Genomic DNA, 40479 nt, shown 5'->3' with positions numbered 1-40479 from the left:
TGCCAGGCATCAAATAAAACGAAAGGCTCAGTCGAAAGACTGGGCCTTTTGTTTTATCTGTTGTTTGTCGGTGAGCGCTCTCCGGAGTAGGGACAAATCCGCCGGGAGCGGATTTGAACGTTGCGCAGCAACGGCCCGGAGGGTGGCGGGCAGGACGCCCGCCATCATTGCCAGGCATCAAATAAAACGAAAGGCTCAGTCGAAAGACTGGGCCTTTTGTTTTTGTGTTTTGCGGTCAGGCGCGCCGCCATCTTCCCTGGTGGCGCTGCGCTTACCGGGGCTACAGACCCGTAGCCCGGGAAAGGCGCATCGCGCCGCCCCCGGGAAAATGACCATATCAATATAAATGAAAGGCCCAGTCGTGAGACTGGGCCTTTTGTCTTTCTGGCGGCTAAGCCAAAGGGAACGCATCCCGGCTTACGCGTTTGTGGAGAGGTATCACTAACGCGTAAGCGCCACGATTCCTAACGTGAGACCGGCAACCGCTGCGGCCCCACCGGCGATTGCGCCAGCGGTTTCCCAGTTATCCTGAGTTGTGCCTTTTACACAGGTATTGGTATGCACCAGTCGGCCCTGCGAGTCATAGACCGGCACGCACGGGGAATCATGGGCACAGCCAGCAAGCAACGTTGCTAACAATGTCACTAATATTAATTTTTTCATGGTATTACCTCTAAATAACCGTTTGCAGTCAACGATGTCAACACATAACGGAATAGCTTATTTTACCACCGCAATGACCCAGGCCCGGAAGGGGAAATAATCTCAAATTATGAGCAGAGTAAATATCGTGAAGAGAAATGAGAAATAATGAAGAAAATATGTAGAAAGGGATATTTCAATGCGTCAGGCGGGGATGGGAATTAATATTTCTACTAACTTATTGTTCTGATAGATATAAAAAAAGGCGCCGCGTGGCGCCTTGATAATGATAGTCGATTATTCTGCGTGGCGGGTAAAGCGACGCCTTACAACCACAAAGAACACCGGTACGAAGAAGATGGCCAGCAGCGTTGCGGTAAGCATACCGCCCATCACGCCGGTACCGACAGCGTTTTGCGCGCCGCTACCAGCGCCATGGCTAATTACTAACGGCATGACCCCGAGAATAAAGGCTAATGAAGTCATTAATATAGGGCGCAGACGCATACGGGATGCTTCCAGGGTCGCCTCGATAATACCTTTGCCTTCTTTATCCATAAGGTCTTTGGCGAACTCAACAATAAGAATGGCGTTCTTCGCAGATAAACCAATAGTTGTTAACAGGCCAACCTGGAAATAAACGTCATTATTCAATCCTCTAACTGAGGCTGCTAATAATGCGCCGATAACTCCTAATGGCACAACCAGCATAACGGAGAATGGAATAGACCAGCTTTCATAGAGTGCTGCCAGACAGAGGAAGACGACTATCAGCGAAATAGCATATAGCGCTGGCGCCTGGTTACCTGATAAACGTTCCTGATAAGACAAGCCCGTCCAGTCATAACCGATACCTGCAGGCAGTTTACTGGCCAGTTGCTCCATCAAGGCCATGGCTTCCCCGGTACTCTTACCCGGAGCCGCTTCGCCGAGGATTTCCATCGAAGGCAGGCCGTTGTAACGTTCGAGACGCGGAGAACCATATACCCAACGTGAAGTAACAAATGCCGAGAACGGCACCATTTCACCGTTAGAGCTGCGGACATACATGTTATTGATATCACCGGGTAGCATACGGAAACTGGCATCGGCCTGAACATAGACTTTCTTCACGCGGCCGCGGTCAATAAAGTCATTCACATAATAGCCGCCCAGCGCAGCTGATATCGTTTCGTTAATGTCGGATAACGAGACGCCCAGCGCCTGCGCTTTCTCTTGATCGACGTCGAGTTTAAACTGCGGTGTATCTTCAAGGCCATTAGGGCGAACGCGTACCAGCTGTTCCGGATGCTGTTTTACCATCCCCAGAAGCTGGTTTCGTGCCTGAGTTAGCTGTGTGTGTCCTAAGCCACCCTGGTCAATCAGCTCAAAGTCGAAACCGGTCGCGGTACCTAACTCGATGATGGCCGGCATGTTGAACGGGAAGACCATTGCATCTTTAATCTGGCTAAATGCGGCGGTGGCACGCTTAATAATGGCTTCAACGCCGTTTTCCGAACCGCTGCGCTCTTCCCATGGTTTCAAACTGACAAACGCCATACCGGAGTTTTGTCCTTGTCCGCTGAAGCTAAAGCCGTTAACAGTGAACACGCTCTCAACATTAGCTTTCTCTTTCTGTAGATAGTAGTCGCTGACGGAGTCGAGCACCTTTTGCGTACGCTCTTGCGTAGCGCCAGCAGGTAACTGAACCATGGTCAGGAACACGCCCTGGTCTTCATCAGGCAGGAAGGATGTAGGCAAGCGGACAAACAGCATTGCCATGCCGATAACGATCAGCAGATAGATAACCAGGTAGCGCCCGGTGCCGCGCAGGATCCCGCTTACGCTGTTGGTGTAGTGGTTAACGCTTTGGTCGAACCTGGCATTAAACCAGCCGAAGAACCCCTTTTTGCCATGATGGTCTGCGGATGCTGGCTTTAACATGGTTGCGCATAGCGCCGGGGTCAGTACCAGCGCGACCAGTACAGACAGCGCCATCGCGGAAACGATAGTGATGGAGAACTGACGATAAATCGCCCCGGTCGAGCCGCCAAAGAAGGCCATCGGGACGAATACCGCCGAGAGCACCATGGCGATACCAACCAGCGCCCCCTGAATCTGCTCCATTGATTTCTCTGTGGCTTCAACGGGGGAAAGCTTGTCCTCGACCATGACGCGCTCAACGTTCTCTACCACCACGATGGCATCGTCGACCAGTAGCCCTATCGCCAGCACCATGCCAAACATGGTTAGCGTGTTGATGGAGTAGCCGAACATCGCCAGCACCGCAAAAGTACCCAGCAAGACGACCGGCACAGCGATCGTCGGGATAAGCGTTGCGCGAATGTTCTGCAGGAACAGATACATCACGAGGAAGACGAGGATAATGGCTTCAAACAGCGTTTTGACCACTTCGTGAATGGAGATTTTAACGAACGGCGTGGTGTCGTAGGGATAAACAACTTTCATCCCTTGCGGGAAGAAGGGCTGCAGCTCGGCAAGTTTCGCTTTAATCGCCGTAGCGGTATCTAACGCATTGGCGCCGGTCGCCAGCTTGATCCCCAAACCAGAGGCGGGTTTGCCATTAATGCGCGCGACAACGTTATAGTTCTCGCCGCCCAGTTCAATGCGCGCGACATCCTTCAGGCGAACCACGGAACCATCGGCGTTAACCCGCAGCGTGACTTTACCGAATTCCTCAGGATCTTTCAGGCGAGTCTGAGCAATGATCGAGGCATTAAGCTGTTGACCTTTAACCGATGGTGTACCGCCAAGCTGTCCGGCGGCGATCTGATCGTTTTGCACTTTCAGCTGGTTGATAACATCAACCGGCGTGAGGTTATATTTATTCAGCAGGTTGCCGTCGAGCCAGATACGCATGGCATATTGCGCACCGAACAACTGTACATCGCCCACGCCGTTAAGGCGGCTGATAGGGTCTTTGATGTTGGAGGCAACGTAGTCGGAAATATCATCCTGGGTAGTGCTTTGATTATCAGAAATAAATCCGGCAACCAGCAGGAAGCTGCTACTGGATTTCTCAACGCTAATACCTTGCTGCTGTACTTCCTGTGGCAGCAGCGGCGTCGCCAGTTGCAGTTTGTTCTGCACCTGCACCTGGGCGATATCCGGATCGGTGCCGGATTGAAAAGTGAGCGTGATGGTCACGCTACCGGATGAATCACTGGTAGAGGACATGTACATCAGATTATCGATACCATTCATGTTCTGTTCGATAACCTGGGTGACGGTGTCCTGCACGGTTTGCGCATCTGCACCCGGGTAGGTTGCCGAGATGGCTACCGCGGGCGGCGCAATCGTGGGATATTGCGCGATAGGAAGCTGCATGATGGCGAGGCCGCCGGCAATCATCATGATGATCGCCAGCACCCATGCAAACACCGGTCGATGAATGAAGAACTTAGACATAGCGATTCATACCTTATTGTGCGGCGGAGGCAGCGGTATCTTCCGTCGCCTTCACGGTGACGCCTGGGCGAACCTTCTGTAACCCACTAACGATGACTTTGTCGCCGTTTTGCAGGCCGCTGGTGATTAACCATTTATCGCCTATCGCCTGGGCGGCGGTGACTTCTCGGTTTTCCACCTGGTTCTGCGCATTAACGATTAACACAGTGGCATCGCCGCGCGGCGTGCGGGTAACCCCCTGCTGCGGTACCAGAATCGCCTGCGGATTGACGCCTTCATCGATACGGGCGCGGACAAACATGCCCGGCAGAAGAGTGTGTTGCGGATTAGGGAATACCGCGCGCAGCGTAATGGATCCGGTGCTTTCATCGACGGTCACGTCAGAAAATTGCAGCGATCCCTTCAGGGAATAGGGTTGGCCATTTTCCATAATCAGCTGCACGCTTTTACTGTCATCACCGCGCTGCAGGCTTTCCTGTTTCAGGCGCATAAAATCGTTGCTGGATTCGGTTACGTCGACATAGATCGGATCGAGTTGCTGCACCGTCGCCATGGCGTCCGCCTGGCCGTTGGTCACCAGTGCGCCTTCGGTTACGCTGGATTTACCAATCCGCCCGTCGATGGGCGAGGTCACCTTGGTGTAAGCCAGATTGATACGGGCGTTTTCGACCGCGGCCTTAGCCGCCACGACATCGGCATCGGCCTGACGCGCGGTAGCGACGGCCTGATCGTATTCCTGCTGACTGATGTACTGAGTTCCAAGCAGAGGAACATAACGTTTCACCGTCAGATGGGCGATAGCCGCTGCGGCTTCGGCTTTTGCCTCGTCGCCTTTGGCGCTGTTCCAGGCCGCCTGGTAAGTAGCGGGGTCGATTTGATAGAGCGATTCACCGGCCTTGATATCGCTGCCCTCGACAAAGTTGCGTTTCAGGATAATACCGCTGACCTGAGGGCGAACTTCAGCGACACGGAAGGCCGATGTTCTCCCTGGGAGCTCAGTGGTGACGGAAAGCGGTTCACTGTGTACTACATGTACGCTAACCTGCGGCGCCTGAGGTTGTGCCTGCTGGTCGCCTGAATTATCGCAACCGGTAAGCAACAAGGCGGAGATAATTAGGCTGGATAAAAGAGATACTCTGGCATGACTCGTCATTGCTGTTCCTTATAGATTACGGGCCGGATAGGGCGGCGAATCTGCGAAGAAATAATGAATTTTAAAGCGGTTCGTTATCCTACAAATAAACACCGGTGGATGTAAGGAATAGTTATTTTTGGGCAATGAACAAGGCACGCAAAAACAAAAAACAGGCGATTGATTTAGCTCCTCTTCCTTTAATATTTATTTTGTGAATGTATTCTTATTTTATATTTATCGCATGTATTAAATTCTCGTGTAATTAAATGTCAGTATCTGCATTTTTGCTAAATAATATTTTTTATGGAATGCTAAATTGGCTGGTGTATCAGTCAATTCTGTATTCACCGTTAGGTAGCGAGTGGGAAAAGGTTATGGCCAGAAAAACCAAAGAGGACGCCTTAAGAACGCGTCAACTCCTGATTGAGTCCGCCATTCAGCAGTTCGCGCAGCGCGGCGTTACCAATACCACGCTGACCGATATCGCTGACGCCGCGGGCGTCACGCGTGGAGCGGTGTACTGGCATTTTTCCAGCAAGGCGGAGTTATTTAATGAGATGTGGCAGCAGCAGCCGCCGCTCAGAGAGCTACTGCCCCATCAACAGTGGGAGCTGGATAACCAAAATCCGTTAACAGGGTTACGTAAAAAATTTATTACCGGATTACAATATATCGCTGAGAATTCCCGACAGCAGGCACTGCTACAAATTCTTTATCATAAATGCGAGTTTACCAGTGACATGCTGCCGGAAAGCGAAATCCGCAAACGAATTGGCTTCAATTACGCCATAATCCGTGACGTCCTGCAGTGTTGCGTAAGAAATAGATTATTGCCGGCGGAAACAAATATCGAAATTACGTTGATAATATTACACGGCGCTTTTACAGGAATTATCAAAAACTGGTTAATGGATCCTGAACAATTCAATCTCTATCAGCAGGCGCCCGTGCTGGTAGACAATATTATGTCGGCGTTATCGCTGCAACAACCTGACCATAGCGTGTGGTCAATGGCTGCCGTGGGGCAGTAGTTCAGTATAAAAATCAGGTATAAAAAAAGGCGCTTCCCCATGCCGAAGAGCGCCTTTTTAATTCAGCAATTTACTGATTAATATCAGTTCATGCCGTATTTTTTCAGTTTCTTACGCAGAGTACCGCGGTTGATACCCATCATCAGGGCAGCGCGGGTCTGGTTACCACGGGTGTATTGCATCACCATGTCCAACAGTGGCTGTTCAACTTCAGCCAATACCAGCTCATACAGATCATTAACATCCTGACCATTCAGTTGAGCAAAATAGTTCTTCAGTGCCTGTTTAACCGAGTCACGCAGGGGCTTTTGAGTTACCTGATCCTGAGAGTTAACGGTAGAAACGGTCAGTACGTCAGAATTTACGCGTTGTTCGAACATAGTTCTGTCAGCTCTTTATTTCTATTACGCAAAATTTTCGAAGTATGCCTCCAACGCCTCCAGCTGTTCGCTGGCATCCTCAATGGCGTTGAATGTGCGCCGAAACTGGTCATTTGGAGCATGCTCCTGGAGATACCAGGAGACGTGTTTACGCGCGATTCGGTACCCTTTTGCCTGACCGTAAAAGTCATGCAGTTCCCGAACGTGCGCGCAAAGCAAGCGCTTAACCTCTGCCAACGGCAGGGGGGGCAGCAACTCCCCAGTGTCCAGATAATGCTGGATTTCCCGAAAGATCCAGGGTCTTCCCTGAGCCGCACGGCCTATCATGAGAGCGTCAGCCCCCGTGTAGTCGAGCACGGCTCTGGCTTTAAGCGGGTCAGTAATGTCGCCATTCGCGATAATCGGAATGGAAACTTTCTGCTTAACTGCCCGAATACTGTCGTATTCAGCTTCTCCGTTAAACAAGCAGGCGCGAGTGCGTCCGTGAATAGTCAGAGCCTGAATGCCACATTCTTCAGCCAGTTGGGCAATCTCTACACAGTTACGGTGTTCCGGTTCCCAACCGGTGCGAATCTTGAGAGTCACCGGAACGTCCACTGCCTTGACGACCGCGGTCAGGATTGACTTCACCTGATCGGGATACTGCAAGAGGGCTGAACCAGCAAGCTTACGATTCACCTTTTTAGCCGGGCACCCCATATTGATATCAATAATCTGGGCGCCGCTTTCCACGTTAATACGGGCGGCTGCGGCCATCTCTTCCGGTACGCTACCGGCGATTTGCACGGTACGAATACCGGGCTCATCAATGTGCACCATCCGTAACCGGGACTTGTCGCTCTCCCATACCTGCGGGTTGGAGGACATCATCTCGGAGACGGTTAAACCTGCTCCCATCTCGTAACACAGCGTCCTGAATGGTCTGTCAGTGATGCCAGCCATAGGTGCTGCGATCAGGCGATTTCTGAGCTGGTGGTGTCCGATGCGCATGAGTTAAGAAATGACCATACTGTGACTGCAAGGCGGCGTATATTACGCATTTTTTGCGCGAGATGAAAGGCCAAACTTTGACCAATCCTCTGTTACAGATCAATGAATCCAGGAGTAACGTAATAGCCATGAATAAATTATCATATTAATCATTGTGTTATTAGCAATGGGATAATTTGTGTCCAATTATAAAATCACAAAACTTCTCGATTTTTCTGAGACGAAGGCGATACGAGACGGGATAAAACGCTGTTTTTGTAGCCAAAAAAGGGCATCGTAATGCGATCCGGCTCTCATTTCCTGGCAATATTCGGCGGTTACTGGAAACAAAAATGCGGCCCGTAGGCCGCAGCTTACTTAGTTCTTCTGTCCGGTAATTCGGCACCACTCCTCTTTCTCCACCACCGGGTCGAGGGTGAAGAGCGGGGCGTAGGCTTCGCAGACGCTTTCCGCCTGGCTTGCCAGGATTCCGGAAAGGCCAAGCAGGCCGCCTGTAACCGGCAGGACGCTGATTAAAGGGGCCAGCTCACGCAACGGGCCTGCCAGGATGTTTGCGACCACCACATCGGCTTTCATGGCTTCTGGCTGATCCTGCGGCAAATACAGTTCAAGGCGTTCGGAGACGCCGTTACGCTGGGCGTTATCACGGCTGGCCTGAATGGCCTGCGGATCGATATCAATACCGATAGCTTTGGCGGCGCCCAGCTTCAGCGCGGCGATCGCCAGGATGCCGGAACCGCAGCCAAAATCGATAACCGTTTTGCCCTGCAGGTCAAGGCCGTCGAGCCATTGCAGACACATCGCGGTCGTTGGGTGAGTGCCGGTACCAAAGGCCAGTCCTGGATCAAGCATCACATTGACTGCATTCTCATCAGGAACATCGCGCCAGCTCGGGCAAATCCACAGGCGTTCGCCGAAACGCATCGGGTGGAAGTTATCCATCCACTCGCGTTCCCAGTCTTTATCTTCCAGTTGTTCAATTTTATGCGCGAAGCCGGCGCCGAGCAGCGGATGCTGCTCAAGGATAGCAACCGCTTCGTTCATGTCGCTTTCTGCGTCGAACAGACCGATAACGTCGGTATCGCCCCACAAACGGGTTTCACCCGGCAGCGGTTCGAACACCGGCGTGTCGTGGGTGTCCTGGAAGGTAATCGAGACCGCGCCGGCCTCCATCAGCGCGTCGCTCAGTTCTTCCGCGTGAGCGCCGGTCGTATTCAGTTTTAGTTGGATCCAAGGCATGGCAAAACTCTTTATTTATCAGTAGTCATAATAGGGGCTGGTGGTACGGGTTGACCGAAGCGGTTCCCGACGACAAAAGCCAACAAACTTAGCAGCAGCGAGGGCACGATAGGGTGGAAGCCCAGGTACTGAATGTTAAACGTCGCGAGCACGGCATACAGTATGCCGCCCACTAACATCGCGCTGAGCGCGCCGGCAGCGTTTGCCCGCTCCCAGTAAAGGCCCAATACCAGCGGCCATAAGAACACGGCTTCCAGGCCGCCAAAGGCCAGCAGATTAAGCCAGATAATCATTTCCGGCGGCCGCCAGGCGGCCAGCATCATAAGTATGCCGAGCACTAAGGTGGCGATCGTTGAGATCCGCTTCAGCTTCTGCTCGTTACGCTTTTTCGTCGGCTGAGCGCTGAGCCACAGATCTTTAATGATCGTAGCCGATGCCTGCAGTAAATGGGCGTTAACGTTAGACATAATCGCGGCCATCGGCGCCGCTAAAAACAGCCCTGCGGCCCACGGCGGCAGCACCTGAACCATCAACGTCGGGATCACCTGATCGGGCACGGTGAGGCCCGGCAGGACGGCGCGGCCAAGAGCGCCGGCGAGATGCATACCGAACATCAGAATCGCCACGACGATGGTGCCAATAACGATCCCGCGGTGTACGGCCTTGCTGTCTTTATAGGAGATACAGCGTACGGCGGTATGCGGCAAGCCGATGACGCCGAAACAGACCAGCACCCAGAACGAGGTCATAAAGGTTGGCGTGAGGATATCATCGGCGCCGTGGGGCGACACCAGCTGCGGGTCGATTTGCTGCAGTGTTTCTACCGCCTGATGCAGGCCGCCGGCTGCATGCACTACACCAACCAGCAGGACGATCGTTCCGATCAACATCACCATCCCTTGCATGGTATCGTTGAGTACGCTGGCGCGGAAACCGCCAAAAGCGGTGTAGAGCGCAATTGTGATACCAAATATCAATAGTCCTGTTTCGTACTTGATCCCGGCGGCGGTTTCCAGCAGGCGCGCGCCGCCGATAAACTGCACCGCGATGGCCCCAACAAAGGCCACCAGCAAGCTGACGCTGGCAATCCATACTACCGCGCGGCTTTGGTAGCGCGCCTGCAGCATATCGTTAAGGGTAATGGCATTGTAGCGGCGCGCCAGGATCGCGAACTTCTTGCCGAGGATCCCGAGAGAGAGCCAGATCGTCGGTACCTGGATCATCGCCAGCAGAACCCAGCCCAGCCCATATTTGTAGGCGGCGCCAGGGCCGCCGATAAACGAGCTGGCGCTAATATAGGTGGCGGTGAGGGTCATGGCTAATACAAAGCCGCCCATCGATCGGCTGCCGAGGAAATACTCGCTCAGAAAGTTCCCGGTACTGCGTTTACGCATCGCGTAAAGAGACAGCCCGAAAACGACAAACAGATAAGCGATCAGCACCACGATAATCTCAAGCTGCATCGTTATCCTCCAGAGAGATATCGCGGAAGATAAAGCGCACCATCGCCCAGCACAGCAGGACGAACAGCAGCGGCACCAGCAGGCAGGCCAGTTCGAACCAGTGCGGCAGGCCGGTAAAGCCGATACCGACGCCAGGTAGATACGCCGCAGCCAGCCAGGCGGCAAGATAGAGAAGGGTCAGCCACAGCGCCCAGCGCGCTTCTTTATGGGCCTGAACAAATCTTTTGTCCATTTTTTGTCCCTTGAGGATGAAGAAAGCGGGGATTGTACCGCATGGAAAAGTCGAGGGGAGAGAAAAAGAAAAAAGGCCGGATTATCCGGCCTTTTGCAGCGAGTACAGGATTATTTTTCCTGCAGTCCGAGTTTTTTCTCCAGATAGTGGATATTGGTGCCACCATGCTGGAAGTTCTCGTCGCTCATAATGCGCATCTGCAGCTCAACGTTGGTTTTGATGCCATCGATGATCAATTCCTGCAGCGCGTTCTTCATGCGGGCAATCGCCACATCACGGCTTTCGCCGTAGCAGATCAGTTTACCGATCATTGAGTCATAGTACGGCGGTACGGTGTAACCGGCGTAGATATGAGACTCCCAGCGCACGCCAAAACCGCCCGGCGCGTGGAAGCGGGTAATTTTACCCGGGCTCGGCAGGAAGGTATTCGGGTCTTCAGCGTTGATACGGCATTCCACCGCATGACCGCGAACCTGCACTTCTTCTTGCTTGATAGACAGCGGCTGACCCGCCGCGATGCGCAGCTGTTCTTTGATCAGGTCAACGCCGGTGATCATTTCGGTAACCGGATGTTCTACCTGAATACGGGTGTTCATCTCAATGAAGTAGAACTCGCCGTTTTCAAACAGGAACTCAAAGGTACCCGCTCCGCGATAGCCGATATCCACACAGGCTTTCGCGCAACGTTCGCCGATGTAGCGACGCAGTTCCGGGGTAATGCCTGGCGCCGGCGCTTCTTCGACGACTTTCTGGTGACGACGCTGCATGGAGCAGTCGCGTTCCGCCAGATAGATAGCGTTGCCCTGGCCGTCCGCCAGCACCTGAATCTCGATGTGACGAGGATTTTCCAGGTACTTCTCCATATAGACCATGTCGTTGTTGAAAGCCGCTTTCGCTTCCGCTTTGGTCATGGAGATGGATTGCGCCAGTTCAGCGTCGCTGCGCACGACGCGCATGCCGCGACCGCCGCCGCCGCCGGAGGCTTTGATGATAACCGGGTAGCCGATGCGTTTGGCATGCGCGCGGTTAGCGTCCATGTCGTCGCCCAGCGGGCCATCAGAACCTGGAACGGTCGGAACGCCAGCTTTCTTCATTGCGGTGATGGCGGACACTTTGTCGCCCATCAGGCGGATAGTGTCGGCTTTCGGGCCGATGAAGATGAAACCGGAGCGCTCAACCTGCTCGGCAAAGTTAGCGTTCTCGGAAAGGAAACCGTAACCCGGGTGAATCGCTACCGCGCCGGTGATTTCCGCCGCGCTGATGATAGCCGGGATGTTCAGATAGCTTTTTACGGACGGAGCCGGGCCGATGCAGACCGTCTCATCCGCTAATAATACGTGTTTTAAATCGCGATCCGCGGTGGAGTGCACAGCAACGGTCTTGATGCCCAGTTCTTTACAGGCACGCAGGATGCGCAGTGCGATCTCGCCACGGTTAGCGATGACAATTTTATCCAGCATGTTCGCCTCGTTACTCGATGACAACCAGCGGCTCGTCGAATTCTACAGGTTGGCCGCTTTCGATCAGAATGGCTTTAACCACGCCGGCTTTGTCGGCTTCGATCTGGTTCATCATTTTCATCGCTTCTACGATGCACAGGGTGTCGCCCACGTTAACTTTCTGACCGACTTCCACAAAGGCTTTCGCGTCCGGGCTCGGGGTGCGGTAGAAAGTACCGACCATCGGGGAACGTACGATGTGACCACTGATTTCCGCTTTCGCTTCAGCGGCAGGTGCTGCTGCCGGCGCTGCGGCGGCTGGCGCCTGAGGCTGGGCGATTGGCGCAGCATAGGCTTGCTGCATTACCGGATAGCTAGCAGCCGGCGCTGCACGGCTGATGCGTACAGACTCTTCGCCTTCAGAAATTTCCAGTTCGGAGATGCCTGATTCTTCAACCAGCTCGATCAGTTTTTTAATCTTACGAATATCCATGAGTGGGTTCCGTACTCTTTGTTTAGTGTGTTTGTGACAGGCGTTTTACCGCCGTCTGTAAAGCGTATGAATAGCCGTCCGCACCTAATCCGCAGATCACGCCCGAGGCGACATCAGACAGATACGAGTGGTGACGGAACGGCTCGCGCGCATGCACGTTGCTCAGGTGGATCTCGATAAACGGGATACTCACGGCAAGCAGCGCGTCGCGGATGGCCACGCTGGTATGCGTAAACGCGGCCGGATTGATCAGGATATAGTCCACAGAGTCTTTAGCCTGATGAATTCGGTCGATGAGCGCGAACTCCGCATTGGATTGCAGGTGGTCGAGCGTCACGTTTAGCGCTTCCGCTTCTGCGGTTAAACGGTTAACAATTTCTGCCAGCGTTAGCGAACCATACTTCTCGGGTTCACGGCTGCCGAGCATATTAAGGTTTGGTCCGTTCAAAAGCAAAATGCGAAACTTGTCAGCCATTGTGCAGCTATCTCCTGCTAACCTCGGGTAAAAGACAAAATATACCTTCGATACGCGCTTGTCACCTTTTCAGGGTTCGAAAACCCCTTCAGGAAAACCAAAGTCGCACATTATAACGATTTCGTAGCAATTGGCAGCTAAATACTGGTCTTATCAGGGAAGATTATCAACCGCTATCGTAAAAAGAGTCGCGGTTGATAAACGTTATGCGGGGAACTGCACATATCCGGAGATTAGCGCCACCACTGGCGAAACTTCTTGTAGCGGCTGGCTAAAAGTACCGTTGCCAGCCCGGCATAAATCAGCGGCTGCGGCGATATAATCTTCACCGACCACAGATAATGTGTAGGGGCGAGGATCGCCACCAGATAGACGAAGTTGTGCAATGTTTGCCAACGACGGCCTAATTTTCGTTGCATGTACTGGGTTGACGTCGCCGCCAGCGCCAGTAAAACCAGCCAACTGATTAAACCAAGCGTGAGATACGGACGGTTGATTATCTCGGAACCGAGTAGCGCCAGATTGTTAATGCCGAGCTCCAGCAGCGTATAGCTGGTGAGGTGCAACGTGGCCCAGGCAAAGCACCATAACCCTAATAACCGGCGGGTGCGTATCAATAATGGCTGTTTAGCGTAGCGCGCCAGCGGCGTAATAAGCAAGGTGGCGAGCAAAAACTTCAGCGCCATCCGTCCGGTAAAATGCTGGATATCCTTTGCCGGATCGGCGCTGAAATAGCCCTGATGTCCGGCCCAGAACAGCCAGACCAGCGGTAAAAAACCGGCTAAATGCAGCGCAACTTTCAGCCAACCTATCTGTTGAACGCTCAGACGCACTAGAAATTCTCCCGTAAGTTAAGCCCGCGATACAGCGAGGCGACTTCCTCGGCATAGCCATTAAACAGCAACGTTGGCTGGCGTTTTACGTCGAGTACGCCGCCGGCGCCGATAAACCGCTCACTGGCCTGCGACCAGCGCGGATGATCGACGTGCGGGTTCACATTGGCATAGAAACCGTATTCATCCGGCGCCGCCAGATTCCAGGTGGTCGGCGGCCGCTCGCGGGTTAATTCGATGCTCACGATAGATTTAATCCCTTTAAAGCCGTACTTCCACGGCACGGTCAGGCGGATGGGGGCGCCGTTTTGCGGCGGCAACGCTTTCCCATAGACGCCAACGCTCATCAGCGTGAGCGGGTGCATCGCTTCATCAAGGCGCAACCCTTCGACATAGGGATAGGCCAGGCCGCCGCCGATGAAGCGATCTTTTTGTCCAGGCATTTGTTCTGGCGCATACAGCGTTTTGAAAGCGACGTAGCGGGCGTTGCTGGTGGGCTCCACCAGCGCGAGCAGTTTATGCAGCGGGAAGCCGACCCACGGCACGACCATCGACCACGCCTCCACGCAGCGCATCCGATAAATACGCTCTTCCAGCGGGAAACGACGGGTCAGATCGTCGTGATCGAGCGTTAGGGGTTTGGCGACTTCGCCGCCGATGGTAAGCGTCCAGGGGTCAGTGCGCAGGCTGCCTGCGTTAGCGGCCGGATCGGCTTTATCGAGGCCGAATTCATAAAAGTTGTTGTAGCCGGCGACTTTATCTTCCGGGGTGAGGGCGAGCTTACTTTGCCATGCTGCGGGTTTATCAAAGGTCAGCGCCTTTCCGGCAGGCGCCGGCGGGCGATCGTGGCCTTTAAACCAATCGAGCAGGTCGGCATGGGCCTTCGTTGAGAGCGACATCGCCGTCGCGCCGATACCGAGCATTTTCAGCACCTGGCGGCGCTGCAGGTTAAATACCGATTCCGCCGTTACGTCGGCTTCCGTCAGTTTTCTGGTTTTCATGGCGTCCTCCGTCATACTTTTTCCTAAGCATGACGGAGGCGCAGCGCGATCGCGAATATGTCACGAAAAATTGCAGATTAGCCGATTTTGACCAGCGTACGTCCCTGGATCTGGTTGTTCATGATTTTGTCGGCGAAGGCCGGGGCATCGGCCAGGGTGATTTCGGTCGCGCTTTGCGCGTAAAAAGACTCGGGCAGATCGCGCACCAGCCGGCGCCAGGCTTCTGCGCGGCGCGCAGGTGGGGTCATTACCGAATCGACGCCCTGCAGGCGTACGTTGCGCAGGATAAACGGCATCACGGTGGTCGGCAGCGCGAAACCGCCCGCCAGGCCGCAGGCCGCGACGCAGCCGCCGTAGTTCATCTGCGCCAGTACTTTAGCCAGCACTTTATCGCCGACGGTATCGATAGCGCCCGCCCAGATTTGTTTTTCCAGCGGACGGCTCTCAGCGAACTCGTCGCGGCCCAAAATACGCTGCGCGCCGAGGCTTTTCAGATAGTCATGGGTGCTTTCGCGCCCGGAAACCGCCGCCACCTGATAACCCAGATGATGCAGCAGAGCGACTGCCGTGCTGCCGACGCCGCCGCTGGCGCCTGTTACGACGATCTCGCCATCCTGCGGACGCACGCCGGCGTCTTCCAACGCCATCACGCATAGCATGGCGGTAAAACCTGCGGTACCGATCGCCATCGCTTTGCGTCCGTCGAGACCTTCAGGCATGGCCACCAGCCATTCGCCTTTGACGCGGGCGCGCTCGGCCAGGCCGCCCCAGTGATTTTCTCCCACGCCCCAACCGGTGAGTAATACCTGCTGGCCAACGTGAAAACGCGGATCTTCGCTGGCGTGGACGATACCGGCAAAATCGATACCAGGAATCATCGGAAAGTTGCGGATAATTTTTCCTTTGCCGGTAATGGCCAACGCATCTTTATAATTGAGGCTCGACCAGTGAATATCGACAGTCACATCGCCTGGCGGCAACAGGTTGGCATCGATGTTTTGCACCGAGGAAAGGGTTTTGCCATCCTGCTGTTCTAAAATTAATGCCTGCATATGTGGTTCCTCGCGGTTTGAAGATTGGAAAAATTATTCTGCAGACTATACTCGCTAACGGCATTATTACGTGGATGTAACGCAATAAATTGCCAGATACGCCAGCTTTGGTAGTATGCGTCGCTTCAGAAAGTTAGTACTTACTTAAGAAAAAGTCTCAAAAGGGGCCCGAATGCCCATCGGGTAGTTATTCACACGCGGAGTTAACACAGGGATGCGATTAACGACGAAATTCTCAGCATTTGTTACGCTGCTCACCAGCCTGACGATTTTTGTCACGCTGATCGGCGCGTCGCTGAGCTTTTACAACGGCATTCAGATTAAGGTTGAGAATCGCGTACAGGCGGTGGCGACGATGCTGGATAGCCGCCTGGTGACCACCTCTTTTGAGAAGCTCGAACCGCAAATGGACGAGCTGCTCACGCCGGTAGAAGTCGAACATATTGATTTTCTGCTCAACGGCAAATCGCTTTACAGCCATACCCGCGGTGATAGTTACCGTCCGCTGGGCAGTAACAATCAGTATCGTGAAATGACGGTCCCCTCGCTCAAACATCCCGGAATCTCGATTCGTCTGGTCTACATGGACCCGATGGTCAATTACTTCCGCTCGCTTCACGTCACCGCGCCGCTCTCCTTCGCCATCGGCTTCATGGTGCTGATTATCTTCTTTTCGATTCGCTGGATCCGCCGCCAGCTGGCGGGGCAAGAACTACTGGAGCTGCGCGCGCGACGCATTCTCAGCGGCGAGCGCGGGCCGCAGGTGCGCGGTTCGGTTCATGAATGGCCGGCCAGTACCAGCAGCGCGCTGGATATGCTGCTCTCGGAGCTGCAGTTCGCCAGCGATCAGCGCAGCCGCATGGATACCCTGATTCGCTCCTACGCCGCCCAGGATTCCAAAACCGGCCTTAACAACCGCCTGTTCTTTGATAATCAACTGGCGACGCTGCTGGACGATCAGGAAAAAGTGGGGGCGCACGGTATCGTGATGATGATTCGCCTGCCGGAGTTTGATCTGCTGCGCGACAACTGGGGACGGGCGGCGGCGGAAGAGCATTACTTCACGCTAATTAATCTGCTGTCTACTTTTATTATGCGTTATCCCGGCTCGCTACTGGCGCGCTATCACCGTAGCGATTTCGCCGTCTTATTGCCGCATCGCACTCTTAAAGAGGCCGATAGTATCGCCGGGCAGTTACTGAAGGCGATGGATGCGCTGCCGTCAACGCGGGTGCTGGATAAAGACGACACGATGCATATCGGCATCTGCGCCTTCCGCAGCGGCCAGTCCACCTCTCAGGTGATGGAACACGCCGAAGCCGCCACCCGCAACGCCGTGCTGCAGGGGAGTAATAGCTGGGCGGTTTACGATGATTCGCTGCCGGAGAAGGGGCGCGGTAACGTGCGCTGGCGAACGCTTATCGAGCAGATGCTCAGCCGCGGCGGCCCGCGCTTATATCAGAAACCGGCGGTCATGCGCGATGGGCGGGTACATCATCGCGAGCTCATGTGCCGCATCTATGACGGTAAAGAAGAGGTGATTGCCGCCGAGTATATGCCAATGGTGCAGCAGTTTGGCTTAGCGGAAGAGTACGATCGCCTACAGATTACGCGTTTGCTGCCGTTATTAAGTTATTGGCCTGATCAAACGCTGGCCCTGCAGGTGACCGTGGAGTCGCTGATTCGCCCGCGTTTCCAGCGCTGGCTGCGCGATACCATGATGCAGTGCGAAAAATCACAACGTCGGCGGATTATTTTTGAACTTGCAGAGGCGGATGTTTGTCAATATATCGGCCGTTTACACCCCGTTATGCGGTTGATAAACGCGCTGGGCATTCGCGTCGCCGTGGTTCAGGCCGGGTTGACGCTGGTTGGCACCAGTTGGATCAAGCAGCTGGACGTAGAAGTGATCAAGCTGCATCAAGGGCTATCGCGCAATATTGAAAAACGCAGCGAGAACCAGTTACTGGTTCAAAGTCTGGTGGAAGCCTGTAAAGGGATGCCGGTACAGGTTTTTGCGACGGGAGTACGCAGTCGCAGCGAGTGGCAGGTGCTGTCGCAATGCGGCGTGACCGGCGGTCAGGGGGAATTTTTTGCCGCCTCACAGCCACTTGACACAAATGTGAAAAAATATTCGCAAAGATACTCGGTTTGATCTGCCGTTTGGCGTGATTTCACGTAGAATAACGCGCGCCATAGTAAAGGGGGTGTGCTTGTCTACCCGCCGGAATGTCGCAACTTACGCAAGACTGACCTTTGACAGGTACAAACAGAGCACGGAGCGCAGCTGATTTATTCAGCGCCGAAGGGACTTCGTAAATGTTTGTAACAAAGGAAATGAACTGCACTAATTTTCACCGTAGCAGATGATTTTTGCGCCTTGTCGCTGCTGCGTGTGGTTGGTAAAGTAAGCGGATTTTGTTTTCCGCCCCAGCTTTCAGGATTATCCCTTAGTATGTTAAAAAAATTTCGTGGCATGTTTTCCAATGACCTGTCCATTGACCTGGGTACCGCGAATACCCTTATTTATGTAAAAGGACAAGGCATCGTATTGAATGAGCCTTCCGTTGTGGCCATTCGTCAGGATCGTGCCGGTTCGCCGAAAAGCGTTGCCGCTGTAGGTCATGAAGCGAAGCAGATGCTGGGCCGTACGCCGGGCAATATCGCGGCGATTCGCCCGATGAAAGACGGCGTTATCGCCGACTTCTTCGTGACTGAAAAGATGCTGCAACACTTTATTAAACAGGTGCATAGCAACAGCTTTATGCGTCCGAGCCCACGCGTGCTGGTGTGCGTGCCGGTTGGCGCGACCCAGGTTGAGCGTCGTGCTATCCGCGAATCCGCGCAGGGCGCTGGCGCTCGTGAAGTCTTCCTGATCGAAGAGCCGATGGCGGCCGCGATCGGCGCAGGCTTGCCGGTTTCTGAAGCGACCGGTTCTATGGTTGTTGATATCGGCGGCGGTACTACCGAAGTCGCAGTTATCTCCCTGAACGGCGTGGTCTACTCTTCTTCCGTACGTATCGGCGGCGACCGTTTCGACGAAGCCGTGATCAATTACGTGCGCCGTAACTACGGTTCCCTGATCGGCGAAGCAACCGCTGAGCGTATCAAACACGAAATCGGTTCCGCTTACCCGGGTGATGAAGTACGCGAAATCGAAGTGCGCGGCCGTAACCTGGCTGAAGGCGTTCCACGCGGCTTCACCCTCAATTCCAACGAAATCCTCGAAGCGCTGCAGGAGCCGCTGACCGGCATCGTCAGCGCCGTTATGGTCGCGCTGGAACAGTGCCCGCCGGAGCTGGCATCCGATATCTCCGAGCGCGGTATGGTCCTGACCGGCGGCGGCGCGCTGCTGCGTAACCTTGACCGTCTGTTAATGGAAGAGACAGGGATCCCTGTCGTAGTTGCAGAAGATCCACTGACCTGCGTCGCTCGTGGCGGCGGTAAGGCGCTGGAAATGATCGATATGCACGGCGGCGACTTGTTCAGCGAAGAGTAGTCAGCCTGAAGGTCTGGGGCAGCTTAAGGGCTGCCTCTGGTCTTTACTGACACGAGAATACGCATAGCCTATGAAGCCAATTTTTAGCCGTGGCCCGTCGCTACAGATTCGCCTTATTCTGGCGGTTTTGGTGGCGCTTGGCGTCATTATCGCCGACAGCCGCCTGGGTACGTTCAGCCAGATTCGAACGTACATGGATACAGCCGTCAGTCCTTTCTACTTTATCTCAAATGGTCCCCGGGAACTGCTCGACAGCGTATCGCAATCGCTGGCGACCCGCGATCAGCTCGAACTGGAAAACCGCGCGCTGCGTCAGGAACTGCTGTTGAAAAACAGCGATCTGCTGATGCTGGGTCAATACAAACAAGAAAACGCCCGTCTACGTGAGCTGTTAGGCTCGCCGCTGCGTCAGGATGAGCAGAAGATGGTGACCCAGGTTATTTCGACGGTTAACGATCCCTACAGCGATCAGGTCGTTATCGACAAGGGCAGCGTCAATGGCGTTTATGAAGGCCAACCGGTCATTAGCGACAAGGGCGTTGTCGGCCAGGTGGTGGCGGTAGCGAAAATGACCAGCCGCGTGCTGCTCATTTGCGATGCGACCCATGCCTTGCCGATCCAGGTGCTGCGTAACGATATCCGCGTCATTGCTGCCGGTAACGGTTGTACTGATGATTTACAGCTTGAACATCTGCCGGCGAATACCGATATTCGCGTCGGCGATGTGCTGGTGACCTCCGGGCTCGGCGGACGCTTCCCGGAAGGGTATCCAGTTGGGGTAGTCTCCTCGGTACGTCTGGATACTCAGCGTGCATACACGGTGATCCAGGCCCGTCCGACCGCCGGACTGCAGCGTTTGCGCTATCTGCTGCTGCTGTGGGGCGCCGATCGCAACGGCGCTAACCCGATGACTCCGGAAGAGGTGCACCGCGTTGCCAATGAGCGCCTGATGCAGATGATGCCGCAGGTGCTGCCTGCGCCTGATGCGATGGGGCCGCAGATGCCGGCGCCGGCGACAGGCCTGACGCCGGCGCCGTCCGCGCAACCTCTGCCAGCAGGGGGGCAATAGTGGCAAGTTATCGTAGCCAGGGACGCTGGGTTATCTGGCTCTCGTTTCTTATTGCGCTATTGCTGCAGATTATGCCCTGGCCGCAGGACATCACCGTCTTTCGGCCAAACTGGGTGTTGTTGATTCTGTTGTACTGGATCCTCGCGCTGCCGCACCGGGTTAACGTCGGTACCGGATTTGTGATGGGGGCGATTCTCGACCTCATCAGCGGTTCGACCCTCGGCGTACGCGCGCTGTCGTTAAGTATTGTCGCCTATCTGGTCGCTTTAAAATATCAGCTGTTCCGTAATCTGGCGCTCTGGCAACAGGCGCTGGTGGTCATGCTGTTGTCTCTTGCCGTTGATATCATTGTTTTCTGGGCAGAGTTTTTAGTGATCAACGTCTCTTTCCGTCCGGAAGTGTTCTGGAGTAGTGTAGTAAACGGTGTGCTCTGGCCGTGGCTATTCCTGCTAATGCGTAAAGTGCGTCAGCAATTTGCGGTTCAATAAAGGTTGATATGACAACTCTGTATCTGGCTTCTGGTTCCCCGCGTCGGCAGGAACTGCTAACTCAGCTTGGTCTCTCTTTCGAACGTCTGGTTCCGGGTATTGAGGAACGACGCGGCCCGCAGGAGAGCGCTGCGCATTACGTTGTGCGTCTGGCGCGCGAAAAAGCGCTGGCTGGCGTGGCGATGGCGCCGCGCGATCTGCCGGTGTTGGGCGCGGATACGATTGTCATTCTTAACGGCGAAGTGCTGGAAAAGCCGCGCGACGCCGGGCACGCCGCAGAAATGCTTCGCATGCTTTCCGGAAAAACCCACCAGGTGATGACCGCGGTGGCGTTGGCGGATAAGCAGCAAACGCTGGATTGCCTGGTGGTGACGGAAGTGACCTTCCGTCTGCTCTCCGAGCAGGATATCGCTACCTACGTAGCCAGCGGCGAACCTTTAGATAAAGCAGGCGCATACGGTATTCAAGGGTTGGGTGGTTGTTTTGTCAGGAAGATAAATGGCAGCTATCACGCCGTAGTCGGCTTACCGCTGGTGGAAACGTATGAGTTGCTGAGTAACTTTAACTCACTGCGTGAAGAAAAGGGATAAAGATGACGGCTGAATTATTAGTTAACGTAACGCCATCCGAGACGCGCGTCGCGTATATCGATGGCGGGATCCTGCAGGAAATTCATATTGAGAGAGAAGCGCGGCGCGGAATCGTAGGCAATATCTACAAAGGTCGTGTCAGTCGTGTGTTGCCTGGAATGCAGGCGGCTTTTGTAGATATTGGCCTGGATAAGGCCGCCTTTCTGCATGCTTCCGATATCATGCCGCACACCGAGTGCGTGGCGGGTGAAGAGCAGAAGCAGTTTACCGTTCGCGATATTTCCGAGCTGGTGCGTCAGGGCCAGGACCTGATGGTGCAGGTGGTGAAAGACCCGCTGGGTACCAAAGGCGCGCGTCTGACCACCGACATTACCATACCTTCCCGCTATCTGGTCTTTATGCCGGGCGCTTCGCACGTCGGCGTATCGCAGCGTATTGAAAGCGAGGCCGAGCGCGAACGTTTGAAAAGCGTGGTCACCGAATATTGCGACGAGCAGGGCGGGTTTATTATCCGCACCGCGGCGGAAGGCGTGCATGAGCAAGAGATGGCGGCGGATGCGGCCTACCTTAAGCGCGTCTGGACCAAAGTCATGGAGCGCAAAAAGCGCAACCAGACCCGCTATCAGATGTACGGCGAGCTGGCGCTGGCCCAGCGCGTGCTGCGCGATTTCGCCGACGCTCAGCTTGACCGCATTCGCGTGGATTCGCGCCTGACCTACGAGGCGCTGCTGGAGTTCACCGCGGAATACATTCCGGAAATGACCAGCAAGCTGGAACATTACAGCGGCCGCCAGCCGATTTTCGATCTCTTTGACGTTGAGAACGAAATCCAACGCGCGCTGGAGCGTAAAGTCGAGCTGAAGTCAGGCGGCTATCTGATCATTGATCAGACCGAAGCGATGACCACCATCGATATCAATACCGGGGCGTTTGTTGGCCACCGTAATCTCGACGACACCATCTTCAATACCAATATTGAAGCCACGCAGGCTATCGCGCGCCAGCTGCGTCTGCGTAACCTGGGCGGCATTATCATCATTGATTTTATCGATATGAATAATGAAGATCATCGTCGTCGGGTACTGCATTCCCTGGAGCAGGCGCTGAGTAAAGACCGGGTGAAAACCAGCATTAACGGCTTCTCGCAGCTGGGGCTGGTCGAGATGACCCGCAAGCGCACCCGCGAAAGCGTGGAACATGTGCTGTGTAACGAGTGTCCTACCTGTCATGGGCGCGGCACGGTAAAGTCGGTCGAAACGGTCTGCTATGAGATCATGCGCGAAATAGTTCGTGTGCATCATGCGTATGACTCAGACCGCTTCCTGGTCTATGCTTCACCTGCCGTCGCGGAAGCGCTGAAAGGGGAAGAGTCCCACGCGCTGGCGGAAGTCGAAATCTTTGTCGGCAAGCAGGTCAAAGTGCAAATTGAGCCGCTCTATAATCAAGAGCAGTTCGATGTGGTAATGATGTAATCATTCAGCCTGTCGCTCCCGATGGCGTCGGGGGCGGTAAACAGGCGGGCTGAAGGATAAAGCGTAACAGGCTGACAAGGAGAGATGCGTTGAGGCGATGGCCCGGGATATTACTGCTCACCGTGGCAACCGTGGTGGTGATTGTTGCGCTACTGGTGAGTGGCCTGCGTCTGGCATTGCCGCAGCTAAATAACTGGCGTCCCCAACTGCTGGAGAAAATTACCGCGGTATCCGGGGTCGCGGTTGATGCCTCACAGATCAACGCCAACTGGGAAAACTTCGGCCCGACGCTGGACGTTCGCGATATTAAAGCCACCTTGAAAGACGGTGGCGAAATGACGATCAAACGGGTTACCCTTGCCCTCGACGTCTGGCAAAGTCTGCTGCATATGCGCTGGCAGTTCCGCGACCTGACCTTCTGGCAACTGCAAATTCACACCAATACCCCCATCCAGACTAACGACGACGGCGCAAGCCTGAAGACCGATCGCATCAGCGATCTGTTCCTGCGCCAGTTTGACCACTTTATTCTCCGTGATAGCCATTTGAGCTTCCTGACGATTTCCGGTCAGCGTGCTGAACTGGCGATCCCACAGCTGACCTGGCTTAACGGTAAAAATCGCCACCGCGCCGAGGGGCAGCTGAGCCTTTCGAGCCTCACCGGCCAGCACGGCGTCATGCAGGTGCGGATGGATTTACGTGACGAGAATGGCCTGCTCAACAAGGGGCGCCTCTGGTTACAGGCCGACGACATCGACGTTAAACCCTGGCTCGGGCGCTGGATGCAAGACAACATCGCCCTGCAGAGCGCGCGCTTTAGTCTCGAAGGCTGGATGACCATCGATAAAGGCGATGTCGCCAGCGGCGATGTATGGCTGAAAAAAGGCGGCGCCAGCTGGCAGGGCGATAAGCATCTGCATCAGCTGTCGGTGGATAACCTGACGGGGCATATCACGCGTGAAAATCAAAGCTGGGCATTTCACATCCCCGATACGCGGATCTCGATAGACGGCAAAGCCTGGCCGCGCGGCGAGCTGGCGATGGCGTGGATCCCGGCGCAGGAAGTGGGTGGCAATAACAATCAGCGCAGCGATGAGCTACGCATCCGCGCCAGCAATCTCGAGCTTGGCGGGCTAACCGGTCTGCAACCGATGGCCGATAAGCTGGCGCCGAGCTTTGGCGAAGTGTGGCGAACCACCCAGCCGAGCGGCAAAATCAACCTGTTGGCATTGGATATCCCGCTGCAGGCAACGGAAAAGACCCGTTTCCAGGCCGACTGGAGCGATCTGGCGTGGAAGCAGTGGAAGCTGCTGCCGGGAGCCGAGCACTTTTCCGGCAGCCTGAGCGGCAGCGTGGAAAACGGCGAACTGCGCGCGCATATGACCCAGGCGAAAATGCCTTATGAAACGGTCTTTCGCGCACCGCTGGAGATAGCCCAGGGCGATGCGACTCTAAGCTGGGAAAGGAACAGCAAGGGCTTTATGCTGGATGGCCGCGATATCGACGTGCAGGCAACCGGCGTTCGCGCGCGCGGCGGCTTCCGCTATCTGCAGCCAGCAGGCGATGAGCCGTGGTTAGGCATCCTGGCGGGTATCAGTACCAATGATGGCGGCCAGGCGTGGCGCTATTTCCCGGAAAATCTGATGGGCAAAGCGCTGGTGGATTACCTGAGCGGCGCAATTAAGGGCGGCCAGGCCAGCAATGCCACCCTGGTTTACGGCGGCAACCCACATCAGTTCCCCTATGAGCATAACGAAGGCCAATTCCAGGTCTCGGTACCGCTGAAGAACGCGACTTTCGCCTTCCAGCCGGACTGGCCGGCGCTGACCGGACTGGATATCAACCTTAACTTCGTCAATAACGGCCTGTGGATGAAGGCGGATAAAGCGATGCTGGGCAACGTTACTGCCAGCAACCTTGACGCGGTGATCCCCGACTATTCCCATGAAAAACTGTTTATCGATGCCGATGTTAACGGCCCTGGTAAAGAGGTCGGCCCTTATTTCAAACAGACCCCGCTGAAGGATACGCTCGGCTCGGCGCTGGATGAACTGCAGCTTGATGGTAATGTGAGCGCTCGCTTACATCTTGCTATCCCGCTTGATGGCGAGATGACCACCGCCAAAGGCGATGTACGGCTGAAAAATAACGATCTGTTTATCAAGCCGATTGACGCGACGCTGAAGAATCTCAATGGTCAGTTCAGCTTCGAAAACGGAGATTTAAAAAGCGGGCCGCTAAGCGCGACCTGGTTTAATCAACCGTTGAACCTCAATTTCACCACCACTGAAGGGGCGAAAGCCTTCCTCGTTGACGTCGGCATGAACGCTAACTGGCAGCCGACGCGTACCGGCCTGCTGCCGAAAGCGGTCAATGATGAACTCAGCGGCAGCGTCCCCTGGGACGGCAAAGTGGCCATTGAGTTACCGTATCGCGGTAGCGCGAGCTACAAAGTCGATATCAACGGCGATCTGAAAAATGTGAGTAGTCACTTACCTGCGCCGGTGAATAAATCGGCGGGTGAGCCGTTGCCGGTGAAAATCAACGTGACCGGCGGCTTAAGCAGCTTCGATTTGACCGGCAACATCGGCAGCAAGAACCACGTCAATAGCCGCTGGTTACTGAATAACAAGTTGACGCTCGATCGGGCGATTCTGACCTCCGACAGCAAAGCGATTCCGTCGCTGCCTGAAGCATCAGGCGTCGAGCTCAACATGCCGGCGATGGATGGCGCGCAATGGCTGGCGTTGTTCCAGCAAGGCGCCGTCAACGAAGTGAGCAGTAATATGGCCTTCCCGGAGCGCGTGACGCTTCGTACACCGTCGCTGGCCTTCGCCGGGCAGAACTGGAATAACGTCAGTCTGGTCTCTCAGCCTGACGGTAGCGGCTCGAAGGTGGAGGCGCAGGGGCGTGAAATCAATGCCACGTTGACGATGCATAAGAATGCCCCCTGGCTGGCGGCTATTCGCTACCTCTATTACAACCCTTCCAGCGATAACAGCGGTACGGCGAAAAAAGAGAGCGGCCCGCTGGCTGATACCCGTCTGGATTTCCGCGGCTGGCCGGATTTACAGCTGCGCTGTAAAGAGTGCTGGCTGTGGGGGCAAAAATATGGACGAATCGACGGTGACTTCGATATCAAGGGCGATACGCTCACTCTCAGTAATGGCCTGGTGGATACCGGCTTTGGCCGACTCACTACCGATGGCGTCTGGGTAAATGCGCCGGGCGGCGTACGTACCTCGCTGAAAGGCAAGCTTCACGGCAATAAAACGGACGACTTCGTCAACTTCTTCGGTGTCTCGACGCCGGTGAAAGGGTCGTCGTTTGATGTCGATTACGATCTGCACTGGCGCGCGCCGCCATGGCAGCCTGATGTCGCTTCGCTGAACGGGATCCTCAAAAGCCGCCTCGGCAAAGGCGAGTTTACTGACCTGAGCACCGGTCATGCCGGTCAGTTGTTAAGGCTATTGAGCGTTGACGCGCTGCTGCGTAAGCTACGCTTCGATTTCAGCGACACCTTCCAGGAAGGGTTCTGGTTTGATTCGATTCGCAGTACGGCGTGGATTAAAGACGGCGTGCTGAATACGGATGATACGCTGGTGGATGGGCTCGAAGCCGACATCGCGATGAAAGGTTCGGTCGATCTGGTGCGTCGTCGTTTAGATTTACAAGCGGTGGTGGCGCCGGAAATTTCGGCCACCGTCGGCGTAGCGGCGGCATTCGCCGTCAACCCGATCGTCGGCGCGGCGGTGTTTGCCGCCAGCAAGGTGCTTGGGCCGCTGTGGAACAAAGTGTCGATTCTGCGCTATCGCATTACGGGTCCAATCGATCAGCCGGAAATCAATGAAGTGCTGCGCCAGGCGCGCAGTAACAAAAAGCAATGATTTGACGAGTACGGGGAATTATCGCACTCTCAATAGAGGGCATTTTATCCCCGTCATTTTTTTCGCCGCGTGGCATTCCCCTATGTCAGGCGGCAACAAACGAGTAGCGTAACGATGAGTTTGAACCTGGTAAGTGAACAATTACTGTCGGCAAATGGCCTGAACCATCAGGACCTGTTTGCCATTCTTGGCCAACTGGCTGAGCGCCGTCTCGATTACGGCGATCTTTATTTTCAGTCGAGCTATCACGAATCCTGGGTTCTGGAAGACAGCATCATTAAAGATGGGTCGTACAATATTGACCAGGGCGTAGGCGTCCGGGCGGTAAGCGGCGAGAAAACCGGTTTTGCCTATGCGGACCAAATCAGCAAACTGGCGCTTGAACAGAGTGCCCAGGCGGCGCGTACTATCGTCCGCGACCATGGCGACGGCAAAGTGCAGACGCTCGGCGCGGTGGAATACAGCTCTCTCTATACCAGCGTCGATCCGCTGCAGAGCATGAGCCGCGAAGAGAAACTGGATATCCTGCGCCGCGTTGATAAGGTGGCGCGTGCTGCCGATAAGCGCGTGCAGGAAGTTTCCGCCAGCCTGAGCGGCGTCTACGAGCTTATCCTGGTGGCGGCAACGGACGGGACGCTGGCCGCTGATGTCCGTCCGCTGGTTCGCCTCTCCGTGAGCGTGCTGGTGGAGGAAGACGGCAAACGCGAGCGCGGCGCCAGCGGTGGCGGCGGGCGATTTGGCTATGATTATTTCCTTGCGCCGCTGGATGGCGACGTACGGGCGGATGTCTGGGCGCGTGAAGCGGTACGTATGGCATTAGTCAATCTGTCCGCGGTTGCCGCGCCAGCCGGAATGCTGCCGGTGGTTCTTGGCGCGGGCTGGCCTGGCGTGCTGCTGCATGAAGCCGTTGGCCACGGTCTGGAAGGTGACTTTAACCGTCGCGGCACCTCGGTCTTCAGCGGTCACATGGGCGAATTAGTCGCCTCTGAACTGTGCACCGTCGTGGATGACGGCACCATGGCCGATCGCCGTGGTTCGGTCGCGATTGATGACGAAGGTACGCCGGGTCAATACAATGTGCTTATCGAAAACGGTGTCCTGAAAGGTTATATGCAGGATAAGCTCAACGCGCGTTTAATGGGCGTTGCGCCGACCGGTAATGGTCGCCGTGAATCCTATGCGCATCTGCCGATGCCGCGGATGACCAACACCTATATGCTGGCCGGTAAGTCGACGCCGCAGGAGATTATCGAATCGGTCGATTACGGTATCTACGCGCCGAACTTCGGCGGCGGCCAGGTGGATATCACCTCCGGTAAATTTGTCTTCTCGACCTCGGAAGCTTACCTGATTGAAAAAGGCAAAGTGACCAAGGCAGTCAAAGGCGCGACGCTAATCGGTTCCGGTATCGAAGCGATGCAGCAGATTTCTATGGTTGGTAACGACCTGAAGCTGGATAGCGGCGTTGGCGTGTGCGGTAAAGAAGGGCAGAGCGTGCCGGTCGGCGTCGGCCAGCCGACGCTGAAAGTCGACAACCTTACCGTTGGCGGCACCGCCTGATAACGGCTGGTCCCGGCGGCGCGAAGCCGCTGCCGGGATGTCAATTAACGGGTCATCCCGCGCCCGTGCATTCCCTGATAGATCTTCGCCACCTCGACAAAATAATCCGTCAGATAGTTAATACATACCTGCACCTTCAGCGGCAGTTTGTCTTTTTCGGTATACAGCGCATAGACCGGCCGCGGATCCGATTGATAGCTCGGCAGCAGGATCTCCAGTTCACCGCGATTGATCTCGTCGATCGCCCACATCAGCGGAACGTAGGCCACGCCAACGCCGGCAGTCAGCCAGCGGATCAGCGTCATCGGATCGTTAGTGACGAAACGCCCTTGTGGGATCAGACGTGTTGAGATCCCCTCCGGGGCGATAATTTCGAACTCATTATCTGGCCGTACGCTATATTCCAGCCACGAGTGGCTGGCGAGATCCGCCGGTTTTTCCGGGCATCCCGCGTGCTGAAGATAGCTTTTCGCCGCGCAGAGCACCATCGGCATCGAGCCCAGCCGCCGCGAGAAGAGGCTGGAATCCTGCAATGCGCCGACGCGTATCACCACGTCGAGGCCGTCGGCAATCAGGTCTGGCGCAGGGATGCCGGTCACCAGATTAATCGATAAACCCGGATATTCTTTGAGCATGTCGGCGGTTATGCGCGCCAGCACATTCTGTGCCATAGTTGAAGAGCTACCGATGCGCAGCGTGCCGATGGGAGTATTGTTGAAGGCATACAGCTGTTCATGGACGTCCTGCGCTTCAAAGAGCATTCTTCGGCAGCCCTGGTAATAAATTTTACCCGCTTCTGTTAAGCCCAGGCTGCGGGTGCTGCGGTTGAGCAGCTTTACCTGTAGCTCGTCTTCCAGTTTAGCAACGGTCTGGCTGATAGATGAAACGCTCATCTGGAGCTGGCGTGCGGCGGCGGTGAAAGAGCCCAGCTCAACCACTTTGGCGAACACCGACATGCGTTTTAGTCGTTCCATTATTCACTCTGGCTTAAAAGTGATTTAGATCACATATTATAGATAAGGCTGCAATTGTTACGTTAATATATAGTTAGCTACATAATAAACGCATCACGCTACCACCTGTACGCTTCTTATCAAGGTCATCATGAGTCTGTTTCCTGTCATAGTGATTTTCGGCTTATCGTTTCCGCCGATCTTCTTTGAGCTGCTATTGTCGCTAGCCATCTTCTGGCTGGTGCACCGTTTGCTGGTTCCGACCGGTATTTATGATTTTGTCTGGCACCCTGCACTGTTTAATACTGCGCTGTATTGCTGTCTGTTTTATCTGATATCGCGCTTGTTCGTTTGAGGTCGATGTGAAAACACTAACAAGAAATATCCTGCGTACTGCCATCACTGTGATACTGGTTATTCTGGCGTTTATCGCTATTTTTCGCGCATGGGTGTACTACACCGCGTCGCCGTGGACGCGCGATGCGCGCTTTAGCGCCGATATCGTCGCCATCGCCCCGGATGTGTCTGGGCTCATTTCACAGGTGAATGTCAAGGATAACCAACTGGTTAAGAAAGACCAGGTATTGTTCGTTATTGACCAACCTCGTTACCAAAAAGCGCTGGCGGAGGCGCAAGCCGATGTCTCCTATTACCAGACGCTGGCTCAGGAAAAACGCGTTGAAGCCGGGCGCCGTAACAAGCTCGGCGTGCAGGCGATGTCGCGCGAAGAGATTGACCAGGCCAACAACGTGCTGCAAACCGTAGAGCATCAGCTGGCAAAAGCGGTGGCCAGCCGCGATTTAGCCAAACTGGATCTCGAACGCACGGTGATTCGTGCGCCGGCCGACGGCTGGGTGACCAACCTGAACGTCTACGCCGGTGAATTCATCACCCGCGGTTCGACCGCGGTCGCTTTGGTGAAACAAAATACCTTCTACGTGATGGCATACCTGGAAGAGACTAAGCTGGAAGGCGTGCGTCCGGGCTATCGCGCCGAAATCACTCCGCTCGGCAGTAGTAAGGTGATAAAAGGTACCGTTGACAGCGTTGCCGCGGGCGTGACTAACGCCAGCAGCAGCAGCGATACAAAAGGGATGGCCTCTGTTGACTCCAACCTTGAGTGGGTGCGTCTGGCGCAGCGCGTGCCGGTACGTATTCGTCTTGACCAGCAGCAGGGCAACCTCTGGCCGTCGGGCACCACCGCAACCGTCGTCATTACCGGTAAAGAAGATCGCGACGCTAGCCAGGCCAACTTCTTCCAGAAAGTCGCCATGCGCTTACGTGAGTTTGGTTAATCGCCATGGGGACCTATACCATTGCTCCCCGGCATCTCCGCTTTGCCATTAAGCTTGCATGCGCGGTGGTGCTGGCGCTGTTTGTCGGCTTTCATTTTCAGCTTGAGACGCCGCGTTGGGCCGTACTGACCGCAGCTATCGTGACCGCCGGCCCGGCATTTGCCGCCGGCGGTGAACCCTATTCCGGGGCGATTCGTTATCGTGGAATGTTGCGTATTGCCGGGACGTTTATCGGCTGTATTGCCGCGCTGGCGATCATTATCCTCATGATCCGCGCGCCGCTGTTGATGATGCTGGTCTGCTGTCTCTGGGCCGGTTTCTGCACCTGGATCTCCTCGCTGGTGAAGGTGGAAAACTCCTACGCCTGGGGGCTGGCGGGTTATACGGCGCTGATTATCATCATCACCATTCATACCGACCCGATGCTGGCGCCGCAGTTTGCGGTTGAGCGCTGTAGCGAAATCGTCATCGGGATCGTCAGCGCCATCGTTGCTGATCTGCTATTTTCCCCGCGCTCCATCAAAAAAGAGATCGACCTCGAACTGGATAACCTGCTATTGGATCAGTATCGCCTGATGCAGCTTTGTGTCGCCCATGGCGATAGCGAGGTGGTGGACAAAGCCTGGGGAGCGCTGGTGCGCCGTACTGCCGCGCTGGAAGGAATGCGCGGCAATCTGATCATGGAATCTTCGCGCTGGTCGAAGGTCAACCAGCGGCTAAAGGCGATCAACACGCTATCGCTGACGCTGATTACTCAGGCCTGCGAAACCTATCTGATCCAGAACTCACGCCCGGAGATGGTGACTGACGACTACCGCGAGCTGTTCGCTGAGCCAGTGGAAACGGTACAGGATGTGCATCAACAGCTTAAGCGTATGCGCCGCTTCCTGACCTGGAAAGGTGAACACAATACGCCGGTCACTATTTATAGCTGGGTCGGCGCGGCGACGCGTTACCTGCTGCTCAAGCGCGGCGTGGTTGGCAACACCAAAATCAGCCGTATTGAAGATGAAGTTCTACGCGGCGAGACGGTGGTGAAGGTTGAGTCCGCCGAACGTCACCACGCGATGGTTAACTTCTGGCGAACCTCCATTTCCTGTATTCTCGGCACCCTGTTCTGGCTATGGACCGGCTGGACATCCGGTAGCGGGGCGATGGTCATGATTGCCGTGGTGACCGCGCTGGCGATGCGTCTGCCTAACCCGCGGATGGTGGCCTTAGACTTCCTCTATGGCACCCTTGCCGCTTTACCGCTCGGCGCGCTGTTTTTCCTTGTCGTCATGCCGGCGACGCAACAGAGCATGCTGCTATTGTGTATCAGCCTTGCCGCGATGGCGTTCTTTATCGGCATTGAGGTACAAAAGCGGCGGTTGGGATCGCTGGGGGCTTTAGCGAGCACCATCAACATTTTGGTGCTGGATAACCCGATGCAGTTCCAGTTTAGCCAGTTCCTCGATAGCGCCCTGGGGCAGATTGTCGGCTGTTTCCTCGCGCTGATGGTGATTCTGTTAGTGCGTGATAACTCGCAGGCACGCACCGGACGGGTGTTATTGAACCAGTTCGTCTCGGCGGCGGTCTCTTCGCTCACTACTAACAGCGCAAGGCGAAAAGAGAACCATTTGCCGGCGCTGTATCAACAGCTGTTTTTACTGCTGAACAAGTTTCCCGGCGATATCGCCCGCTTTCGGTTAGCGTTGACGCTGATTATCGCGCACCAGCGTCTACGCGATGCCCCGGTACCGGTAAACGAGGATCTGTCGGCCTTCCACCGCCAGCTGCGGCGAACCGCCGATCACGTTATCTCCGCCGGCAGCGACGATAAGCGCCGCCGTTACTTTACCCGTCTGCTGGAAGAGCTTGATGTTTATCAGGAAAAACTCCTTCACTGGCAGGCTTCGCCCCAGGTCACTGAACCGGTGCGACGGCTGGTGGATATGCTGAAGAAATATCAGCACGTGCTCACCAATAGCTAACCTGCGAACCGACGCCCCGGCGTCGGTTTTTTTATCGCTATACTTATTTGGTGTAGAGGGACAGAGCGGAAGGGGCGGCGGGCAATGACTATTTATACCTTTGATTTTGATGAAATAGCTGAGCAACAGGATTTCTATCGTGAGTTTTCCCGCGCCTTCGCGCTACCGGATAAGCAGGTGGATAACCTTGACGCGCTGTGGAGCGCGGTGACGGGAGGGCGCTTACCGTTCCCGCTGGAGATTGAATTTGTCCATCTGGATGAAAAACAGCGTCGTCGCTTTGGCGCGTTAATTTTGCTGTTCGATGAAGCGGAAGAGGAGCTGGAAGGACAACTACGTTTCAATGCCCGTTGGGCATAAAAAAGCCCCCGGCAGGCGGGGGCAAGTCGTCGGATAAGACGACGAGGGTTTATTTGTACAACTCAGCAGTCGCGTGCCAGCTGTCGCCGGTACGAGCTTCAATAATGCGGTAGCTGCTGGCGCCTTCTTTCTCGGCTTTAGCCGCGAGTTCCTGGCGCATATCCATTGGCGCGCTACCTACTTGCGATACAGAGATAGTGCCCATTGGCTGCAGGTTTTGTGCTTGATCGGCATTCACTTGCTGTACGGCTGCGCTTGCGCCGAAAGAGAGAACAGATGCGAGACCCAGGGATGCGATGATAATTGCGCTTTTCATAATCTTGACTCCAACCTTATGTGCAGCGGCGGGAGATTTCGTATGAAACCAGGCCGCTGAAGAGATACTGTTTCAGTTAATGACCGACAATCGTTAAAGCTTATTTATAAAGTTCAGCAGTGGCGTGCCAATGGTCGCCGGTGCGAGCTTCGATAATGCGATAAGAAGAAGCACCTTCTTCTTGTGCTTTTTTGTTCAGCATTTCATGCATATCCATCGGGGAAGAACCTACCGCGCCGATAGATACGGTGCCCAGTGACTGGCGGCTTTCCGCTTGAGTGCTGTTGATTGAATCAGCGGCGAAAGCGCCAAAGGACAGTACGGATAGCATGCTGAGTGCGGCTACAGTGGTTTTGATTTTCATGATGTTCACCTCGTCGAATTTTATTATTAGGGGGCTTTGTTTCGTGACCCTCATCACAAAATCAAGTATACACTAATCACCAAAAATATTAATACCATGCTAATTGTTTTCAGTGTAAATAATTTCCAAGAAATGTCGTTTTTATAACGTATAAGAATTAGAAATGTCATTCATGGGGTGAATATCATAATTATTTATATTTAAATCAAATAGATATTGCGCTTTGATCTTTTGTGCGCTTTAGCCGTTATCATTCGGTAAAGGAATGTATAGAGGTGGAAAACCACACTAAATGTTAAAAAAATGCTGCTTTATTTGAAGGTTTGGGGGATAGCATTTTGCGGGGAAGAACCCTCTGGCAGGAACCAGAGGGGGAGCGCTTAGAGTTCCTGTTCGAACAGGACCAGAATCGCGTCGTAGAGATCTTTAACGGAAAAACCGCGGGCAGGGGTGGTAAAGATAGTGTCATCACCCGCGATACTACCCAGAATACCTTCGGCTTTGCCTAAGGAATCCAGCAGGCGTGCGATTAGCTGCGCCGCGCCGGGGCTGGTGTGAATCACCACCACCGCATCGTTATAATCGATGTCCAGCACCAGATTTTTCAGCGGGCTGGAGGTCGTCGGCACGCCGAGTTCGGCAGGCAAACAGTAGACCATTTCCATTTTGGCGTTACGCGTGCGAACGGCGCCAAACTTTGTCAGCATGCGGGAAACTTTCGATTGGTTGATGTTCTCGAAACCTTCTTCCTGCAGCGCCTGAACGATTTCGCCTTGCGAGCTGAATTTTTCTTCTTTAAGCAGCGATTTAAACGCTTTAACCAGTTCTTCTTGTTTTGCCGAACTACGCATAAGTCACCCAGATTATGGTGGTAAAAACAACATCATTATGCATACAAGTGCATTTTTATGCAAATAATCCGCAAAGGAATAGCGTAAATAATGTTATGAAAGGCGCATATTTTAGCAAATAACCCTGATGAGGAACATGCCTGCATCACAGCGGGTAAATCGCTGTAAAAGTGAAATAAATGTTATGAAATTGATATTGTTTTGCCGAGCGAGCTGGGTGTATTGTAACCAATAGTCGATCCGGTACTACGGCTTTGCTGGATGGCCAGTCTCAGGAAGAAAAATGCGAATTTGCTGCATCATTGCGCGTACCCCGCATTCTTCAGCCATAATTATTGTAATTGTTCATCTTGTGAATTAAGGTCCAGGCGACGGAATAACGAAAGACTATATTAACCATAATAAGGAGTTTAGGATGAAAGTTGCAGTCCTCGGCGCCGCTGGTGGAATCGGCCAGGCGCTTGCCCTACTACTTAAGACCCAACTGCCTTCAGGTTCAGAGCTCTCGTTGTACGACATCGCTCCGGTTACGCCGGGCGTGGCGGTAGATCTAAGTCATATTCCCACAGATGTAAAAATCAAAGGTTTCTCCGGTGAAGATGCCACCCCGGCGCTGGAAGGCGCTGATGTGGTGCTGATTTCCGCCGGCGTCGCGCGTAAGCCCGGCATGGATCGTTCCGACTTATTTAATGTTAATGCCGGTATCGTTAAAAACCTGGTGCAGCAGATCGCAAAAACCTGTCCGCAGGCCTGCATCGGTATTATCACCAACCCGGTAAATACCACCGTCGCTATCGCCGCCGAAGTGCTGAAAAAAGCCGGTGTGTACGATAAAAACAAACTGTTTGGCGTAACCACCCTCGATATCATTCGTTCTAATACTTTTGTCGCCGAACTTAAAGGTAAATCGGCAACAGAGGTTGAAGTTCCGGTCATTGGCGGCCACTCTGGCGTCACTATCCTGCCTTTACTGTCGCAGATCCCTGGCGTCAGCTTTAGCGAGCAGGAAGTCGCGGATCTCACCAAACGTATTCAAAACGCCGGGACGGAAGTCGTGGAAGCGAAAGCGGGCGGCGGATCGGCGACGCTGTCGATGGGCCAGGCCGCTGCGCGTTTCGGGCTTTCACTGGTGCGTGCAATGCAGGGTGAAAAAGGCGTGGTTGAATGTGCCTATGTCGAAGGTGACGGCCAGTATGCCCGTTTCTTCTCGCAGCCGCTGCTGTTGGGCAAAAATGGCGTGGAAGAGCGCCAGTCCATCGGTAAACTTAGCGCTTTTGAACAGCAGGCGCTGGAAGGCATGCTGGATACGCTGAAGAAAGATATCGCCCTCGGCGAAGATTTCGTGAATAAGTAATGTCTACTTAGCAGAAAAGCCGGAACCGTCGTTCCGGCTTTTTTATCGCCTCATATCCCTGCCGAATGCGCCGCCTGGCGGCTAAATCTGCTAAAATCCCCGCGTCTTAAGCCCTAAGCAATGAGGACGTTGTGAAAAAGATCGAACGAAAGCAGACCAGGGACCACATTACGCAAATCATTCGCTATCAAATTCTGTCCGGAGCGATGAAAGCGGGAGATGAGCTGGCGCAGGAGAGTATTGCCGAGCAGCTAGGGCTTTCACGTATGCCGGTTAGAGAAGCGTTGCAGTCACTTGAACAAGAGGGCTTTCTGGTGCGCTTGCCTAACCGCCATATGCAGGTATCAAAACTGGTGCCTGATGATGTTAGCCAAATTTTTCGCGTGATCGCGGTGATGGCTGCCGAATTGTTCACTCTGGTGCCGGCAAACCAGGGGGAATTGCTGCTCGGGCGCGCACAAGCGCTGGCGCAGCCTGGCGACAAAACTCGCGAACTGGAATTTCATCAGTTGCTGATTTCCTATCTTGATAACCGCTATCTGGCGAAGGCTTATCAGCAATTTTTGGATGGATATATCTCTTATGTCATCCTGTATCTGAAAGACGATAGCCAGGAATCGGCACTGATACTACATGAACTGGCCGGAGCCATTAGCCGCGGCGATGCGGGCAATATTGCTCAGGCAACACAGCGTTATTTCCTCATGCTTGCGGAAATTATGCGTCAACATATGAAGGATTGGGAAAGTGCAGAAGCCTAAATTAGGGAAAATTAAGCTTCTTTCGGCGAAAGAGCAGGTCGCGGCGGTATTACGCAAAGCGATTCTTTCGCGGGATTTAGTGGAAGGGCAGGAGATAACTCTCGAAGGCATTGCCCGTATGGTCGGCGTTTCCAGCATGCCGGTACGCGAAGCGTTTCAGATTTTAGCCGCCGATGGCCTGATTAAAGTCCGCCCCAATAAAGGCGCGGTGGTGTTGGGGATCAACGAGCAGACGATCCGCGAGCATTATGAAATTCGCGCGCTGCTGGAAAGCGAGGCGGTGGCGAAAGCCTCCCGTCCCGGCACGGATATTTCGCGCATTGCCCAGGTACACTACTCAGCGGAAAAAGCGCTGGCCGATAATAACTTCACTGAATATTCCGACCTGAACCAGGCTTTCCATATGGAGATCTGGAACGCCGCAGGCAACGAAAAAATGAAGATGCTGCTTTGTAATATGTGGAACGGACTGTCGATGGGGTACAAGGTGACCGAAGCGGAGTATGCCGCTATCTCCATCCACGAACATAAAGAGATTTTACAGGCACTTGAGCAGCATAATGAAGAGCTGGCGCGCCAGCGTATGCGCAAGCATATTATCCGCTCGATGGAGAACATGTTAACGCGCTACCTTCCTGATACCACCGCGTAACGCCAATTGCCTGTGGAGCAACTGCAGGCTTTTTCTTATTGATCATCGTTATTAATCACTTCTTGTGACGATCTGCGCAGGATCTTGATGCAGATCGCACTGCGCGATCTTTCCTCAAAAACGCATTGACTTACTTTTTGCATGGGAATAATTTCTCCCTCGTCAATATTGGATACAATATCATATATCATTGATAGGGATAATTATAAGTATGGAACCGATTACCATCACCTTATGTTTGCTGGTGTTCGCTATCGTCATGTTCGTCTGGGAGAAGGTGCCTTTGGCAGTGACTTCCATGGTGGTCTGCGTGGCGTTAGTACTCACCGGCGTGTTGGATCTAAAACAAGCTTTTGCTGGTTTTATCGACTCCAACGTCATTCTTTTTGTCGCCATGTTCGTCGTCGGCGGGGCGTTATTTGAAACCGGGATGGCCAATAAAGTCGGCGGGGTGATCACTCACTTTGCCAAAACCGAAAAACAGCTGATTTTCACCATCATGGTGGTGGTCGGCGTGATGTCGGGCTTTCTTTCCAACACCGGTACGGCGGCGGTGCTGATCCCGGTGGTGATTGGCGTCGCGGCGAAATCGGGTTTTGCCCGCTCTCGTTTACTGATGCCGCTGGTATTTGCCGCCGCCCTCGGCGGCAACCTGTCGTTGATTGGCGCGCCCGGCAACCTGATCGCGCAATCGGCGTTACAGAATATCGGTAGCGGCTTTGGCTTCTTTGAGTATGCGAAAGTGGGTTTACCGATGCTGCTCTGCGGCATCCTCTATTTCCTGACGATTGGCTATAAATTTCTGCCTGCTACCGGGAATAGCGGCGAAGTCGGCAGCGTCGGCGAACAGCGTGATTACAGCGACGTTCCGCGCTGGAAACAGATCCTGTCGCTGGTGGTGCTGATCGTCACGATCCTCGGCATGATTTTTGAGAAACAGACCGGCATTAGCCTGACGGTGGCAGGCTGTATCGGTGCGTTGGTACTGGTGTTTACCGGCGTGCTGACGGAAAAGCAAGCTTACAAAGCGATTGATTCACAAAGTATTTTCATTTTTGGCGGCACGCTGGCGCTGGCAAAAGCGCTGGAAATGACCGGTGCGGGCAAGCTGGTTGCCGATCATGTTATCGGCATGCTGGGCCAGAACTCTTCCCCGTTCATGTTGATGGTGGTGGTCTTTGTACTGTCCGTCATCATGACCAACTTTATGTCCAATACCGCTACCGTCGCGCTACTGGTACCGGTGAGTTTGTCGATAGCGGCCGGTATGGGCGCCGATCCGAAAGCGGTCCTGATGGCGACGGTTATCGGCAGTTCCTGCGCCTACGCGACGCCGATCGGTATGCCCGCCAACATGATGGTGCTCTCAGCCGGCGGCTATAAGTTTGTCGATTACGCCAAATCCGGCCTCCCTCTGATTATTGTTTCGACCATTGTCAGCCTCGTACTGCTGCCAATTCTTTTCCCTTTTCACCCGTAATTTACGGACGCTGTTCTGACTAAGGAGCCTTTATGAGCAAAAGCGAACAGATATCCCGAATGACCGATATTATGGCCAAATTCGTGGGATATACCGGCAAAGTATTGCCTGATGACGTCACTGCAAAACTGAAAGAGTTGCATAAAAAAGAGACCAGCCAGCTGGCTGACGTCATCTTTACCACCATGGTTGAAAACCAGCGTCTGGCCAAAGAGCTGGATCGTCCCTCTTGCCAGGACACCGGCGTGATTCAGTTTTTGGTTGAGTGCGGCGCCAACTTTCCGCTGATTGGCGAACTGGAAGCGCTGCTGCGCGAATCGGTGATTAAAGCCACCGTGGATTCTCCGCTGCGCCATAACAGCGTGGAGACCTTTGATGAATACAACACCGGTAAAAACGTGGGTAAAGGTACGCCGACGGTATTCTGGGAGATCGTCCCCGATTCCGACCAGTGCAGCATTTACACCTATATGGCCGGCGGCGGCTGCTCGCTACCGGGTAAAGCGATGGTGCTAATGCCGGGCGCCGGTTACGAAGGCGTAACCCGTTTCGTACTGGATGTGATGACCAGCTATGGCCTGAACGCCTGTCCGCCGCTACTGGTTGGCATTGGCGTCGCGACCTCCGTTGAAACCGCGGCGCTGCTGTCGAAGAAAGCGCTGATGCGTCCGGTTGGATCGCGTAATGAGAATGAACGCGCGGCATCGCTGGAGAAAATGCTCGAAGACGGCATCAACAAAATTGGCCTTGGCCCGCAGGGGATGTCCGGTAACACCTCGGTGATGGGCGTCAATATCGAAAACACTGCGCGCCATCCTTCCACCATCGGCGTGGCGGTCAACGTTGGCTGCTGGTCGCACCGCAAAGGACATATCGTTTTCGATAAAGATTTGAATTACACCATTACGTCTCACACAGGAGTGGCTTTCTGATGACTAAAAAAATACTCACTACGCCAATTAAAGATGAAGATTTAGCTGATATTAAAGCGGGCGATATTATTTATCTCAATGGTCATATTGTTACCTGTCGTGATGTAGCTCACCGTCGTTTAATTGAAGGCGGTCGTGAATTACCGGTCAACGTTGCCGGCGGCGCGATATTACATGCCGGGCCCATTGTGCGGCCGATTAAAGGTACGGAAGATAAATTTGAAATGGTCTCCGTTGGGCCAACCACCAGTATGCGCATGGAGAAATTTGAAAAAGAATTTATTGCTAAGACCGGTGTGAAATTAATCGTCGGCAAAGGCGGCATGGGTAAGGGGACCGAAGAGGGCTGTGCCGAACATAAAGCGCTCCACTGTGTCTTCCCGGCCGGCTGCGCAGTGGTCGCCGCGGTCTGTGTGGAAGAAATTGAAGATGCCCAGTGGCGTGATTTGGGCATGCCGGAAACCTTATGGGTTTGCCGGGTGAAAGAATTTGGTCCGCTTATTGTGTCGATCGATACCCACGGAAATAACCTGTTTGAGCAGAATAAGGTGATATTTAATCAGCGCAAAGAAATTGTCGCCGATGAAATCTGCCAGCACGTAAGTTTCATTAAATAATTCCCGGTTAAATATCTTGCGCAGTAATGGCGAGAATTAATTTCCACGATAAAGAGGCTTCTGACTATGTGGTCTGGGGAAATCCACTCGGCTATCGCGGTTGTTCATCACGCCATTATTGCGCTCCTCCAAAGGCTATTTTATGACTGATGCCGTTCTGTTAGGCGAAGGCTTCACCCTGATGTTCCTCGGC

The 40479-nt window shown here is 54.2% G+C and carries 36 protein-coding genes and 1 pseudogene; 19 read left to right on the top strand and 18 right to left on the bottom strand.

The window, feature by feature from the left end:
• Nucleotides 1–441: 441 nt before the first annotated feature.
• The 3 genes from ABLU78_RS13525 to ABLU78_RS13515 form a co-directional block, all read right to left on the bottom strand.
• Nucleotides 442–663 carry a hypothetical protein gene (locus ABLU78_RS13525; protein WP_015369447.1) on the bottom strand — a complete coding sequence of 74 codons (222 nt, stop codon included), beginning with the start codon at nt 661–663 and terminating at the stop codon, nt 442–444.
• A 276-nt stretch (nt 664–939) separates the two neighbouring features.
• Nucleotides 940–4050 (bottom strand): efflux RND transporter permease subunit, encoded by a 3111-nt coding sequence (locus ABLU78_RS13520; RefSeq protein WP_015369448.1) that lies wholly within the window; start codon nt 4048–4050, stop codon nt 940–942.
• A gap of 13 nt (nt 4051–4063) precedes the next feature.
• Complete coding sequence (locus ABLU78_RS13515; protein WP_048229565.1) at nt 4064–5203, bottom strand: efflux RND transporter periplasmic adaptor subunit; 1140 nt, start codon at nt 5201–5203, stop codon at nt 4064–4066.
• Between the two features lie 356 nt (nt 5204–5559).
• Here ABLU78_RS13515 and envR point away from each other — a divergent pair, with 356 nt between their 5' ends.
• Nucleotides 5560–6216, top strand: a complete 657-nt coding sequence (gene envR / locus ABLU78_RS13510; protein ID WP_032709256.1) for an acrEF/envCD operon transcriptional regulator — start codon at nt 5560–5562, stop codon at nt 6214–6216.
• A gap of 83 nt (nt 6217–6299) precedes the next feature.
• On the opposite strand, the gene fis is transcribed toward envR, so the two are convergent.
• From fis to ABLU78_RS13455, 11 genes and pseudogenes are all read right to left on the bottom strand, one after another.
• Nucleotides 6300–6596 (bottom strand): DNA-binding transcriptional regulator Fis, encoded by a 297-nt coding sequence (gene fis / locus ABLU78_RS13505; protein ID WP_000462905.1) that lies wholly within the window; start codon nt 6594–6596, stop codon nt 6300–6302.
• Nucleotides 6578–7586 (bottom strand): annotated as a pseudogene (gene dusB / locus ABLU78_RS13500) (tRNA dihydrouridine synthase DusB). The gene fis and the pseudogene dusB overlap by 19 nt, the downstream one beginning before the upstream one ends.
• 357 nt (nt 7587–7943) lie before the next feature.
• Nucleotides 7944–8825 carry a 50S ribosomal protein L11 methyltransferase gene (gene prmA, locus ABLU78_RS13495; protein WP_015703628.1) on the bottom strand — a complete coding sequence of 294 codons (882 nt, stop codon included), beginning with the start codon at nt 8823–8825 and terminating at the stop codon, nt 7944–7946.
• An 11-nt stretch (nt 8826–8836) separates the two neighbouring features.
• Complete coding sequence (gene panF, locus ABLU78_RS13490) at nt 8837–10288, bottom strand: sodium/pantothenate symporter (protein WP_015369453.1); 1452 nt, start codon at nt 10286–10288, stop codon at nt 8837–8839.
• On the bottom strand, nt 10278–10520 hold the full coding sequence (locus ABLU78_RS13485; protein ID WP_015369454.1) for a DUF997 family protein: 243 nt from the start codon (nt 10518–10520) through the stop codon (nt 10278–10280). Before ABLU78_RS13485 ends, panF begins: the two co-directional genes overlap by 11 nt.
• 110 nt (nt 10521–10630) lie before the next feature.
• The gene (gene accC / locus ABLU78_RS13480; protein WP_015369455.1) at nt 10631–11980 is read right to left on the bottom strand and encodes an acetyl-CoA carboxylase biotin carboxylase subunit; all 1350 of its coding nucleotides are present in this window, start codon (nt 11978–11980) and stop codon (nt 10631–10633) included.
• Nucleotides 11981–11990: 10 nt separating this feature from the next.
• Nucleotides 11991–12452 carry an acetyl-CoA carboxylase biotin carboxyl carrier protein gene (gene accB, locus ABLU78_RS13475; RefSeq protein ID WP_015369456.1) on the bottom strand — a complete coding sequence of 154 codons (462 nt, stop codon included), beginning with the start codon at nt 12450–12452 and terminating at the stop codon, nt 11991–11993.
• A 22-nt stretch (nt 12453–12474) separates the two neighbouring features.
• Nucleotides 12475–12927 (bottom strand): type II 3-dehydroquinate dehydratase, encoded by a 453-nt coding sequence (aroQ, locus tag ABLU78_RS13470; RefSeq protein ID WP_015369457.1) that lies wholly within the window; start codon nt 12925–12927, stop codon nt 12475–12477.
• Nucleotides 12928–13160: 233 nt separating this feature from the next.
• Entirely contained in the window at nt 13161–13760 is a 600-nt protein-coding gene (gene msrQ, locus ABLU78_RS13465; RefSeq protein WP_045389651.1) for a protein-methionine-sulfoxide reductase heme-binding subunit MsrQ, read from the bottom strand.
• Complete coding sequence (msrP, locus tag ABLU78_RS13460) at nt 13760–14761, bottom strand: protein-methionine-sulfoxide reductase catalytic subunit MsrP (protein WP_015369459.1); 1002 nt, start codon at nt 14759–14761, stop codon at nt 13760–13762. Before msrP ends, msrQ begins: the two co-directional genes overlap by 1 nt.
• Before the next feature lie 77 nt (nt 14762–14838).
• Nucleotides 14839–15813 (bottom strand): MDR family oxidoreductase, encoded by a 975-nt coding sequence (locus tag ABLU78_RS13455; RefSeq protein WP_045389654.1) that lies wholly within the window; start codon nt 15811–15813, stop codon nt 14839–14841.
• Between the two features lie 214 nt (nt 15814–16027).
• Between ABLU78_RS13455 and csrD the strand changes: the two genes are divergently transcribed.
• The 8 genes from csrD (at nt 16028) to tldD (ending at nt 28378) form a co-directional block, all read left to right on the top strand.
• A complete protein-coding gene (gene csrD, locus ABLU78_RS13450; RefSeq protein ID WP_015369461.1) occupies nt 16028–17968 on the top strand; it encodes an RNase E specificity factor CsrD in 1941 nt (646 codons plus the stop codon).
• Between the two features lie 300 nt (nt 17969–18268).
• Complete coding sequence (mreB, locus tag ABLU78_RS13445) at nt 18269–19312, top strand: rod shape-determining protein MreB (RefSeq protein WP_002918653.1); 1044 nt, start codon at nt 18269–18271, stop codon at nt 19310–19312.
• 70 nt (nt 19313–19382) lie between these two features.
• On the top strand, nt 19383–20381 hold the full coding sequence (gene mreC / locus ABLU78_RS13440; protein ID WP_047054529.1) for a rod shape-determining protein MreC: 999 nt from the start codon (nt 19383–19385) through the stop codon (nt 20379–20381).
• A complete protein-coding gene (gene mreD / locus ABLU78_RS13435; protein ID WP_015369463.1) occupies nt 20381–20869 on the top strand; it encodes a rod shape-determining protein MreD in 489 nt (162 codons plus the stop codon). Before mreC ends, mreD begins: the two co-directional genes overlap by 1 nt.
• 8 nt (nt 20870–20877) lie before the next feature.
• A complete protein-coding gene (locus ABLU78_RS13430; RefSeq protein ID WP_015703625.1) occupies nt 20878–21459 on the top strand; it encodes a nucleoside triphosphate pyrophosphatase in 582 nt (193 codons plus the stop codon).
• A 2-nt stretch (nt 21460–21461) separates the two neighbouring features.
• A complete protein-coding gene (rng, locus tag ABLU78_RS13425; protein WP_015369465.1) occupies nt 21462–22931 on the top strand; it encodes a ribonuclease G in 1470 nt (489 codons plus the stop codon).
• An 89-nt stretch (nt 22932–23020) separates the two neighbouring features.
• Nucleotides 23021–26818 (top strand): AsmA2 domain-containing protein YhdP, encoded by a 3798-nt coding sequence (gene yhdP, locus ABLU78_RS13420; protein WP_047054531.1) that lies wholly within the window; start codon nt 23021–23023, stop codon nt 26816–26818.
• Nucleotides 26819–26932: 114 nt separating this feature from the next.
• Complete coding sequence (tldD, locus tag ABLU78_RS13415; RefSeq protein WP_015369467.1) at nt 26933–28378, top strand: metalloprotease TldD; 1446 nt, start codon at nt 26933–26935, stop codon at nt 28376–28378.
• Nucleotides 28379–28422: 44 nt separating this feature from the next.
• Here tldD and aaeR read toward each other — a convergent pair whose 3' ends face one another.
• Nucleotides 28423–29352 carry an HTH-type transcriptional activator AaeR gene (gene aaeR, locus ABLU78_RS13410; protein WP_020077822.1) on the bottom strand — a complete coding sequence of 310 codons (930 nt, stop codon included), beginning with the start codon at nt 29350–29352 and terminating at the stop codon, nt 28423–28425.
• 130 nt (nt 29353–29482) lie between these two features.
• On the opposite strand from aaeR, the gene aaeX reads away from it, so the two are divergent.
• The 4 genes from aaeX (at nt 29483) to ABLU78_RS13390 (ending at nt 32959) form a co-directional block, all read left to right on the top strand.
• On the top strand, nt 29483–29686 hold the full coding sequence (aaeX, locus tag ABLU78_RS13405; protein ID WP_002918640.1) for a p-hydroxybenzoic acid efflux pump operon protein AaeX: 204 nt from the start codon (nt 29483–29485) through the stop codon (nt 29684–29686).
• A 7-nt stretch (nt 29687–29693) separates the two neighbouring features.
• A complete protein-coding gene (gene aaeA / locus ABLU78_RS13400; protein WP_015369469.1) occupies nt 29694–30626 on the top strand; it encodes a p-hydroxybenzoic acid efflux pump subunit AaeA in 933 nt (310 codons plus the stop codon).
• Nucleotides 30627–30631: 5 nt separating this feature from the next.
• Nucleotides 30632–32599 (top strand): p-hydroxybenzoic acid efflux pump subunit AaeB, encoded by a 1968-nt coding sequence (gene aaeB / locus ABLU78_RS13395; RefSeq protein ID WP_015369470.1) that lies wholly within the window; start codon nt 30632–30634, stop codon nt 32597–32599.
• Between the two features lie 84 nt (nt 32600–32683).
• Nucleotides 32684–32959, top strand: coding sequence for a barstar family protein (locus tag ABLU78_RS13390; RefSeq protein WP_015369471.1), 276 nt, complete (start codon nt 32684–32686; stop codon nt 32957–32959).
• 49 nt (nt 32960–33008) lie between these two features.
• On the opposite strand, the gene yhcN-B is transcribed toward ABLU78_RS13390, so the two are convergent.
• The 3 genes from yhcN-B to argR form a co-directional block, all read right to left on the bottom strand.
• Nucleotides 33009–33275 (bottom strand): DUF1471 family stress response protein YhcN-B, encoded by a 267-nt coding sequence (gene yhcN-B, locus ABLU78_RS13385; protein ID WP_015369472.1) that lies wholly within the window; start codon nt 33273–33275, stop codon nt 33009–33011.
• 100 nt (nt 33276–33375) lie between these two features.
• The gene (gene yhcN / locus ABLU78_RS13380) at nt 33376–33639 is read right to left on the bottom strand and encodes a peroxide/acid stress response protein YhcN (RefSeq protein ID WP_015369473.1); all 264 of its coding nucleotides are present in this window, start codon (nt 33637–33639) and stop codon (nt 33376–33378) included.
• A 380-nt stretch (nt 33640–34019) separates the two neighbouring features.
• Nucleotides 34020–34490 carry a transcriptional regulator ArgR gene (gene argR, locus ABLU78_RS13375; RefSeq protein ID WP_015369474.1) on the bottom strand — a complete coding sequence of 157 codons (471 nt, stop codon included), beginning with the start codon at nt 34488–34490 and terminating at the stop codon, nt 34020–34022.
• 415 nt (nt 34491–34905) lie between these two features.
• Between argR and mdh the strand changes: the two genes are divergently transcribed.
• The 6 genes from mdh (at nt 34906) to ttdB (ending at nt 40286) form a co-directional block, all read left to right on the top strand.
• Nucleotides 34906–35844 (top strand): malate dehydrogenase, encoded by a 939-nt coding sequence (gene mdh, locus ABLU78_RS13370; protein ID WP_015369475.1) that lies wholly within the window; start codon nt 34906–34908, stop codon nt 35842–35844.
• Between the two features lie 131 nt (nt 35845–35975).
• On the top strand, nt 35976–36605 hold the full coding sequence (locus ABLU78_RS13365) for a GntR family transcriptional regulator (RefSeq protein ID WP_015703622.1): 630 nt from the start codon (nt 35976–35978) through the stop codon (nt 36603–36605).
• On the top strand, nt 36592–37257 hold the full coding sequence (locus ABLU78_RS13360; protein ID WP_020077824.1) for a GntR family transcriptional regulator: 666 nt from the start codon (nt 36592–36594) through the stop codon (nt 37255–37257). The genes ABLU78_RS13365 and ABLU78_RS13360 overlap by 14 nt, the downstream gene beginning before the upstream one ends.
• Nucleotides 37258–37468: 211 nt before the next feature.
• The gene (locus tag ABLU78_RS13355) at nt 37469–38737 is read left to right on the top strand and encodes an SLC13 family permease (RefSeq protein WP_048229562.1); all 1269 of its coding nucleotides are present in this window, start codon (nt 37469–37471) and stop codon (nt 38735–38737) included.
• Nucleotides 38738–38769: 32 nt separating this feature from the next.
• A complete protein-coding gene (gene ttdA, locus ABLU78_RS13350) occupies nt 38770–39669 on the top strand; it encodes a L(+)-tartrate dehydratase subunit alpha (RefSeq protein ID WP_042895788.1) in 900 nt (299 codons plus the stop codon).
• Nucleotides 39669–40286 (top strand): L(+)-tartrate dehydratase subunit beta, encoded by a 618-nt coding sequence (ttdB, locus tag ABLU78_RS13345; protein WP_015703618.1) that lies wholly within the window; start codon nt 39669–39671, stop codon nt 40284–40286. The genes ttdA and ttdB overlap by 1 nt, the downstream gene beginning before the upstream one ends.
• Nucleotides 40287–40479 lie beyond the last annotated feature (193 nt).

Source organism: Klebsiella sp. JN_Kp122 (assembly GCF_040062085.1).
Classification (GTDB): domain Bacteria; phylum Pseudomonadota; class Gammaproteobacteria; order Enterobacterales; family Enterobacteriaceae; genus Klebsiella; species Klebsiella aerogenes.
Note: the sequence above shows the minus strand (reverse complement) of the source record. Positions and strands in the feature narration are given on the sequence as shown.

Bases quoted from the DNA above. Each gene is read 5' to 3' on its own strand.
- ABLU78_RS13520 (WP_015369448.1), bottom strand. From the start codon at position 4,050: ATGTCTAAGTTCTTCATTCATCGACCGGTGTTTGCATGGGTGCTGGCG.
- ABLU78_RS13525 (WP_015369447.1), bottom strand. From the start codon at position 663: ATGAAAAAATTAATATTAGTGACATTGTTAGCAACGTTGCTTGCTGGC.
- accB (WP_015369456.1), bottom strand. From the start codon at position 12,452: ATGGATATTCGTAAGATTAAAAAACTGATCGAGCTGGTTGAAGAATCA.
- msrP (WP_015369459.1), bottom strand. From the start codon at position 14,761: ATGAAAACCAGAAAACTGACGGAAGCCGACGTAACGGCGGAATCGGTA.
- accC (WP_015369455.1), bottom strand. From the start codon at position 11,980: ATGCTGGATAAAATTGTCATCGCTAACCGTGGCGAGATCGCACTGCGC.
- mreB (WP_002918653.1), top strand. From the start codon at position 18,269: ATGTTAAAAAAATTTCGTGGCATGTTTTCCAATGACCTGTCCATTGAC.
- yhcN (WP_015369473.1), bottom strand. From the start codon at position 33,639: ATGAAAATCAAAACCACTGTAGCCGCACTCAGCATGCTATCCGTACTG.
- ABLU78_RS13485 (WP_015369454.1), bottom strand. From the start codon at position 10,520: ATGGACAAAAGATTTGTTCAGGCCCATAAAGAAGCGCGCTGGGCGCTG.
- argR (WP_015369474.1), bottom strand. From the start codon at position 34,490: ATGCGTAGTTCGGCAAAACAAGAAGAACTGGTTAAAGCGTTTAAATCG.
- fis (WP_000462905.1), bottom strand. From the start codon at position 6,596: ATGTTCGAACAACGCGTAAATTCTGACGTACTGACCGTTTCTACCGTT.
- prmA (WP_015703628.1), bottom strand. From the start codon at position 8,825: ATGCCTTGGATCCAACTAAAACTGAATACGACCGGCGCTCACGCGGAA.
- envR (WP_032709256.1), top strand. From the start codon at position 5,560: ATGGCCAGAAAAACCAAAGAGGACGCCTTAAGAACGCGTCAACTCCTG.
- ttdB (WP_015703618.1), top strand. From the start codon at position 39,669: ATGACTAAAAAAATACTCACTACGCCAATTAAAGATGAAGATTTAGCT.
- aroQ (WP_015369457.1), bottom strand. From the start codon at position 12,927: ATGGCTGACAAGTTTCGCATTTTGCTTTTGAACGGACCAAACCTTAAT.
- tldD (WP_015369467.1), top strand. From the start codon at position 26,933: ATGAGTTTGAACCTGGTAAGTGAACAATTACTGTCGGCAAATGGCCTG.
- ABLU78_RS13355 (WP_048229562.1), top strand. From the start codon at position 37,469: ATGGAACCGATTACCATCACCTTATGTTTGCTGGTGTTCGCTATCGTC.
- ABLU78_RS13430 (WP_015703625.1), top strand. From the start codon at position 20,878: ATGACAACTCTGTATCTGGCTTCTGGTTCCCCGCGTCGGCAGGAACTG.
- panF (WP_015369453.1), bottom strand. From the start codon at position 10,288: ATGCAGCTTGAGATTATCGTGGTGCTGATCGCTTATCTGTTTGTCGTT.
- aaeR (WP_020077822.1), bottom strand. From the start codon at position 29,352: ATGGAACGACTAAAACGCATGTCGGTGTTCGCCAAAGTGGTTGAGCTG.
- ttdA (WP_042895788.1), top strand. From the start codon at position 38,770: ATGAGCAAAAGCGAACAGATATCCCGAATGACCGATATTATGGCCAAA.
- yhcN-B (WP_015369472.1), bottom strand. From the start codon at position 33,275: ATGAAAAGCGCAATTATCATCGCATCCCTGGGTCTCGCATCTGTTCTC.
- ABLU78_RS13515 (WP_048229565.1), bottom strand. From the start codon at position 5,203: ATGACGAGTCATGCCAGAGTATCTCTTTTATCCAGCCTAATTATCTCC.
- ABLU78_RS13455 (WP_045389654.1), bottom strand. From the start codon at position 15,813: ATGCAGGCATTAATTTTAGAACAGCAGGATGGCAAAACCCTTTCCTCG.
- aaeX (WP_002918640.1), top strand. From the start codon at position 29,483: ATGAGTCTGTTTCCTGTCATAGTGATTTTCGGCTTATCGTTTCCGCCG.
- mreC (WP_047054529.1), top strand. From the start codon at position 19,383: ATGAAGCCAATTTTTAGCCGTGGCCCGTCGCTACAGATTCGCCTTATT.
- ABLU78_RS13390 (WP_015369471.1), top strand. From the start codon at position 32,684: ATGACTATTTATACCTTTGATTTTGATGAAATAGCTGAGCAACAGGAT.
- rng (WP_015369465.1), top strand. From the start codon at position 21,462: ATGACGGCTGAATTATTAGTTAACGTAACGCCATCCGAGACGCGCGTC.
- mdh (WP_015369475.1), top strand. From the start codon at position 34,906: ATGAAAGTTGCAGTCCTCGGCGCCGCTGGTGGAATCGGCCAGGCGCTT.
- csrD (WP_015369461.1), top strand. From the start codon at position 16,028: ATGCGATTAACGACGAAATTCTCAGCATTTGTTACGCTGCTCACCAGC.
- aaeB (WP_015369470.1), top strand. From the start codon at position 30,632: ATGGGGACCTATACCATTGCTCCCCGGCATCTCCGCTTTGCCATTAAG.